The organism is Massilia sp. LjRoot122 (assembly GCF_964252725.1).
Taxonomy (GTDB): Bacteria; Pseudomonadota; Gammaproteobacteria; order Burkholderiales; family Burkholderiaceae_D; genus Telluria.
Genome location: NZ_CAXUPB020000001.1, coordinates 1,359,623 through 1,416,354, shown reverse-complemented (window position 1 = coordinate 1,416,354; position 56,732 = coordinate 1,359,623). Strand labels below are relative to the sequence as shown.

The window sequence follows — 56,732 nt, the reverse complement described above, 5'->3', positions numbered from 1 at the left end:
ATTTCGTTTCGTGCGGCAAGAAAGCCTGGCCTTACAATGGGGGACGCGGCCGGTGTTGGCCGCAGCGAGGGAAAGCAATGGCAGTCATCGATCCGGCGGAAGTCGAATTCAGCGCGATCCGGGCCCAGGGTCCGGGCGGACAGAACGTGAACAAGGTGTCGTGCGCGGTGCATGCGCGCTTCGACGTGGCGGCCTCGTCGCTGCCGGCGGCCGTCAAGGAACGCCTGCTGGCGCTGCGCGACGCCCGCATTACCCAGGAAGGCGTGATCGTCCTGAAGGCCCAGGCTTCGCGCAGCCTCGAGCAGAACAAGCTCGACGCGCTGCAGCGCCTGCAGGCCCTGGTCGACCAGGCTGCCGTCGTGCCCGTGGTGCGCCGCGCTACGCGGCCGACGCGCGGCTCGCAGCTGCGCCGGCTCGACGCCAAGACCCGCAGCGGGCGGGTCAAGTCGCTGCGCGGAAAGGTCAGCGAATAGGGCCGTCCTGGGCGGCTGCCTCCGGCACCGCCTTGCGGATCATGGTGGCGACGTTCTGCAGTTCGCGCACCACGCCGATGACGGTAGGCTCGTAGCGCTCGAACATGTACTGGGTAGCGGCCTCGGCCGTCAAGCCTTCGGGCGTCTCGTGTACCAGGCGCTTCATCGCCAGCTCGCGCACATGGTAGGCAAACAGCAGTTCACTGTAGTCCATCGTTTCCTCATCCTCCCTGTCGATTCCGCGACAATAGCATGCGCCGGCGGCGCTATCATGTCGTCTACCGACAATGGAGAAGATCACGCCCATGCCCATTCACCCTGCCCTGCATGCCGCCCTCGACCGGCCGGTCTGGTCCGCCCTGGAAGGCGGCCACCGCCATCTCGCCCTCGGCGGCCCGCTCGCGAAGCGCTATCCGCGCGAGATCGGGCCGTTCGCGGCCCTCGCCGACGACAGTCCGCAAGCCTGGGAAGCGCTGGCGGCGCTGCTGCTGCCGGGCGAGGCGGCCATGCTGGTGACGGCCACCGCGCCGGTGCGGGCGCCCGGCCTCAGCCTGACGCCGCTCGATCCGGTGCTGCAGATGGTGGCCACGCGTGACCTGGCGCCGGCCACGCTGTCCTTCTCGGTATTGGGCGAGGCGGATGCGCCGGAGATGCGCGAACTGGCCGGGCTGACCAATCCCGGCCCCTTCGCCCAGCGCACCCACGAGCTGGGCGAGTTCCTGGGCGTCCGCGCCGGCGGCCGGCTGGCGGCGATGGCGGGAGAACGGATGCGCCCGGACGGCGCGGTCGAAGTGAGTGCGGTCTGCGTGCATCCCGAGCACCGCGGCCAGGCCTATGCGCGCCACCTGCTCGCCGAGCGCACCCGCCGCATCATGGCGCAGGGCAACCAGCCCTTTCTGCACGTCTATCCCAGCAACCGTGGCGCGATCGCCCTGTACGAATCACTGGGGTATGTGGTACGCCGGCAGCTGCACCTGACGCGCGCCGAGCTGAGCAGCTGAGGGAGGTTTCAGGTACGCAGCAGCCGGAGAAGCTGCTCGATCCGGTAGGGCTTGGCGATGAACAACTGCTTCAGCGGCTGGTCCTTGAACATGGACGGCGCCATGTAGCCGGATGCCAGGATGATCTTGACCTTGGGATAGCGCCCAGCGATGCGCTCGGCCAGTTCGAGACCGGTCATGCCGGGCATCATGACATCGGAGACGACGGCATCGATCTCGGGATCGGCCGCCAGGATGTCGAGGGCTGCGGCGCCCGAGTAGGCCACCACGGTGTCCAGGCCGTGTGCCGACAGGAGCACCTCGCACAGGTCGGCGACGTCGGCCTCGTCGTCCACGACCAGCACCTTGCGCACGCCTTCCACCGGGGTCCCCGCATCCTGCCCGGCTTCCCGGGTAGTGCCGGGAGAGAATCCGGGCGGCCCCTTGTCGCTACACCAGCGGCTGCTCATCAAGCCGAACACGCGGCCTCCATGGAGTGGGATTGTTCATTGCCAACGCAGCCGGAATGCGCTGCGCCTGCCGCCAGTATCGCGCAAATGCGCCAAGGGAAGCGCCCGGTTTGCACCGAAGAGGGAACTCCTAGCCGAACAGCCCGTGCAGATACCAGCGCGGTTCGGCATCCTCGCCGGCGCCGACGATGCGCTCGCGGTAGATCCAGTACAGCGTATGGTCCTGTCCTTCGGCGATGAAGTAGTCGCGGGTCTGGGTCTCGCTCCACCAGCCGGCCTCGATGCGCTCGGGCGTCGAGGCCACCTTCAGCGGCGAACCGTAGAAGGGCCGGTGGTTGCGCATCAGCAGCGCGATCGGCTTGGCCAGCAGCCAGCTCGGACGCGGCAGGCTGGCCACGTCGGGCGGCAGGCGTGCATCGCACAAGGCGGCCTTGCGCGACGCACTGCGGGCGGCGCCCTCCCTTTCCTGCACCGGCACCCATTCGTTGGCGACCTCGGGCCGGTAATCGGCCTGCGGCAGCGCCTGCAGCACGTTGTCGGCTCCCAGCCGCGCCACCAGCAGCTCGAGCATGCGCATGCGGTCTTCCTCGCTGCCGCCCGGCTCGGGGAACAGCGATTCGGTGGGCGGCGCCATCGCCCTCACCTGCCGCGCTTCCAGCCCGAGCCCGATCACCGGGGCCGGCAGCTCCTGCCTGGCCAGCCGCTCCTTCAGCAGGCGCACCAGGTGCTCGTCGCGCCAGGCCGGCTCGGCCAGGACGATCTCGAGCGCCGTCGGCGGCATCGCCACCCGGCCGCGCTCGTGCTCCATCAGCAGCGTGATGCGCTCCACCGCGAGCTGGCGCGCGCACAGCCAGCCGACCAGCTGCAGCACCAGGTGGTGGGCGCCGGCCAGCAGCAGATCGGCCTGCTCGATGCGATCGAACAATTCCAGCCGGGCCCGGAAACTGTCGGGCGGCGCCACCCACTCGAACAGCTCGGGACACAGGCCGTAGGCGGCGTCGAGCATGTCGAGCAGCTCGCGCCCGCAACGCCGCTGCAGGCCGGGACGCGGCAGGCGGCGCAGCTCGCCGAGGCGCTCGCAGCCGATGCCCTCGAACCAGGACATGTAGGGCCGGGCCGGCGGCAGCAGGGCCACCGGCAGGCGTTCGAGGCGGCGTTCGAGCGAAGCCATCCGTAACGAACGTCCGGACGGCCGCCCGCGGTTCCTCCCGTCGCCACCGGCAAAGGCGGCGCCTGCGCGCGCCAGCAGCCAGGCGCCACGCGCCGTCGGCGCGCAGCTGAGCGAGGCGGTGAAGCCGAGCGCACGCAGGCTGGCGCGCACACGCGCACACAGGGCCCGGATGCCGCCGAACAGGCGCAGGCTGGCGCCGATGTCGAGCAGCAGCGTGGCTTCTTCGGCCAGCGCGACCTGGGGCGTGTATTGCAGCATCGCCAGCGCGACCGCATCGAGCGCCTCGGCTTCGCGCGTGCTGCTGCGCTCGACCAGCCGTGCTTCGGGCATGAGCATGAGCACGCCGCCGCGCCGCATGCCGCGCTGGACGCCGGCCGCGCGTGCCGCCGGCGATACCGCCAGCACGCGCTCCTGCTCCAGCACGACGCTGCCCTGGTCACTGCACCAGTTGGGGCTGAACACCTCGAGCGGCAGCTGGGGTAGTGAGAGGCCGATCCACAAGCGCATGTCGTTGCAAGAGAGAAGAAGTAAGAGGCAAACCAAGCGGCAAAAACAGCGGCGCGTCGCGCTGCGGCCCCCGGCGCTTGACGAAGTCGATGTGCATGCCGCCGGCCGCCGGGCGCAGCGCCAGGCGCAAGGGCGCAGGGGATGCGTCTTGCGCCGCGGCCAGCGGGCGGAGCATGAAGAACAGGGTTTCGCCGGCCTGGGCCGCCAGGTGCAGGCGGCGCAGGCTTTCGCCGCGCGCATGGTTGGCCCAGAACAGCAGCGCGCCGCAACTGCCGCTGCGCAGCACCTGCTCCGCCGCCCACAGCGCATCGGCGCTGCGGCTGGTACGCAACCACAGCAGTTGCGAGGGCGGCAGGCCCAGCGCGGCCAGCGCCAGGGCTTGCGGCGGATGGGGCGGCTGGAGCAGGACGATGCGGCGCTCGGCGCAGGCTTGCAGGGCCGGGCGCAGCAGGCGCATTTCACCGATGCCGGGCTGTTGCTGCAGCAGTTCGACCAGGGTGCCGGCGGGCCAGCCGCCGCCGGGCAACTGGCCCGACAGCGCCGCATGCCCGGTGTCGACGCAGCGCGTGCCCGAGCGCGCCAGTTGCGAGGCGCGCCAGAGCGAAGGATGCAAGGCCTCCGGCTCAGCCACAGGTGGCTTGGGCGGGGGCGAAACGCCAGGGGTGGATGACAGGATCATGGTGGGTTGGCAAAAAAGTACTGTATAAACGTACAGTACTCGCTGAGCCGGGATTTGGCAAGATGTATTCATTTTGGACATACCAGTCGGGCGATTGGTATTGACAAAACCTAAAGGTGCACCCTGCCGGAAAACCGGGCGCCGGGGGCGAATCATGGAATAATGCTGGCTCGTCCATTTACATCCAGACAATGACCACGCTCCAGCTCAGCGGTGCCATCCTGTTCGCGATCGCCCTCGTCCACACCTTTTCCACCAAGCTGTTCCACACGCTGGCCAAGCGCCACACGCGCCATGCCGGACTGTTCCACCTGATGGGCGAAGTCGAGGTGGTGTTCGGCTTCTGGGCCTTCGTGCTGATCCTCAGCATGGCCCTGCTGGCCGGTGGAAGCGAAGCCATCGCCTATGCCGAATCGCGCCATTACACCGAACCGCTGTTCGTGTTCGTGGTGATGGTGATCGCGGCCTCGAAGCCGGTGCTGGATGCGGTGCGCGACCTGCTGGCCCTGCTTGCGCGGCTGGCTCCGGTACGCACGGAAGTGGCGCTGTGCTGGCTCGGCCTGGCGCTGGTGCCCCTGAGCGGCTCCCTGATCACCGAGCCGGCCGCGATGACGCTGGCCGCCCTGATGCTGGCGCCGCAGGTGTTCCGGCCCGGGATTCCCGAATGGCTCAAGTACGGCGCCATCGGCGCGCTGTTCGTCAACGTCTCGATCGGCGGCACCCTCACCTCCTATGCCGCGCCGCCGGTGCTGATGGTGGCCGGCACCTGGGGCTGGGACAGCGCCTTCATGGCCTCGACCTTCGGCTGGCGCGCAGCGGTGGCGGTGACCTTCAATGCCAGCGTCATTACCTGGCTGCTGCGCCGCCACCTGGCGCCCGGCAGCATGGTCGAGGACGTGCGCATGCCGGTCGTCGTCTCAGCCGTCCACCTGGCCCTGCTGGCGGGCGTGGTGCTGCTGGCCCACCACCCGGTGCTGTTCATCGGCCTGTTCCTGCTCTTCCTGGGCTATACCCAGGCCTATCCGAAGCACCAGTCGCCGCTGATCCTGAAGGAAGGCCTGCTGGTCGGCTTCTTCCTGGCCGGCCTGGTGGTGCTGGGCGGCATGCAGCAATGGTGGCTGCAGCCCCTGGTCTCCAGCCTGGAGCCGACCGCGCTGTTCTTCGGCGCGCTGGCCCTGACGGCAATCACCGATAATGCGGCACTGACCTACCTCGGCTCGCTGATCGAGGGCCTGTCCGACCACGCCAAGTACATGCTGATGGCCGGCGCGGTCGGCGGCGGCGGCCTGACCGTGATCGCCAACGCGCCCAATCCGGCCGGCGCCGCGCTGCTGCGCGAGGGCTTCAGTGAAGGCTCGATCGGCATGGGCGGGCTGTTCCTGGGCGCGCTGGGACCGACCTGCGTGGCGGCGGTGATGTTCCTGATCTAAGCGGGCTGAAACAAGCGGAGGACCGATGGACGACGACATTCTGATAAGCAAGGCCGGCACCATCGAACGCTGCTGCCGGCGCGCGCGCGAGGAATACGAGAAGGATCCGACCACCTTCGTCAGCGACCTCACGCGCCAGGACGCGGCCACCCTCAACGTGATCCGCGCCTGGGAAGCCGCGGTCGAGATGGGCGACTACGTGATCGGCACCGCCCGCCTCGGCCTGCCGCAGGACGAGCGCGAAGTGATCACCCTGCTGGCCGAACACGGCTGGATCGCGCCGGTACTGGCCGAGGACCTCAAGCGTACCGGCGAATTCTGCCGCGCCGAGTGGGACTACCAGGAAGCGCCGCTGCCGGCCCTGGTGACCATCCTCAAGCGCGGACTGGACGACTTCACGGTCTATGCCCAGGCACTGGTGAGCGGCGCCGCGACCGCCTGAGCCGGGGCGGGCCGCGCTTAGGGTTGGGGTTCGTGCACGTCCGAGACTTCGACGTCTTCGGCGGCAATCTTCTCGTCGGCCAGCTCGTGGTCTTCCTCGTCCGCCTCCAGGCCCTCCTGGTCGGCGCCGCGGGCGCTGTCATAGGTCAGCTCGATCAGCATCGGGAAATGGTCCGAACCGAAGGAAGGCAGGCGCTCGATGTGCGACAGCGTGAAATGCTCGCTGTGGAACAGGTGGTCGAGCGGCCAGCGGGCAAACCAGAAGCTGGCATGGAAGGTATTGAACATGCCGCGCCCGATGCGTGGATCGAGCAGGCCGCTGATCTTGCGGAACAGCCGGGTCGTGGTCGACCACGCGACGTCGTTCAGGTCGCCCGCGACGATCACCGGCGTTTCCAGGCCGGCCTCGTTCACGCTCTTGGCGACCACCAGCAGTTCGGCGTCGCGCTGGGTCGATTCCATGTGCTCCGTCGGGCTGGGCGGCGTCGGATGCAGGAAATGCATGCGCACCTTGTGTCCGGAGGGCAGGACGACCAGGGTATGGATCGAGGGGATGTCGTCCTCGACCAGGAACTGGATGGCGCTGTCTTCCAGCGGGAAGCGCGAGTACACGTGCATGCCGTACAGATTGTCGAGCGGGCACTTGAGCGCATGGGGATACTCGTCCTCGAGCACATCCAGCCTTTCCTGCCACCAGGTATCTGTTTCCAGGGTCACGAAGATATCCGGCTGATGCTTCCTGATCAGGGCGACCAGGCCATCGGTATTCCGGTTCGGCATCAATACATTGGCCGTCAAGATACGGAACTGCCGGCTCGCTCCACCGGCGACCGCGTTTTTCACTTCATGCGGATAGACCTTGGTATACGGAATGATCCACCAGGCCTGGTATGCCAGGCAGGCGGCATTCGCCACCAGCAGCAGGTGGAATCTGGCGTCCCGCCAGTCGAGGAACAGGAATTGTCCGACCAGCACGGCAAGCGACAGGATGGCGAGTTGCAGGCGCGGGAAATCGAGGTCGCGTATCCACCACCCCGTGCATCGCAACAAGGGCAGCAGCGTCGCGAGGACGATCACGGCAACCAGGGTCACGAAAGTGGGCAGCATGGTACTCAAGGGCGGTCTGTTGGCTCATCAAAGGAGATGGTCGCAGTATGCGCCTGTCGGACGCGAGCGTCTGTACGCTAGCGTGCACAAGCGGAAAAATTCCTCGCAGCTCATCCAGGCTTTCATTAAGCTGCCGCAAATTAAGGCAAGAAATTTGTAAGTATTCATGTTAAATGCCGGTCCGGCGCTTGAAACTTCGGGGACGAGGCGTAATGTGCCCTCCATGACGATATAAGCGGTGGCCGTATGAACATCCTCAAGACAGAGCATTTCAGACACTTCTCCAAACGTCGCGCCCGAGGCAAGCCGAGAATCAACCTGTATCCGCTGCTGGGAATCCTCCTCGTGATCCTGGCAGCGGTCATCGGTTATGGCGCGATGTATCTCCTGCTGTCCGCCTGATCAGCGCGCAAGCAAGCACGACGGCCACAGCCGCTGGCCGTGATGCCGGCTGGGCGCAAAGCCAACACACTGGTGGCCAGGATTACAAGAACTTACAGAATTCCTTGCCGGCCGCCTTCTCAACAGTTCGCGGCGCTTGTACCATAGCCGTCATTCCGATTCATTCTTCACAGAAAAGCACCATGACCTTCACCACCCTGTCCCGCGCGCTGTGCCTGGCCGCTTTCGCCGCCGCCTGCGCCGCGCCGACCCACGCCACCAGCTTCACCTCGTCCGCCTCGAGCGCGGGTTCGGCCTCGTCCGGCAGTATTTCCGATTCGATCGGCGCCTCCAGCAACAGCTCGAGCGGCGAGGACCGCGTGGCCGCGGGGGACTACCGCGTGATCGACATCGCCCAGGCTCCGGCCAAGCCGGACACCACCCGCATGACCCTGCGTGCCGTGGCCGCCGGCCCGGCGCGCGAGTTCACCCTCGACGTGCCCAAGCGCGCGCTGGCCGAGCGCGGCGTGAACAAGGGCGAGCTGGTGCAGGTCAGCGAACGCGTGTACGGCTTCGAGTTCGCCCACGCCGACAGCAAGCGCTCCTTCTTCCTGGCCCTGCAGGACGACTGGTACCGCGACCTGGCTTCGCGCAAGGTCACCATCTGATTCCAGTGTTGCGCAAGCTCGCCGCCGCGCTCCTGCTGGGCGCGAGCGCGGGCGCACAGGCCGGGTTGCCGGCCTTCTGCCAGCAGTCGATCGACATCAGTGCCGCCGAGCAGGACCGCGTGCTGCGTTTCGCCGGCGCGGTCAAGACCGAACTCGAACGCTCCGGGGCACGCGTCGCTCTCATCGCACGCGCCGGCCTCGACCTGAGCCGCTTCGGCCAGCTGTATTCGCATGCAGGCATCGCCCTGCGCGACAATCCCGGCGGTCCCTGGGCCGTGCGCCAGCTTTATTACGCCTGCGACGAATCGCGCCCGCGCCTGTTCGACCAGGGCGTCGCCGGCTTCGCCCTGGGAGCGGATGCGCCCACGCGCGGCCATATCTCGCTGGTGTTCCCGCCGGACGAAGACAGCGCCCTGCTCGAAGGGGCGGCGCTGGACAAACGCCTGGCGCTGGCCCTGCTGGGCGGGGAATACAGCGCCAACGCCTATGCCTACGGCACCCGCTACCAGAACTGCAACGGTTGGGTGGCGGAGCTGCTCGCCAGCGCCTGGGGCGGCCTCGACGGCAAAGCCCATGCGCGCGAAGACGCCCAGGGCTGGCTGCGCACGCAAGGCTATACCGCCGGCCCGGTCCGGATTCCTTCGCACTGGATGATGTTTGCCGGGCAGTTCGTGCCGCTGGTGCACATGAACGACCACCCGGTGGACGACCTGCATGCGCTCGCGCTGCACGTGAGCGTACCGGCCTCGATCGAAGCCTTCGTGCAGCGCCGGGCGCCGCAGGCGCGCCGCGTCGAGCTGTGCCATACGCAGGAACGCATCGTCGTGCGCCGCGGCTGGGAGCCGCTGGGCGCCGCCTGCGAACCGGCGGCGGGCGACGAGGTGATCCCCCTCGCCCCCTGAACCTGCAGGCCGCGCTCAGCGGCCGTTGATGTTCAGGATATTCCCGTCAGGGTCCTTCAGCCACACCGCCTTCATGCCCATGTCTTCCATGACATGGATGTCGCCTTCCAGCCGCGCGCCGGGAAACTCGTAGTGCTCGAAGCGCGCCCCTCTGGCCTTGAGGGCGGCGACCACTTCCCCGATTTGCCCGCCGACGTCCCAGGTGATGGCGGTGGCCTGGTTGCTCCCCGCGTACTCCGAACGGTAGACCTGGATCCGCGACCGGCCGCTCTCGAAGAACAGGATCTCGGACTGCTTGCAGTCGCCGGGATCGCCTTCGCGCAATCCCAGCACCTTCCCGTAGAACTCGCGCGCCGCCGCGATGTCGCGTACACCCACCGTTGCAACTGCGTCTGCATTTGCCAGCATGATGTCCTCCCTGGGTTTGTCCACGAAGCCTACTCCGGTTGGATCGACTCCGGCGCGCCAATATCCGGCGCACCAAACAAAAAACCCTGCACGAGGCAGGGTTTGATGACGGCGCTGAAAGCGGCTTACTTGGCTGCGGCGTCGGCCAGCTTGCGCAGGACGGCGGGCGACACCGAGTCGCGGCCGCGGCTCAGCAGGTACAGCGTGCGCAGATCGACGGCGTTGCCGCTATGGGCAAGGGCGGGAGTACGGAACAGGCTGCGGATGAAATCGAAGGTGGCGGACATGATGTTGTTCCTTGAAAGCGCGATTGGATGACTACAGTATGCGCTCCCTGAGATAGAAATCAAATTGCGATCCATGATGATCGCCATTCACAATTCAACTATCTCTACGCACATGTTCATTTGCTAAAACATTTGTGCAAATGCATTATGTGCTACACTGCAGCCCGCCAACTACCGGCTGGCATCCCTACCCTCTCGCCAGCAGGACCATGGACCCGGTGCGCCAGTGCCGTGGCGACCGGTCCATACTGAACGCCATTGTTCCGCCCGACTCTGCCTGCGGTTTCGCCCCGGCTCCTGCCGGCGAGCGCCCGCACGCATCAACAGGAGAACTCATGCAAATGCTCTGCTCTGCGGGCTTTATCTTTCTTATCGTATTGTGGGGCATCCTTGCCCCGGACCACATGGCCGGCGTCTTCGAGACCATGCTCGCCGCACTCACCCGCAACTTCGGCTGGTTCTACCTGTGGGTGGTGCTGGCCCTGGTATTGTTCGCCGCCTTCGTCGCCTTCAGCCGCTATGGCAATCTCAAGCTCGGCGGCGAGGACGATGAGCCGGAATTCACGATCGGCAGCTGGTTTGCCATGCTGTTCGCGGCCGGCATGGGCATCGGCCTGGTGTTCTGGGGCGTGGCCGAACCGGTTTCCCATTACGTCACCGCACCGCCCGGCATCACGGCCGGCACGCCTGAAGCGGCCAACGCCGCCATGCGCTATGTGTTCTTCCACTGGGGCCTGCATCCCTGGGCCGTGTACAGCGTGGTGGCACTGGCGATCGCCTTCTTCCAGTACCGGCGCGCCGGCAATCCCCTGATCAGCACCGTCACCAGCTCCCTTCCCTGGCGTCCGGTACGCGCCATGTCGGGGCTGTTCAACGGTCTGGCGGTCGTGGCCACGGCCTTCGGCGTCGCCGCCTCGCTCGGCGTCGGCGCACTGCAGATCAACAGCGGCCTGAACGCCGTGTTCGGACTCGAGATCAGCCCGGCGTCGCAGGTCGCGATCATCGTCGTGACGGCCGCCATGTTCCTCACCTCGGCCGTGACCGGCGTCGAAAAAGGCATCAAGTTCCTGTCCAACGCCAACATGGTGGTGGCGGCCGTACTCGCGATCGCCGTGTTCCTGCTCGGCCCCACGGTCGCGATCATCGACACCTTCACCAATACCCTGGGCAGCTATGCCAGCGAACTGGTCCGCATGAGCCTGCGCTCCACGCCCTTCCGCGACAGTAGCTGGGTCGGCAACTGGACCATCTTCTACTGGGCCTGGTGGATCTCGTGGTCGCCCTTCGTCGGCCTGTTCATTGCCCGCGTGTCGCGCGGGCGCACGATCCGCGAATTCATCCTGGGCACCGTGCTGGCGCCCTCGCTGGCGGCCTTCGTCTGGTTCTCGATCTTCGGCGGCACCGCGCTCTACCTGGAGATCTGGCAGCAGGTCCCGCTGGCCGAGGCGGTCAAGGCCGACCTGGCGACGGCGCTGTTCGCGCTGTTCGACGCCATGCCCTTCGGCCAGATCATGTCGGTGGTGGCCACGCTGCTGGTGGTGGTCTTCTTCGTGACCTCGGGCGACTCGGCCGTGCTGGTGCTCGGCATGATGAGCCAGGGCGGCAACCCGAATCCGTCCACCCGGGTCAAGCTGGTCTGGGGCGCCCTGATCGCCGGCATCGCCATCAGCCTGCTGCTGGCCGGCGGGATCGATGCCGTGCAGACCGCCACCATCCTGTTCGCCCTGCCCTTCGCGCTGGTGATCGTGCTGATGGTGATCGCCCTGTGGCGGGCGCTGCGCGAGGACTGGCAGGAGGAGGCGCGGCGCGAGCGCGAGCTGCGCCGCCGCATGCGCGCCATGGCGGGAACGTAGGCCCCGGGGGACGGACCGACGGCACGCGTGCCTCGGCTGTAGCCAAACTGGTATCATGCGCGTTTTCCGGACCTCGGCCCCGAGCGCGCCCGTCCTCACCCTACAGAACATCAACAATGAACACACCGACCCCATTGCCTGGCTTCTGGAGCCGGCTTTCGATCGCCTTTGGCGCCTTCTTCAAATCGCTCGGCGATGCCGAATTCGCCGCGCGCGTGCGCGATGACCGGCTAGGCCCGCTGGCGGCGCCGACGCCGGCCCCGACCATGGCGCCGACCGCGGCTCCTACTCCGGCACCTACCCCGGCCCCGACCGCCGCGCCGCTGCGCGCCCCGACCGCCGAGTCGGCCCTGCAGCTGCTGAGCCTGTTCCAGCGCGAAGCGCGCCTGATCGACTTCGCCCAGGAAAACCTGAGCGCCTATTCCGACGCCGACATCGGCGCCGCCGCGCGCGTCGTGCACGAAGGCTGCGCGCGCGTGCTGCGCGAGCACTTCACCATCGAACCGGTACGCCTTGAGGCCGAAGGCGCACGCCTCACGCTGGAAGAAGGTTTCGATGCCGCCAGCGTGCGCCTGACCGGCAACGTGGTCGGCCAGGCCCCGTTCAAGGGCACCCTGTCGCACCGCGGCTGGCGCGCCACCAAGGTCCAGCTGCCGCAGCTGGCCGAGAAGCACGACGCGCGCGTGCTGGCACCGGCGGAGGTGGAACTGTGAGCGACGCACAGAACGCCCGTTACGCCATCGGCATCGACCTGGGCACCACCCACAGCGCCCTCTCGTATGTCGACCTGCAGGCCAGCGACGGCGAGAAGACCGTCGACGGCGTGCTGCCGGTCCCGCAACTGACCGGGCCGGGCACGGTCGAGGCTCTGCCCCTGCTGCCCTCTTTCCTCTACCTGCCGCACCCGGACGAACTGGCAGCGGGCGAAACGGCCCTGCCCTGGAGCGCCGGCGGCGAAGGCTTCATCGCCGGCGAGATGGCGCGCAGCCGCGGCGCCACCACCCCGATCCGCCTGGTGTCCTCGGCCAAGAGCTGGCTGAGCCACCCGAGCGTGGACCGCCGCGCCGCCATCCTGCCGCACGACGCGCCGGAAGAAGTCACGCGCGTCTCGCCATTGGAGGCCTCGACCCGCTACCTGGCGCACCTGCGCCAGGCCTGGAACGCCGCCCATCCGGATGCGCCTTTCGAGGAGCAGCAGGTCACCGTCACCATCCCGGCTTCCTTCGACCCGGGCGCGCGCGAACTCACCGCGGAAGCGGCGCGCAACGCCGGCTTCGCCCCCAAGCTGCTGGAAGAGCCGCAGGCGGCCCTGTACAGCTGGATCCAGGGAAGCAAGGGCGCCTGGCGCAAGCAGGTCAAGGCCGGCGACATCGTGCTGGTGGTGGACGTGGGCGGCGGCACCAGCGACTTCTCGCTGATCGCCATCCTCGAGCGCGACGGCAGCTTGGAACCGCATCGCGTGGCCGTGGGCGACCACATCCTGCTGGGCGGTGACAACATGGACCTGGCGCTGGCCCACTTCGTGGCGCGCAAGCTGCAGGCCAACGGCACCCAGCTGGATTCCTGGCAGATGCGCGCCCTCACCTACGGCTGCCGCGGCGCCAAGGAACACCTGCTGGCCGATCCGAACGCCAGCGTATGGCCGATCGTCGTGCCGAGCCGCGGCTCGAAGCTCATCGGCGGCTCGATCCGCACCGAACTGACGCGTGAAGAAGTCACCGCCTTCATCACCGACGGCTTCTTCCCGCGCGTGGATGCATCAAGCCGTCCGGCCACCCGCCAGCGTGCCGGCCTGACCCAGGTCGGCCTGCCGTATGCGCAGGACGCCGCGATCACCAAGCACCTGGCCGCCTTCCTGGCGCGCCAGGCCGGCGCCACGGCGGAGCTGGAAGGCTTCGAAGGCCGCGTGAATGCGGAACACAGCTTCCTGCATCCGAGCGCGGTGCTGTTCAACGGCGGCGTGTTCAAGTCCAGCATCCTGGCCCAGCGCGTGATGGACACCATCAACGACTGGCTCTACATGGAAGGCGCGGAGCCGGCACGCATGCTGGAAGGCGCCGACCTCGACCTGGCGGTGGCGCGCGGCGCCGCCTACTTCAGCTACGCGCGGCGCGGCGGCGGCGTGCGCATCCGCGGCGGTACGGCCCGTTCCTACTACGTCGGCGTGGAATCCTCGATGCCGGCGATCCCGGGCATGGAACCGCCGATCGAGGCCCTGTGCGTGGCGCCCTTCGGCATGGAAGAAGGCAGCGAGCTCGAACTGCCGGGCCAGGAATTCGGCCTGGTGGTGGGCGAGCCGGTCACCTTCCGCTTCTTCGGCTCCACCACGCGCCGCCAGGACCGCATCGGCGAAGTGCTCGAGTTCTGGGGGCCGGACGAGCTGCAGGAAATGAACGAGATCCAGGCTACCTTGCCGGCGGAAGGCCGCGTGGCGGGTGACGTGGTGCAGGTCAAGCTGCACGCGCTCGCAACGGATGCCGGCACCCTGGAACTGGCCGCCGTGTCGCGCGAAGGCCAGCGCTGGAAGATCGAGTTCGACGTCCGCCAGCAGTGACCCAGTATCTCGTCAGCATCGACCTCGGCACCACCAATACGGTGCTCGCTTACGCCCTGCCCGGTGCGGCAGAGGTCGAACTGCTGGCAATCGACCAGTTGGTGGCGCCCGGCGAAGTCGCCGCGGCACCCCTGCTGCCGTCGATGCGCTACCACCCCGCCGAGGGCGAACTCGCTCCCGGCGAACTCCAGCTACCCTGGGCCTCGCTCGACCCCGCCGGAGTCGAACGCGTCGCAGTCGGCCGCCTCGCGCGCCAGCTCGGCGCGCAGGCGCCGGGCCGCCTGGTAGCCAGCGCCAAGAGCTGGCTGTCGCATGCGGGCGTGGACCGCATGGCCCCCATCCTGCCCTGGGGCGCCGGGGATGCGGACATCGCCAAGGTCTCGCCGGTCGCGGCCAGCGCCAGCTATCTCGCACACCTGCGTGCGGCCTGGAACCGGCGCTTCCCCAAGGCGCCGCTGGAACAACAACAAATCGTCCTCACCGTGCCCGCCTCCTTCGACGAAGGCGCGCGTGCGCTCACGCTCGAGGCGGCGCGCATGGCCGGCCTGCCGGACCTGCGCCTGCTGGAAGAACCGCAGGCCGCCCTCTACGACTGGCTGTACCGCCACCGCGCCACGCTGGCCCTGGACCTGGCCCAGACACGCCTGGTGCTGGTGGCCGACGTCGGCGGTGGTACCACCGACTTCAGCCTGGTCAAGGTCGAGCTGGAGGAAGACGGCCAGCCGAAGCTGACCCGCATCGGCGTGGGCAACCACCTGATCCTCGGCGGCGACAACATGGACCTGGCGCTGGCGCACCTGGCCGAATCGCGCCTTGGCAACACTGAACGCCTGTCGGCCGGCCGCCTGGCCCAGCTCACCGAGCGCTGCCGCGCCGCCAAGGAACAGCTGCTCGCGCCCGACGCACCGGAACAGGTGAACGTCACCCTGCTCGGTTCGGGCTCGCGCCTGATCGGCGCCAGCCGCTCGGCCACCATCACGCGCGAGGACGCGCAGCGCATCGTCCTCGACGGCTTCTTCCCGCCGAACGAAGCGCAGGAAGGGGCAAAACGCGCGCGCGCCGGCATCGTCGAATTCGGCCTGCCGTATGCGAGCGACCCGGCCGTCACGCGTCACCTCGCCGGTTTCCTGCGCCAGCATGCGCAGGCGGCGCGCGAAGCCCTTGGTATTCTCGACGATGGCAGCCTGCCCGTGCCTGACGCCCTGCTGCTGAATGGCGGCGTGTTCCGCGGCGCGGCGCTGGCCCGGCGCCTGGCCGATGTGCTGTCGGACTGGCGCGGCGCGCCCGTGCAGGTGCTGCACAACGAAGATCCCGATGTGGCCGTGGCGCGCGGCGGCGTCGCCTATTCTCTGGCGCGCACCGGTCAGGCGCCGGCCATCGAGAGCGGCTCGGCACGCAACTACTACCTGCTGCTGGACGCGGAACAGACAGGAGACACCCTGCGCGCGGTCTGCCTGCTGCCGCGCGGCGCGCCCGCCGGCGAAGAAGTCCGCCTGGAAGGCCGCAGTTTCGCCCTGCGGCTAGGCAGGCCGGTGCGCTTCCACCTGGTGTCGTCCACCGCCGACCCGGGCGGCGTCCTGCCGCAGGCGGGCGACCTGGCAGACCTGCCGGCCGCCGACATCGTGCGCCTTCCCGCCATCTCCACGGTATTGCGCAGCACGCGCACTACCGATATCCCAGTGCAGCTGGCCACCGTGCTGTCCGAAGTCGGCACGCTGGAGGTCTCCTGCGTGGCCGAAGAGGATGCATCCCAGCGCTGGCGTCTCGAGTTCCAGCTGCGCGGGCAAGAGGACGAGCCGCTTGAAGACGCAGCGCTGCCGCCGGCGCTGGACGATGCCATCGCCCGCATCGACCGCATCTTCGGCAACCGTTCGCAGCAGGTCGACCCGCGCGAGGTGCGCCAGCTGCGCGCCTCGCTCGAACACCTGCTGGGCGGGCGCGAACGCTGGACCACGCCGCTGCTGCGCCGCCTGTTCGACGCCCTGCTGGCGCGCGCCAAGGGCCGCCGGCGCTCGGCCGAGCATGAGCGCGTGTGGCTCAACCTCGCCGGCTACTGCCTGCGCCCTGGCTTCGGCCATCCGCTCGACGAATGGCGCATCGAGCAGCTGTGGGCGATGTTCGAGACCGGCGTCCAGTACCACAAGGACAGCCAGGCGCGCGCCGAATGGTGGACGCTGTGGCGCCGCGTGGCCGGCGGCTTGTCGCTTGAGGCCCAGCTGCGCCTGCTCGACGACTTCGCCTTCAACCTGCAGGCCGATGAAGCGGAACGCGGGCGCCGCCCCGTCACGCTGGTCGACGGCAGCGAGGACGACATGCTGCGCGTCGGCGCCTCGCTCGAACGCATCCCTTCCGCCTACAAGGCCGAGATCGGCGAATGGCTGATCGGGCAGATCATGGAGATGCCGGCGGGCGCCAAGATCGACGCCCGCGCCGCGGCAAGGTATGCGCGCTACCTGTGGGCCCTGGGCCGTGTCGGCGCGCGCCAGTCCTTCCACGGCGCCGCGCACGAAGTGGCGCCGGCGGCATCGGCCGAGCGCTGGCTGGGCCAGCTCTTGCAGCTCGACTGGAAGAAGATCGAGCCGGCCGGCTTTGCCGCCGCCCACATCGCACGCATGACCGGCGACCGCTCGCGCGACATCGGCCAGGCCGTGCGCGACGAGGTGCTGCGCCGCCTGTCCGCCAGCGGCGCGCCGCCAGCCTGGGCGGCCATGGTGCGCGAGGTGGTCGAACTCGACCAGGCCGTCGAGACCCGCATGCTGGGCGATGCGCTGCCGCCGGGACTAAAGCTGCTGCGCTAACGTAGGGTGGGCGGCTTTGCCGCCCGCGCGTTCAACTCACGGACGCACTGAGACGACTCATCCCCTAGTTGAACGCGCGGGCGGGAGACCCGCCCACCCTACGACACCACGCACCCCTCAGCAAAACACGAAATCCTCATTCGATTTCGGCAGCGCGCACATGACGCCGCGCAGGCTGACCCACACAAACCCGGCGACGGGAACCAGCAGCAACCAGAATGCAGACATGATCGACTCCTTCAGCACAGCTCGGTTTTCGCACAGGTGTGCGAAATGAGTGTAAAAAAAGGGACAGGCGTGCCCGTCCCGGTGTGGTGATCCCTGCTACTCGAGATCGTTGAAACTCTTGTACGTCGATATCAGGCGGTTGAAGGCCCGTTGCGCCCTGCGCGGCACGGCGTCGGTACGCAGGAAGCGCGCATCGTGCATCACCCCGATCGCCAGGCTGTAGACCTCGAACACCAGCTGCTCGGGTTCGGTGTCCGGCCGCAGCTGCCCCGCTTCCATCGCCTGCAGCACCGTCTTGCGCAGCGAGGCGCGCCAGCGCGTCACGCCGGCCTCGATGCGGTCGCGCAGCGGTCCGGGCACGTCGTCGAACTCGAAGGCGCCGGCCGTGTACAGGCAGCCGCCGCGCGCCGTCTCGTTGCCGATCTTCTTCAGCCACAATTCCACCTGCAGGATCAGGCGCGGCAAGCCCCTTGGCGCCTGCAGAGACGGCGTGAAGACTTCCTCCGCAAAGCGGCGGTCGTATTCGTCCAGCACGGCGTCCTGCAGGGCCTCGAGCGAACCGACGCGGGAAAACACCCCGCTCTTGCTGATGCCCGTGCGCTTGGACAGCTCACCCAGCGACACCTTGCCGATCCCCTCCTGCGCCGCCATCGCGTAGGCGGCGTCGAGGATGGTCGCAAAGGTCGCTTCGCTTTTGGCCGTGGTGTTCATGCCTTCACTTTAGCACAGGTGTGCGAAACAGCAAGCGCTATTTCACACACCCCCACTCTTACCAGAACTTGTAGCTGGCCGAGAACGCGAACTGGCGGCCGAACAGGTTCTGGTTGTGGTTGTAGCCTTCCCAGCCGTTCGGATCGTAGTAAGGCTTCTTGTCGAGCACGTTCTTGATGTTGAGGCCGAGGTTCAGCTGCTTCGTCGGTTTCCAGTTGAAGCCCAGGTTGACCGTGGTGAACGAGGGCGCGCCGCCGCACAGGTTCTCCGGCAGCGAGACCCCGGCGGCCAGGCAGTTCTCCGGCGTGTTGTCGGTGTCGTACTCGCCGTAGGCCCACTTGGTCTTGCCCGTGTAGTTCACGAACAGGCTGGTCGTGAAGTTAGCGTAGTTCCAGTCGGCGTTGAAGGTGCCGCGCAGGCGCGGCGAGTTGTAATAGCCGACGTAGTTGCCCGAGAAGCCGCTGCCGTCCTCGTAGTTGTAGATCTCGCGGCGGCGGATGGTGAAGGCCACGCCGGTGTTCAGGCGCCCGTAGTTGCCCAGCCCGATGCGGGTGCGCGCATCGATGTCGAAGCCGTCGACCAGCGTCCTGCCGCGGTTCAGGTAGGAGTTGATCAGGCCGCCCAGGTTACCGACCGAGTAAGTCGGCAGCGTGCCGGTGCAGACTGCCGCATTGGCCGGATTGGCGCACATGGTGCCGACGGCCGCCATGTTGGCGCGGTCGGCATCGGTCAGGGCATTGCGGATCGCCTTGTCGGTGCCGGCCAGGCCCGGGCCATACTCGTCGACCAGCTCGGTGAACAGCTGGTTGAAGTCCTGGCGCACGATCTCATTGCGGCGGTTGACGATCCAGTAGTCGAGCGAGACGCTCACGTCGCGCACCGGCTGCAGCACCAGGCCGAGGGTGGCGATCTTGGCTTTTTCCGGCTCCAGTTCCGGATTCGGCGGGGTCAGGCCGCCCACCGTGGTCGAGCAGTTCGAGTTCAGCAGGCTGCGTCCCAGGTCGACCTCGGTCGCGGCCACGGAGCGCATCAAGAGGCGCGCGATGGCATTGGTCTCGTCGCAGCGCACGGTGTCGCGGATGCCGCCCACCTGGGCGAACACGCCGCCGGTGCCGGATTCGGCCAGGTTCGGGGCGCGGAAGCCTTCCGAGTAGGTGCCGCGCACCATGACCTCCGGACGGGCGCGCCACACCACGCCGATCTTCGGCGCCAGGTTGGCGCTGAAGTTCGGGTACTTGTCGAGGCGGGCGGCGGCGTTCAGCTCGAGCTTCTCGGTCAGCGGCACCACCACTTCGCCGAACACGGCGGCGATGGTGCGCTTGCCGTCGAACCAGGAACCACCCTGCTGGGTGATCAGGCCGTTGGCCGCGTCCGCGTTCCCCGGCGTGTCGAAGCTCTCACGCATCAGGTTGGTGCCGAAGGCGGCGCGCACTTCGCGGTCGCCGATCTTCGCCAGCGTACCTTCGACCTTGGCGTCCCAGGTGATCAGCTTGGTCCAGGACTGGATGTCGAAGGTCGGGTAGGCTGCGCGCAGCAGCGCGGCATTGGCCTCGCTGATTTCGCCGAACTTGTAGGCCGGGTTGTCGGCGATGTAGCTGCGGCCCGTGACCGGGTCGGTGGTGAACGGTCCGAATGCCTTCTCGAAGCCGGCGGTATTGATGTTGACGGTCTGGTACAGGGTCGAATGGCTGCCCGCCACGCTCAGCGCGGTCTCGAATTCCCAGTCGCCGAACACGGTGCCGCGCAAGCCGGCCAGGGCGCGGTAGTTGTCGTCGACATTGCGCTGGCCGAAGTGATTGGTGGCGTCCTGCATCAGGTAGTTCAGGCCGGCGGCGCCGCCCATCAGGGCGGCCATGTCCGGCGCCAGCCTGCCCTTCAGGTAGGTGTTGTTCGGTCCCAGGTAGGGAACCGCGAAGGTGTTCAGCCTGGTGCCGGTATTGCGCGAGAACCAGTTGCTGGTGCTGCCGCTGTTGAAGCTGCGCGGACCGTTCGCGCCCACCATCTTGATATGGGTGTAGGCAGCTTCGGCGAAGCCTTCGAAGCCGTTGGCGAAGCGCTTGCGCCCGGCCAGGTAGCCGGTGGCGCGTTCCGACGAAGGGCCGGTGTCGAGCGCATACGGCAGGTTGTTCCAGATGCAGCGCGTGCCCGAGGCTTCGTTGATCGAGGTCGGGCAGCCGGTGACGGCGCGCTGGGTGCGGGCGTTGTTGCGGGCCGGGTCGAACACGAAGAAGGTGCCCGGGTTCAGTACGCCCGGCTCGCTGCCGGTGCCGATGCGGAAGTTGGGGATGAAGTTCGGGTTGTTGACGTAGAAGTGGTCCGGGCGCTTGTCATAGGTATCGGACAGGGCGATGCGGTCGCGCTTGTACAGGTTGAGCGAGCCGATCACGTTGTAGCCGTCGGCGCCCAGGTCGCCGGTGCCGAACACGATGCCGCCCTGGCGCTCGCCATACGAATCGACATCAGCCGAGGAATCGTGGCTGACGCGTGCTTCCAGGCCCTGGTAGTTCTTCTTGGTGATCACGTTGATCACGCCCGCCACCGCATCCGAGCCGTACACCGCCGAGGCGCCGTCGGTCAGGATCTCCATGCGTTCGATCGCCGCCGCGGGAATCGCATCGATGTTCACGAACATGGTCTGGAAGCCGGCCGGCGCGCCGTAGAAGGACAGGCGGCGGCCGTTGAGCAGCACCAGGGTGCCCTGGGCGCCGAGGCCGCGCAGGTTGGCCTGCGAGCCGCCGTCGGAGCCGGTGAACATCGAGCGGAAATCTTGCTGGGCCGGACGCGCGGCCGGCAGGTTGTCCAGCACCTGCATCAGGGTGCGCGCACCCATGTTCTCGATCTGCTTGGCGTCCACCACCTGCACCGGCGACGCGGTCTCGGCGTTGATGCGCTTCAGGCTCGAACCGGTTACCTCGACCCGCGCCATTTTGCTCTCTTTGGTGTCCTGGGGCTTGGTGGCGGCGTCCTGCGCCAGGGCGCCCGTTGCCAGGCCGGCGGCCGCCAGTGCGGCGATCATCTTCTTGAGTCTCATTGCTTCTCCTGTTTTTATGGTGTGGATGCTTGCCCCATGGGGCGATGCTTATTGCAGCGGCAGGGTGTCGACGTTCACCGCGGGCGCGCTGCCGGTTGCGGGACGGGTAAAGCTCTGGTTGAGCGGCACGTAGTCGCTGAAGAAGCCGCCGTTACGCAGGTAGAAGCGGCCGTTACGCAAACCTCCGGCGTAGTCCAGGCGTTGGCCGTTGACGGCGGTGGCGTCGCCGGTGAAGCGCGCAGTCAGGATCTCGCTCCAGCTGCCGTCCGTCGTGCGTGCCCACTGGTTGCCGTGCTCGGCCAAGCGGCCCAGGTAGCCCTTGGTATCGAGGAAGTTCTCGAGGAAGGAATACGTGCCGGCGTGGTAAGTCGTGGTGGCCGGCCGCTTCCAGGTGGCGATGTAGCGCCAGGTCCCCAGTTCCGGGGCGAAGAACCAGGCCGAGAAGTCGGTGGCGCCGGCGCCGTCCGGGCGCACGCGGGTGAGGAAGCGGTAGGTGTTCCCCGCGGCCCAGTTGTAGACCAGGTAGGTCTGGCCGCCGGTGCCTTCGCCGCCGAAGGCGTTGTCGACCACCCCCGCACCCTTGCCCACCAGCGTGGTCTTGGCGCCGTTGTCGGCGTCCCACACCGAGAACAGCACCCAGCGCTCGGACGGCGACTTCACCTGGATGCCGAAGTAGCCGCCATTGAAGCCGTTGGCCATGTAGTAGGAACCGATCGCGTCCTGCCCGGCCGGCACCGTGACCTCGCTGTAGAAGTACTCGCTGTTGGCGGGCACGGCGTAGCCCAGGTGGACCGAAGGCCCGCGCCGCGACCAGTAGTAATTGGCCGGGTCGTTGGCGTAGTTGAGCCTCGAGGCCGTCGCCACCGTGATGCCGGCGACCTCGCCGAAGGCGGGGCCGCTCTTCCTGACACCCTGCAGGTCGACGCGGATGTAGCCGGCCGGCAGGTCGAGCGTGCCGACGGCATAGGTCTTCCTTGGTCCCTTGCTCAGCTTGACCTCGAAGGGGGTGCCGTTGACCGTCACCCGCACCGTGCTGCCGTTCCCTGCGGCCAGGCCGGCATCCAGCCCGATGGTGGCGCTGCCGGCCTGCTCCATGCGGAACCAGGCGCTGCTCACGGTCTCTGCGCTGGTCCAGTTGGCCAGGCCGTTGGCGGTGATGGTCTCGGTCGCACGGGCGCCGGCCGTGGTGACGAAGGCATTGCCCGGCAGGGCCACGCTGGCCGGCGCCTGGGCGGCGGCAATGGCGGCACTGGCACCGAGCAGGATGAGGGTGGCAGCGCGCAAGATCGGCAACATCGGTTTCATCTGGGTCTCCTGGTTGGGTGGAACTGCGGTGTCAGTAACGGTCGTCGAATCCGAAGATCGGCTTGCGGGTGCGCCAGGCGCCGTTGGTGAAGTCCGGGAAGTCGAGCGTCTGGAAGCCGAGCGCGATCGACTGTTCGGACAGCGGCGTGATCGCGCTCCAGGTGATGGCGTCGTAGATATCGATCGGCATCGGCGCGTTCGCCTTCAGCGCTTCGACGAAGGCGTGGATCACGAAGAAGTCCATGCCTCCGTGGCCGGCACCGGCGGCCTGCTGGCCGTGCTTGCGCCACAGCGGGTGGTCGTATTTCTCGAACCAGGTCTTGGCCTCGTCCCATTCGTGGGGCTTGCTGATGCCCTCGATGTGCACCGAGCGGTTCAGGTCCATCCACAGCCCGCGCGTGCCCTGCACCCGGAAGCCCAGCGAATACGGGCGCGGCAGCGAGGTGTCGTGCTGCAGGATGATGGTCTCGCCGTTGTCGCAGGCCAGCGTGGTGGTGACGATGTCGCCCAGGCTGAAGCGGGTCTTGGCGTTCGGATGGTCCTTGCCGCCCTGGCGCACCACGTAGTCGTGCAGGCCGGCGGCCTTGCTGGCGAAGGCATTGATGCGGGTGAAGCGGTTGCCGCGGTTGATGTTGGTGTACATCGCGCAGGGACCGATGCCGTGGCTCGGATACAGCTCGCCATTGCGGCGCACCGAGTGCTCGGTGCGCCAGCGCGCCTCGGACCAGCCCTTGGCCCCGAACTCGACGCCGCCGCCGTAGGGCTTGGCCGGATCGCCGCTGTTGAACTTCACGGCGCGCAGGTCGTGCTGGTAGCCGCCCTGCAGGTGCACCAGGTCGCCGAACAGGCCGGAGCGCACCATGCGCAGCACCGCCAGCACGTCGCGCCGGTAGCACACGTTCTCGAGCAGCATGTAGGGCGTGTTGGTGCGCAGCTGGGCGGCCAGCACGTCCCAATGGTCCTGCAGGCTCACCCCGGCCACCACCTCGCAGCCGACCGGCACCTTGGCCTCCATCGCGTCGATCGCCATTCGCGCATGCCACTCCCAGGGCGTGGCGATGATCACGCCATCGAGCTTGCCGGCGTCCAGCATGCGGCGGTAGGCCTGCTGGTCGCCGTCCGCGCCGAAGGTGGCCGGGCGCGCCCGGCCGGCCTTGGTGACCATCTCGACCGCGCGGCCGAGCATGATCGGCTCGATGTCGCACAGCGCGGCCACCTCGACGTCGTCGCGCCGCACCAGTTCGCGCAGCAGCACCTGGCCGCGCATGCCGGTGCCGATCATGCCGAGGCGCAGGCGCTGGCGGCCCGCCGCGGCGGCGCCGGGAATGGCGCCGGCGGCCAGGGCGCTACCTGCCAGTGCAGGACCGAAGGAGAGAAAATTGCGTCGTTTCATGGCTGTTTCCGTTCTTTTTTCAGGTCGAAGGATGCAAGAAGCCCTCCCCGTCCGGAGAGGGGCTCTGTCACTGCAAGGAAATGGGAAGGTCTAGCGCAGCTTGAGCGTGGCGCCTTCCGTGCCGATCAGGGCGGCGTTGGCCCAGTTGCCGCACGTTCGGGACGATCGCTCGCCCAGGGTGCGCAGGCTGAGTTCTTTCAGGCCGCGCACGTCGATCTCGGGCTTGACCACGGCCGGCGCCGCTACCTGCCCGCTGTCGTAGAGCAGGCGTTCGCCGCTCCAGACCTGGAAGCGCATGCTGCCGCCTTTGCCCACACTGCGGCAGCTGTCGTCCACGCCCAGGTCGGCGCGCAGCAGGCGCCAGTTGCCGCCGAGTTGAAGGTCGAGCCGGCTGGAAGGTCCGGCGCCGATGCCCTTGTTGAAGCGCAGGCCGTTCATGCGCATCTCGCTGGCCTTGCCGGCAGGCTTGTCACGGCCGAAGTGCTTCGGCAGCGGCAGTTCGCTCAGGTAGCGCCGCAGCTCCGGCGCTTCCGGCGCCCGGTGCTCGAGCACGCGGAATTCGGACAGCGTGATCGGTGCGACTTCGAGCGGCGCGGAGGCATCGAAGGCGCGCGCCGGGGCGGCGCCGTTCACTGCCGTCACCATTGGGTCGGTGGCCGCCGCGCCGCTGCCGTCCGGGTTCTGGGTGCTGAGCACGCGGAAGCGCAGCAGGCGCCCGGCGGTGGCCGGGAAGGCGATCGCCTGCATGTCCTGCGACAGCGCCAGGCGGCCGCGCTGCACCGGAGCGCCCCACTCGCCATTGCTGTCGGCGACATAGATTTCGTAGTCGCGCACCTGGCCGTGCTTCCAGTTCTTGTCGCTGCGCGGGGCGATCTCGATGCCATCCACCAGGCGGCGCTCGGTAAAGCCGATTACCCACTCGTGGGCGCCGCTCTTGACCACCTGGCTGCGCACGCTGCGGAACCAGGTCTCGGGCTTGCCGTCGAAGGCGTTTTCGAGCGGATGGCCCGGCTCTTCGGCCGGACGGTTCACGACCACCATGGCGTCCGCCGGCAGGGCGCGGCCCGGCACCGGGGCAGCCGGGAAGGCGTCGCCGGCGGCCGGGCGGGTGATTCCCTGCAGCGTAAAGGACAAGGGCTGGCGGATGTCCTGGGCCGGCGCTTTCACGTGCACGCTGCCGAGACGCTCGGCCGGGTCGAAGAACCAGCCGGCGTCCGCGGCGTCGAAGGCGGCGCGGCTGGCCACTTCCTTCAGCGGCGCGGCACCCAGCAGCACCCCGGCCGGACGCTGGCGGCTCGGCAGGCGCAGGCTATAGCCGCGCCGCGCTTCCTGGCCGTCGTAGCTGCCTTCGACCGGGTGGATCGTGACGTCCACCTTGCCGCCGTTTTCACGCATGGCGATGCGCTGCCGGCTCGACGCGCCCTGCTGGTAGCGGCGGGTGTTGCCGTCGTCCTCATACAAAACGTACTCGGAGTCGCCCTCGGGGTAGAGGTCGAGCGTGAGCCGGTCCTTCGGCTTATGGCCGTCGTACAGCATCTCGGGATACATCGGGATGATGGCGCCGGCGCGCACGAACACCGGCAGCTTCTCCAAGCTGACCTGCAGGTCGATGTCGCGGCCCTGGCCGCCGGCGCTGAGCTGGCGGCCGTCCCAGTAATCGAACCAGCGCCCTTGCGGCAGGTGGATGCCGGTGCGCCAGCCCTGGCTGACGGCCTGGCTGCGGTAGACCGGGGCGACCAGCAGGTCGCGCCCGAGCAGGAACTGGTACTTGTGCGCTTCGGTGAGCGCTGCCGGGTCGCCCGGATAGTCCCACATCAGGCCGCGCACCAGCGGCGCGCCGGTCTGCTCGGCCTCGTGCGCCAGCGTGTACATGTAGGGGGTCAGGCGCATCTTGAGCTTCAGGTAGCGCCGGTTGATGCTGCGGTAGGGTTCGTCGAACCACCACGGATGCTTGCGCGCGCTGGCGGACCAGCCGGACATTCCCATCAGCACCGGCGTGAAGCTCTTCCACTGCAGGTCGCGGGTAAAGGTTTCCGGGCTGCCGCCGAAGATCGCGTCGACGTCGCCGGTGGCATAGGCCTGGCCGGACAGGCCGGAGCCGATCAGGGTCGGCACGTGCCAGCGGATGTAGTCCCAGCTGGCGCTCTGGTCGCCGGTCCAGGCCACCGCATAGCGCTGGGTGCCGGCCCAGCCCATCACGGTCCAGATGAAGGGACGGCTGTCGGAATTGTTCAGGATGCCGTCGTAGGCAGCCTTGTTGGCGTCCAGCGAGAACTGGTAGCCCTTGCCGGTCCAGGCCACGTCGAGCTTCTGGGCCCGGCTACCGGCCTTGCCGACTTCCCAGGCGATCTTGTCGACCCCGTTCTCGGTCCACAGGCCGGTACGGAAGCCGTGTTTCGCCAGGCCCTGCACGGTCTCGGGCAGCGCCGTGTAGCCGCAGCCGTAGCCGTCGTTGGGCAGGATCCAGCCGCCCGGCATGTCGTGCTCGCGGTACTTGCGCGCCACGCTGTCGACCACGTCGAGCGTCTTGCCGGTGGGGCCGTCGCTCCAGCCGCGCGGCACCGTGCCCGGCTTCTTGACGTTGTCGCCGTCGTTGTAGCAGTCGGCGTCGCCATATTCCAGGGCCCAGCGCGGCAGCAGGCGCGCGCGGCCGGTCCATTCGGTATAGCGCGCCAGCACCTCGCGCATCGACTTGCCGACGAAGTAGTAGGCATCGAAGCGGTCTTCCGCATGCTGCAGCGTGACCTGCCCGTCTTCGCGCAGGTCGTAATTGCCGTCGGCCCAGCTGTTGCGCAGCATGCCCCAGCCGCGGGAGCTCATCAGGAAAGGCGCTGGATTCGGACGGTCGCCCTCTTCCCAGCCGCCCGAGTACGAGACCGGCAGCTCGCGTCCCTTGAATTCGAAGCGGCCGTTCTGCTGGCCGCCGCCGTAGAAGCGCTCGGCCTTGTCGCTGGAGAGTACCTGCACGCTCTGCTTCTCGCCCAGGTCGAGCGGCTGCAGTTCGCGCCACAGCGGCTGGGTCTCGCCGCTGCGGTAGAGGGTGAAGCGCAGGGGGGCGCGGTCGACCCGCAGCGTGAGCGCGGCGGTGCGCAGCACCAGCTGGCCGTTCTCTTCATTGAACTGGTGCTCCACCTTGGCCGAAGCTGTGGCCACCACGATGGGCGCGGCCTTGTCGCCCGGGCCGCTCAGCTCCTTGCGTCCGGCCTGGATGCGCAGCACGTCGGCGCGCGGCAGGCTGATACGCACACGGGCACCGGAATCGGCCACGATGTCCCACGAAGGACCGTCGGCCTGGCCCGCGCTGACCGTGCGCAGCTTGCCCAGCGGGGCGGCAGCGGCCGGAAAGGCGGCCAGCAGCAGCATGGGCAGGACGAGCAGGCGATGCAGGGAAGATGGATGCTTCATGACGGCTCTTTCGGATCGTTTGGCGTTTCGATGAGGATAATGTATGAACAAAAGCAAAGCAGGTCAACAAAAAGGAAAGAAAAATTTCAAAAAAATTGGAAATAAGCCAAATATTCCGGCATTTATCTTTCGTTTGGCGGTTTTATCGGTATTTGAACTTTCATTTACCGCGAAATTGATGAGCGATCAGTGGTGAAATTGCTACGTTCGATCATCGCAATCCGATCTTCCAATCAATCTAACTTTCGTTTTACTTTCGTATTTGACTTTCGCAAACTTTCTATTTATGATGGATCGCACTGAAAACTTTTTACCTTTCTTTCGATGACTACTCTTCTGCAGCGAAGCCCACAAGCATGGCGCGACATCGGCGGCCTGTACACCGCCGAGGAAATCGCCCAGCAGCCCGCGCTGTGGGGCGAACTGGCCGCCAGCCTGCGCGGCAGCCGCGCACAGGTCGAGGCCTTCCTGGGCGGATGCCTGGCCGATCCGCTGCAGCGGGTGATCCTGACCGGCGCCGGCAGCTCGGCCTATGTCGGCGAGATCGTCGCCGACGAACTGAATGCCGCCTGGCCGGCCCAGGTGCGGGCGATCGCCACCACCACCCTGCTCACCCACCCCGAGCTCTATATTGAACGCGGCGCCCCCACTCTGCTGGTGTCCTTCGCCCGCAGCGGCGACAGCCCGGAAAGCCTGGCCGCCGTCCAGCTGGTGCGCGACCTGGTGCCGGATGCGCGCCTGCTGAACATCACCTGCAACCCCGAAGGCAGGCTGGCTCGCGACAGCGCCGGCGACAGCCGCGCCTTCAACCTGCTGATGCCGGCCGCCAGCTGCGACCGCGGTTTCGCCATGACCAGCAGCTTCACCTGCATGCTGCTGGCTGCGCTGGCCGTACTCGGCAAGGGCGACGGGGTCGAACACATTGCAAGCCTGGCAGGTCTGGCCAAGGAAGCCATGGCGGCCTGGGAGGCCCCGGTGGCGGCACTGGCCGCGACCGAAGCCGGCCGCGTGGTCTATCTCGGCAGCGGTCCGCTCGAAGGCCTGGCCAAGGAAAGCGCGCTCAAGCTGCTGGAACTGACGGCCGGGCGCGTGCCGGCGATGGCGAATACGCCGCTGGGCTTCCGCCATGGCCCGAAATCGGTGCTCAATGCCGGCGCGCTGGTGCTCGTCTTCGGCAGCAGCAAGCCGCTGTCGCAACGCTACGAGGCCGACCTGGTCGACGAACTGCGACGCGACGGCGTGGCCGGCCGCATCGTGACCGTGGGACCGGGCGGCGACATCGGCATCCCCGTACCAGAGTTACCGGATGCATGGCTTGCGCCGCTGTGGCTGCTGGTCGCGCAGCAGCTTGCCCTGCACCAGTCGGCTGCCCTGCAGCTGCGTCCCGACAATCCCTTCGCCAGCGGCACGGTCAACCGTGTCGTCAAGGGCGTCACCATCTACCGCCATGACGAACACTGATCCACAAGGCTTCCACGGCATCGACATCGGCGGCAGCAAGATCGAACTGGTCGCCTTCGCCGATGACACCGGCCTGCGCGAGGTGTTCCGCGAGCGGATCGCCACCCCCGGCCACGATTTCGCCGCCTTCGTGCAGGGCGTCGCTGGCCTGGTGGGGCGCGCCGACGCGGCGCTCGGCCGCCAGGCCGCGGTCGGCATCGGCCTGCCCGGCGTCGCCGACCCGGCCAGCGGCCGCCAGCTCAGCTCCAACGTGCCGGCGCTGAACGGCCGCCTGGTCGCCCCGGCGCTGGAACAGGCGCTGGGACGCCCTGTCGTCATCGGCAACGACTGCCAGTGCTTCGCCCTGTCCGAAGCGCAGGGCGGCGCCGCCGACGGCCTGCCGACCATGTTCGGCGCCATCCTCGGCACCGGTGCCGGCGGCGGCTACTGCGCCGGCGGGCGCCTGCAGCGCGGCTTCAATGGCGTGGCCGGCGAATGGGGCCACTGGTCGGTGCCGGCCCACCTGCTCGCCCAGTACGGCCTGCCGTCCATCCCCTGCCCCTGCGGACGCCAGGGCTGCTTCGAACGCTACGTATCCGGTCCGGGCATGCGCATGCTGCACCGCCACCTGGGCGGGGATGATGCCGAGCCGATGGTGATCGCGGCGCGCGCCAATGCCGGCGATGCGGTGGCCGCGGCGACGCTGGCCGCCCACCTCGACCTGCTGGCCCATGCCTTTTCCAGCCTGGTGCTGGGGCTCGATCCGCACGCGATCGTGCTGGGCGGCGGCCTGTCGCAGCTGCCGCATTTGTACCAGCAGCTGCCGGCCGCCGTGCGGCGCTACCTGTTCCCGGGCGCGCAGGTACCGCCGATCCTGCCGCCGCGCTTCGGCGACGCCGGCGGGGCACGCGGCGCCGCCCTGCTGGCCCGCCAACAACAAACGAACCGGAGCGCACCATGAACCAGACCCTCTCGCCCGTCCAGCAGCTCGTCAAGGCGCACCGCCGCGGCGAAGCCGTCGGCCTGTACAGCGTCTGCTGCAGCCATCCCATGGTCCTGAGCGCCGCGATAGGCGTGGCGCAGCGCTACGACACCCTGCTGCTGATCGAGGCGACCTCGAACCAGGTCGACCAGTTCGGCGGCTACACCGGCATGAATCCGGAACAGTTCCGCGACTACGTGCACGACATGGCGCGGGAGCGCGGATTCCCGCGCGAGCGCCTGGTGCTGGGCGGCGACCACCTGGGTCCGAATGCCTGGCAGTCGCGCCCCGCGCACGAAGCCATGGCCCATGCCGAGGTTCTGGTCGCGGCCTATGCCGCCGCCGGCTTCCACAAGATCCACCTCGACTGCAGCATGCGCTGCGCCGACGATCCGGCCACCCTGGATGACGAGACGGTGGCGGCGCGCTCGGCGCGCCTGGCCGCCATCGCCGACGCCGCCGCCGGACAGGCCGGCCACCAGCCGCCGGTCTACGTGATCGGCACCGAGGTGCCGGTGCCGGGCGGCGAATCGGCCCTCGCCGATGCCGGCGCCCCGACCTCGCCGCAGGCGGCCGAACGCACGCTGGAAGTACACTGCCGCGCCTTCCTCGACGCCGGCCTGCACGCCGCCTGGCGCCGCGTGATCGCCATGGTGGTGCAGCCCGGCGTGGACTTCGACCACAGCCACATCCAGCACTACGACGCCGCCCAGGCCGAACAGCTGTCGGCCTTCGTGGCCGGCCAGCCGGGCCTGGTGTTCGAAGCCCACTCCACCGACTACCAGCGAGAGTCGAGCCTGCACCAGATGGTCCGCGACCACTTCGCCATCCTGAAGGTCGGCCCGGCCGCCACCTTCGCCCTGCGCGAAGGCCTGCTGGCCCTGTGCCACATCGAGGATGAACTGGTGCCGCCGGCGCAAGCCTCGCGCCTGATGGCGGTGCTGGACGAGGTCATGCTGGCCAAGCCCGAGCACTGGCGCAAGCACTACCCGGGCAGCAGCGAAGAACAGCGCCTGATGCGCCGCTACGGCCTGTCGGACCGCTGCCGCTATTACTGGAACGAGGCGCCGGTGGCGGCCGCGGTGGACCAGCTGTGCGCCAACCTGGATGCGGTGGAGATTCCGCTGCCGCTCCTGAGCCAGCACCTGCACGAACAATACCTCGAGGTGCTGCAAGGCCAGCTTGCTACCGGCGCGCGCGCGCTGCTGGAGCACAAGATCGGCCAGGTGCTGGCGCAATACGCAAGGGCCTGTAACCGCAACGCGGCGGTGGCAGTCGATCACGCCGCATCGATCTGTTAAGCTCGCCGTTTTCGACCGCCGACCCGAGCCGCCACCATGCGAAACACCACCCAACGCCGCGAAGCCATCCTCCAGCAACTGACCCGCCAGGGTTCGGTCCAGGTGACCGACCTGGTGCAGGAATTCGGCGTCTCGGCGGTGACCATCCGCAGCGACCTGAGCGCGCTCGAGGCGCAGGGACTGGCCACGCGCAGCCACGGCGGCGCCACCCTCACCCGCACCCCGCCGCCCGAGCAGTCGATCCGCCAGAAGGATGCGATCAACCAGGAGCAGAAGGACCGCATCGGCACCCTGGCCGCCACCCTGGTGCAGGAAGGCGACAACATCATCATCGACTCGGGCACCACCACGATCTCGCTGGCGCGCCACCTGCGCGAGGCCAGCAACGTGACGGTGATGACCAATGGCCTGAACATCGCCTGGGAGCTGGCCGACACTGCCGGCGTGGAGCTGATCCTGACCGGTGGCCAGCTGCGCAAGCAGTCGCTGTCGATCCAGGGCAGCCAGGCCGAGGCGACCCTGCAGGCCTACAGTTTCGACAAGCTGTTCCTCGGCGTGGACGGCTTCGATTTGCAGTTCGGCGTCACCACCCATCATGAGGCGGAAGCGAGCCTGAACCACAAGATGGTGGAACGGGCCAAGAAGATCATCGTGCTCACCGATGCCTCCAAGTTCGGCCGGGTCAGCCTGCACCGCATCGTGCAGCTGGACCGGGTCGATACCGTCATCACCGATGCCAGCATCAGCCCCGAATACCGCGAGGGCTTGCAGAAGCTGGGCATCGAATTACTCATAGCGGACTAAATGCTCAGCGGCAGAATCCTCACTCCCCAAGGCTGGATCACAGGCAGTATCGATTTCAGCGATCGCATCCACCGGATCATCGAGGGCCCTGCCGCCAGCGGGCACACCATCCTCCCCGGCTTCATCGACCTGCACGTCCACGGTGCGGCCGGCACCGACATCATGGAAGGCGGTGATGCAGGCGCCGTCGTGGCCCGCAGCCATGCGCGCCACGGCACCACCTCCCTGCTCGGCACCACCCTCACCGCGCAGGAAGCCGGGATCCGCCATGCCCTGCACGGCCTGGCCGGCGTCATCGCCGCGCGCCCCAAGGATGGCGCGCGCATGCTCGGCGTCCACCTCGAGGGCCCCTTCCTGAACCTGGCGCGCCTCGGCGCCCAGCCGCCCGACGTGATTCCCGCCCGCCTCGAACTGGTGCGCAGCCTGCACGCGATCGCGCCCATCCGCGTGCTGACGATGGCGCCGGAAGTCGACGGCAACCTGGCGCTGATTCCGCAGCTGGCGGCGATGGGCATCCGGGTGCAGATCGGCCACAGCGCCGGCAGCTATGAAGACGGCGTGGCCGCCCTGCGCGCCGGCGCCGCCGGCTTCACCCACCTGTTCAACGGCATGAGCGGCCTGCATCACCGCGAGCCCGGCATGGTCGGCGCGGCGCTGGCGCATGCCGAATACGCCGAGATCATCCCCGACCTCCAGCACGTGTCCCCGGGCGCCCTGCGCGCCGCGCTGCGCGCCATCCCGCGCCTGTACGGCGTGACCGACGCCACCTCGGCCACCGGCATGCCGGACGGCGAATACGCACTCGGCACCCAGCGCGTGTTCAAGTGCGGGAACTGCGTGCGCCTGGCGAGCGGCTCGCTGGCCGGCAGCGTGCTGACCATGGACGCGGCGCTGCGCAACTTCGTCGACCTCGGGCTCGACCTGGCGGAGGCCTCGCAGCGCCTGTCGCGCTTTCCGGCCGACTACCTTGGCGAAACCGAACGCGGACGATTGGCGCCGGGCGCCTGGGCCGACATCGTCGTGCTGGACGCGGACCTGCGCCCGGCCGCGGTCTACGTCGAAGGCGAAGCGATCGCCCTCGGCAACCAGAAAACATAAAACACTCCGGAGACATGATGAACGCCCTTGACCCCACGCCCGACCGCGCCATGCGCTACCTGCTGTTCATCGCCGGCATGGGCGGCTTGTTATACGGGATCGACGTCGGCATCATCGCCGGCGCCCTGCCCTACCTGGAATCGACGGCCTCGGTGGCCTGGAAGCTGAGCACCCAGCAGTTGTCCTTCATCGTGGCGGCCGTGCTGCTCGGCTCCGTGCTGTCCTCGCTGTTCGCCGGTGCGCTGGCCGACGCCATCGGACGCCGCCGCGCCATGGTGCTGGCCGGCGCGCTGTTCACCCTCAGCATTCCCATGATCGCGCTGGCCGAGGGCTACACCCCGCTGCTGCTGGGCCGCCTGCTGCAGGGCATCAGCGGGGGCCTGATCGGCGTCGTGGTGCCGCTCTACCTGGCCGAGTCGCTGCCGGCCGCGCGCCGCGGCCGCGGCGCCGCCCTGTTCCAGCTGATGCTGACCGTGGGCCTGGTGGGTGCGGCGGTGATCGGTTTGAGCCAGGCGCATACCGTCGACGAGGCGACCCGCGCCGCCGCCGCGCTGCCGCAGGCGGCCCGGGCGGAACTGGTGTTCGCGGCCCAGGACAAGGCCTGGCGCAGCATCTTCTGGCTCTGCCTCGCTCCCGGCCTGGTGTTCACCCTCGGCAGCCTGGCGCTGAAGGAATCGCCGCGCTGGCTCGCCATGCGCGGCGCCGGCGGCCCGGCCATGCCGGATGCGCCATCGGTCCCGCTGCGCGATTCGCTGGCCAGCCGCCGCTACGTGCTGCCCTTCCTGCTGGCCTGCCTGGTGCTGGCCCTGACCCAGGCCACCGGCATCAATTCGATCCTGGCCTATGTCGTCACGATCCTGAACCAGGCCGGCCTGCCCGGCTCCACCGCCAACACCGCGGACGTCGGCCTGAAGGTGCTGAACGCCGTCATGACCGTGGTCGCCGTGGTGCTGGTCGATCGCAAGGGCCGCAAGTTCCTGCTGATGCTGGGCAGCGGCACCATCGTGGTCGCGCTGGTGGCGGCCGGCCTGCTGTTCCGCGGCGCCGAAGACGGCCAGCGCGACGTGCGCGCGCTGGTCGAGGCCCAGGTACGCAACGACAGCCTGGCCCTGCGCCTGGACGGCCGGCAGCTGGCCGCGCTCGGCGCCGGCGGCGGCGCAGCGCAGCAGCTGACCGTGGCCTACGCCTATGGCCCCTTCACCGACGTCAAATCGCTGCGCAGCGACGATCCGCTGCTGCCCACGGTGCAGCTGCGGCGTGAGGACGCCATCGACGAGGACAGCGTGATCGGCGCCACCCTGCGCCGCTGGCACCTGAATCCCTTCGCCGACCCCGCCGCGGGCCGCGATGCGCCCCTGGTGATCGAGCGCGCGTGGCTGGGCACGGTGCCGTCCGAGAGCCACGGCTGGCAGGTGGCGCTGGCGATCTGCCTGTTCGTCGCCGGTTTCGCGGTGGGGCCGGGGGTGTGCGTGTGGCTGGCGCTGTCCGAACTGATGCCGACCCGGATCCGCTCGAACGGCATGAGCATCGCACTGCTGGTCAACCAGTTCGTCTCGACCGTGATCGCCGCCATGTTCCTGCCCACGGTGGGCTATTACGGCTACTCGGCCGTCTTCTTCGTCGGCGCCGGCTTCGCGGTGCTGTACTTCCTGACCGCCGCCTTCCTGCTGCCGGAGACCAAGGGCAAGACCCTGGAAGAGATCGAACTGCATTTCACCGGCGCCGCTGCAGGCGGCGGGCCGAAAGTGCAGGAATCGATGGAGAAGCTGGGACAGGCACCTCGATGAGGCGCCGGATCAGGTAGCGGGCGCTACCCTGAGACTGGCGCGCGGGCCGGGGCCGGCCCGCGCGCTGCGCCCCGGTTCAGCGGCGGCCGAACCAGCCCAGGCGGGCGAAAACGGAAGTGAATACGGTAGCGACCGAACGCGTCGGGATGCGTTTGCTGAACAGGCCGGTGTAGTTGCAGCGCGAATTGACTGTCATCTCTTTTTTCTCCGAAACATTACTTAGTACATTAACCACGCTGCAAATACTGCTCTGTGCGCCAGCTCGCTTAGCGCGCACGCAGGCCTCTTCCGCGCGCGCCTTGTGGCGTTTGCGTCATATGATGGGAGCAGCAGCTTACCCATGACGGGTAAGTCCTGCTTTGCGGGCAACTCAACGACTGAGGAGGTGCGAGATGAGCTACGCAGATCGAGACAAATATGGGATGTACAGGAATACGCGCAGCACCGGCCCCGGACCGGCGCTGATGGGCGCCGATACCCTGATCGGTGACAGCGTCGTCAATGCGCAGGAAGAAGACCTCGGCGACATCAAGGAAATCATGCTGGACATGCAGACCGGCCAGGTGGCCTACGCCGTGCTGGCGTTCGGCGGCGTCCTCGGCCTGGGCGAAAAGCTGTTCGCCGTGCCCTGGCAGGCGCTGCACCTGGACACCGTGAACAAGCGCATGGTGCTCGACGTGGACAAGGAACGCCTGAGGAACGCGCCGGGCTTCGACAAGGATGCCTGGCCCGACATGAGCGACGTGAGCTGGGCCGGCGGGGTCCACAGCTTCTACGGCACCGATCCGCAGCGTTCGGGGGCGCCGACCATGGGGCCGAGCACGACGATGGGCGGCATGGTCGGCGGCACCAGCGCCAGCTCGGCGATGGGCAGCGGCATGGGATCGAGCATGGGAGCGGGCTCGGCCGGCAGCGCGACGGGCGCAGGCAGCAGCCTGGGCGTCAGCGTCGGCTCGGGCAGCCTGCACGGGGACTCCTACGGCGTCGGTGGCAGTGCCGATCCGCGGCCGGGGCATGAGGGGGACGACAAGGACCTGAGCCGGATTCGGGGCAGCAATATCGGCTGAGAGACCTTAGCTGCATAGCCACTGCCGCATCCATTCACTACTAACCTTAGCACGTCATCCCGGCGCAGGTGAACTGCCACAAGAAAGTTGGACAGCAATTGTCCACTTTCGAGGGGTAGATGGTTAAGTACACAAAAGAGATCAAGCTCAGGGTCGTCAAACAGTATCTGGACGGGCAGATTGGCTATCACCGGCTTTCTGCCCAACAGGGCATCCCAGCGCCAGTGATCCGGCGCTGGGTGGGTGCGTACCGCCTGCATGGCGATGAGGCCTTTCACAGGCGTCTGGAACACTACAGCCCTGAGCTCAAGCTGTCGGTACTGCAGCACATGTGGGACAATGCGCTCTCCATCAATCAGACGGCTGCTGTTTTCAATATCCCCAATCCGGACAGTATTCGCACATGGGCGAAGCGCTACGATGAGGGAGGTAGCGAAGCATTAGGCCGTATCAAGCCAGCCGTACCAGATATGCCAGCACGAGTAACGCCACCCGACGACAAACCAGTGGAAGAGCTGACACGCGAAGAATTGCTCAAGCGCGTCCAGTATTTGCAGATGGAGGTGGCCGTCCTAAAAAAGCTGGAAGCCTTAGCTCAAGCAAAGAAGAAGGCAGCTGCGCTGAAAAAGCGCAAGTAGTGCATGAGTTAAGGCAGCTGTTTCCTCTTGTGGCTTTGTTGAAATTGGTAGGTCTGCCGCGCAGCAGTTTCTATGCATGGGACGCCGTTCGGAGGATGCCGGACAAGTACGCCCGGACCAAAGAGCTCATCAAGCAGATCTACGATGAGCACAAGGGCCGGTACGGTTATCGGCGGATTGCATGCGCACTAAGCCAGCATGGCATTGATCTGCACGCCAATACGGTACGTCGCCTGATGGGTCTGCTCGGCCTGAAATCGGTACAGCGGATCAAACGGTTCAAGTCATACAAAGGAAATGTTGGCGTTGTTGCCCCCAACCTTCTAGGGCGCGACTTCAGCGCCAGTGAACCAAGCCAGAAGTGGGCAACCGACGTTACTGAAATGAAGGTGGGCGACGAGAAAGTCTATCTCTCGACCGTCAAGGACTTGTGCACTCGAGAGATCGTAGCCCATGAAATGAGCTCGCGCCCGACGATGGAGCTGGTCAATTCGATGCTGAAAAAAGCGCTTGCCACGCTCAGGACGGGCCAGACCCCGACCATGCATTCCGACCAGGGATGGCACTACCAGATGCCAGAATATCGTAAGCTCCTGAGCGAGCATAACGTACTGCAGAGCATGTCCCGTAAGGGGAATTGCCTGGACAACGCATCGATGGAAAGCTTCTTCGCTGTCCTCAAGACCGAGTGCTTCCATCGACAGAAATTCGCCGACGTCGATGCGCTAAAGGCGGCAATCCGTGACTACATCGAGTATTACAACACCAAGCGCATCAGTTCCGTCCTGGGCGGCATGACCCCGATTCAATACAGGATCAAGCACGCTCAGGCCGTATAAACAAATTGTCCAGCTTTTGTGTGGCAGTTCAAGGCCGGGATCCAATTTTGTATGCGCAGTCGTTGCATATGCTTTACCGGTACTGCGAAGGAACTTGGATCCCGGCCTTCGCCGGGATGACGGCTTTGAGGCCGGTGGCATTAACGGATCATCGACTCCCACACCTTCTGCAAACGCTTGGCCGACACCGGCATCGGCGTCCGCAGCTCCTGCGCGAACAGCGACACGCGCAACTCTTCCAGCATCCACCTGAACTCCGTCATGCGCGGGTCGTTGTTCTTGCCCGCCTGGTTCTTGAGCGTGCGCTGGAACTGGCTGGCTGCGCCCTGCCACTCCGCCATCAGCTGCGCATCGCGCGAAGGATTGCCGCGCAGCTTCTCGAGACGCACGTTGATCGCCTTCAGGTAGCGCGGGAAGTGCGCCAGCTGGCTGTACTCGTTGTCCGCGATGAAGCGCTTGTGGACCAGGCCCTGCAGCTGCCCCTGGATGTCCTGCTGCACCGCCTGCGGCAAGCTCTGGATGCGCTTCGGCATGCCGTGGAACTCCGCCAGCACCGAACCCACCAGGCGCGCGATCTCGTTGATCAGGAGCCCGATGCGTCCCTTGCCCTCGTCCTTGCGCTTGTTGAAGGATGCCGCATCCAGCGGCAGCGGATCCTGCAGGCAGGCGATGTCGATCGCCTTGGCGATGATCTGGTCGCGCAGGTCTTCCTGCGTGCCGACGCTCATGAACTGCATGCCCATCTGCTGCAGGCCGGGGATGTTCTTCTCGGCGAACTTGAGCTGGTCCTTCAGCTGCAGCGCGAACAGGCGGCGCAGGCCGACGCGGTGGGTGCGCGCGGCGACGTTCGGGTCGTCGAAGACTTCCAGGTCGCAGTGCGTGCCCTTGTCCACCAGCGCCGGGAAGCCGATCAGGGTCAGCTTGCCCTGGGTGATCTCCAGCAGTTCCGGCAGCTCGCCGAAGCTCCAGGTGGTGAGCCCGGTGTGCTGAACCGCGCCCGCCGCCGGGGCGGCAGGTGCGGCGGCGGGTGCTTTGGTCTGGGGCGCATTGCCCTTCCCTTTCGACGGCGCGGGCGCGGCCGGCGCAACGGCGGCCTGCAGCTTCGCCGGCGCAGCCGCTGGCGTGGCTTCCGCCATCTTCTGGAAGCTCTGGCGCGCCTGCCCGCCCAGCTCCGCCTGCAGCGTCGCCAGGTTGCGGCCCATGTCGAGCTGGCGCCCGTGCTCGTCGATCACCTTGAAATTCATGGACAGGTGGGCCGGCAGGGTCTCCTGCTTGAAGTCAGTGGTGAGCACGCGGGCGCTGGTATGCCGGTGGATGTCGTCGATCAGGGCGTCGATCAGGTCACCGCGACCGAAACGCAGCGGATCCTGGTGGCGCTCGTAGAAGTTCGCCGCATACTCCGGCAGCGGCACGCAATGGCGGCGCAGTTTCTGCGGCAGGGATTTCAGCAGCAGGTGCACCTTCTCCTTCAGCATGCCCGGCACCAGCCAGCCGGCCCGCTCCTGCGGAATCTGGTTCAGCGCGAACAGCGGCACCGCCAGGGTCACCCCGTCGCGCGGGCTGCCCGGCTCGAAGTGGTAAGTCAGGCCCATCTCGATGCCGGTGACGTTCATCGTCTTCGGGAACAGCTCGGTGGTGACGCCGGCCGCTTCGTGCCGCATCAGTTCTTCGCGCACCAGGTACAGCAGCTTCGGGTTGTCGCGCGAGGCGTCCTTGTACCACTTCTCGAAACCGGCGCCATTGACGACCGTGTCCGGGATTTCCTTGTCGTAAAAGGCGGCGATCAGCTGCTCGTCCACCAGCACGTCCAGGCGGCGCGACTTGTGTTCGAGGTTCTCGATCTCGCGCACCAGCTTGTGGTTGTGCGCGAAGAACGGCGCGCGGGTCTCGTAGTCGCCGGCCACCAGGGCGTCGCGGATGAAGATCTCGCGCGCTTCACGCGGGTTGTACTGGCTGTAGTTGATGCGGCGATTGCTGTACACGACGATGCCATACAGGGTCGCGCGCTCCAGCGCCGTCACTTGCGCCTGGCGCTTCTCCCAGCGCGGCTCGCCCCAGGATTTCTTGAGCAGGTGGGCGCCGATCTTTTCCACCCACTCGGGCTGGATCTGGGCGATCGTGCGCGCATACAGGCGGGTGGTCTCGACCAGCTCGGCCGCCATCACCCAGCGTCCCGGCTTCTTGGCCAGGTAGGAACCCGGCCAGATGTGGAACTTGATGCCGCGCGCGCCCAGGAACACCGGCTCGTCCTCGGCCTTGAAGCCGATGTTGCCGAGCAGGCCAGTGAGAAGGGCCAGGTGCAGCTGGTCGTAGGTGGCCGGGGCCGCGTTCAGACGCCAGCCCTGCTCGCGCGCCACGGTCAGCAGCTGCGAATGCACGTCGCGCCACTCCCGCAGGCGCAGCTGCGACAGGAAGTTGGCGCGGCAGTTTTCCTGCAGCTGGCGGTTCGACTTCTTGTGCTCGATGGCGTCCTCGAACCAGGCCCAGATCTTGAGGTAGCTGAGGAACTCGGACTTCTCGTCGGCGAACTTCTTGTGCTTCTCGTCGGCCTGCTGCTGGTATTCGATCGGACGGTCGCGCGGGTCTTGCGTCGACAGCGCGGAGGCCACGATCAGCATCTCGGTGAGGCAGTCGTTGTCGACCGCCGCCAGGATCATGCGGCCCACGCGCGGGTCGAGCGGCAGCTTGGCCAGCTTTTTGCCGAGCGGCGTCAGTTCGTTGGTGTCGTCGACCGCGCCGACTTCCTGCAGCAGCTGGTAGCCGTCCGCGATCGCGCGGCCCTGCGGCGGCTCGATGAAGGGGAAGGTCTCGACGTCGGTCAGGTGCAGCGACTTCATGCGCAGGATGACCGAGGCCAGCGAGGAACGCAGGATCTCCGGGTCCGCGAACTTCGGACGCTTGTTGAAATCGTCTTCTTCGTAGAGGCGGATGCAGACGCCGTCGGCCACGCGGCCGCAGCGGCCGGCACGCTGGTTGGCGGAGGATTGCGCCACCGGCTCGATCTGCAGCTGCTCGACCTTGTTGCGGAAGCTGTAGCGTTTTACACGCGCCAGGCCGGTGTCGACCACGTAACGGATGCCCGGGACCGTCAGCGAGGTCTCGGCCACGTTGGTCGCCAGCACGATGCGGCGTGCGTTGGTGGTCTTGAACACGCGGTCCTGCTCTTCCACCGACAGGCGGGCGAATAGCGGCAGGATCTCGACGTGCGGCGGATGGTGCTTGCGCAGCGCCTCCGCGCAATCGCGGATCTCGCGCTCGCCCGGCAGGAAGACCAGCACGTCGCCCGAGCCGATGCGGCACAGCTCATCGACGGCATCGACCACCGCCTCCATCAGGTCGCGCTTGTCACGCGCCACCTGGGCCTTCGGCGCCGGTTCGCCCGGCTTGGCATTCGTCGCCGTGACCGGGTCGCGGTCCACCGGACGATAGCGCACCTCGACCTTGTACAGGCGGCCCGAGACTTCGATAACAGGCGCCGGTTTTTCCGGCGTGCCGAAATGGCGCGAGAAGCGCTCGGCGTCGATGGTCGCCGAGGTGATGATCACCTTCAGGTCGGGACGGCGCGGCAGCAGCTGCTTCAGGTAGCCGAGCAGGAAGTCGATGTTCAGGCTGCGCTCGTGCGCCTCGTCGATGATGATCGTGTCGTAGGCGCGCAGCAGCGGGTCGGTCTGGGTTTCGGCCAGCAGGATACCGTCGGTCATCAGCTTGACCGAGGCGCCCTTCGACAGCGTGTCGTTGAAGCGCACCTTGAAGCCCACGTGCTCGCCCAGCGGCGAGCCGAGTTCCTGCGCGATGCGCTTTGCGGTGCTCGACGCGGCGATACGGCGCGGCTGGGTGTGGCCGATCAGGCCCTTCTGGCCGCGGCCCAGCTCCAGGCAGATCTTCGGCAGCTGGGTGGTCTTGCCGGAACCGGTTTCGCCGGAGACGATGACCACCTGGTTTGCTGCGATCGCCTGCGCGATCTCGGCGCGGCGGCCGGAGACCGGCAGGTCTTCGGGGAAGGTGATCGGCGGGAGCGGGTTGCGCACGGGCGGCGTCCGGACTTCCGGAGCACGCGCCGCGTCGCGCGGCGGACGCGGACGGCGCGCCTCTCCCTCCGGCCGCGGCTTGCGCTGGTCGGTTGCGGGGGTGTTGCGGGGAGCGGCGTGCGCCTGCTGCTGCGAAGGCTTGTTACTCTGATCAGACATTGATTTTTACGAGGTATTTGGTGCGCACAACGCGCAGCGAATTATAATGCGGCAAATGGAAAACCCTACCCAATTCGTCCAGTGGCTGCGCTCTGTCGCGCCATATATCCACACCTTCGGCGGCAAGACCTTCGTCGTCGCCTTCCCGGGCGAACTGGTCGCTTCCGGCGCCCTGCCGGTGCTGGCCCAGGACCTGTCCCTGCTGCTCGGTCTCGGCATCCGCCTGGTGCTGGTGCACGGCTCGCGTCCGCAGGTGGCGGAGCAACTCGCCCTGCGGAACGTCGAAGGCCGCTTCCACAACGGCGTCCGGATCACCGACCCCGCCGCGCTCGAATGCGCCAAGGAAGCCGCCGGCGAATTGCGTCTCGACATCGAAGCCGCCTTCAGCCAGGGCTTGCCGAACACCCCGATGTCGCACGCCCAGATCAGCATCGTCTCGGGCAACTTCGTCGTCGCGCGTCCGCTCGGCGTGATCGACGGCACCGACTTCGAGCTCACCGGCGTGACCCGCAAGATCGCCGCCGACAAGATCCAGCCGATCCTGCAGACCGAGGACAGCCTGGTGCTGCTGTCGCCGCTGGGCTTCTCGCCGACCGGCGAGATCTTCAACCTGACCATGGAAGACGTGGCCGCCGCGGCCGCGATCGCCCTGCACGCCGACAAGCTGATCTTCATCACCGAAACAGGGATGATGTCGGATGCGGCGGGCACGGAAATCCGCGAACTGTCCTCGCACCAGGCCGAGGCCGTGCTGCAGGCCGGTTTCCTGCCGCCCGACGCGGCCTTCTACCTGCGTCACGCCATCAAGGCCTGCAACAGCGGCGTGGACCGTGCCCACATCGTGCCCTTCGAGATGGACGGCTCCGCCCTGCTCGAGCTGTTCACCCACGACGGTGTCGGCACCATGATCAGCCACGAAAACCTGGAGAGCCTGCGCCAGGCCACAATTGAGGACGTCGGCGGAATTATCAAGCTCATCGAACCGCTGGAAGCCGACGGAACCCTGGTTTACCGCGGCCGCGAGCTGATCGAGCGCGAAATCGACCAGTTCTCGGTGATCGACCACGACGGCGTGATCTTCGGCTGCGCCGCCCTGTATCCCTTCCCGGAAGCGAAGATGGGCGAAATGGCCTGCCTGACGGTGAGCCCGGACGCCCAGACCCAGGGCGACGGCGAGCGCATCCTCAAGCACATCGAGAACCGCGCCCGCGCCGCCGGCCTGACCAAGCTGTTCGTGCTGACCACCCGCACCGCGCACTGGTTCAAGAAGCGCGGCTTCGTGCCCGCCACGGTCGACGACCTGCCCAAGGACCGCCAGCACATGTATAACTGGCAGCGCCGGTCACAGGTTTTCATCAAGACCCTATAATGACGGTCTGACCCGCTTAGCTTAATTAACAGGATTACAGGAGTACACCATGGCCCGCACCGTCCAATGCATCAAACTGAACAAGGAAGCCGAAGGACTGGACTTCCCGCCGGTACCAGGCGAAATGGGCAAGAAGCTGTACCTGTCGGTCTCGAAAGAGGCCTGGCAGGCATGGCTGAAGCACCAGACCATGCTGATCAACGAAAACCGCCTGAACCTGGCGGACGACCGCGCGCGCAAGTACCTGGCGCAGCAAATGGAACGTCATTTCTTCGGTGACGGCGCTGCCGACCAGGCACAGGGTTACGTGCCGCCGGCGGCGTAATTCTCAGCCATCAGCCCCAAGACCGTCGCTCCGGCGAAGGCCGGAGCCTAAGTTCCGACGCGGACCACTTACCTATGCGTTAGTGGTACGCAAAAAAATTGGACGGAATAATGCCAGTGGCATTATTCCGGCCTTCGCCGGAATGACGGTCTTAAGGTAGCGTGAACGAAAACACGTCGTTGATGCGCAGATCTACCCTTACATCTTCACGCACTGGCGCAATTCACAGCGCGCCATGAATACCTTCCCGCGCATCGGTCCATCCTCGCAACGCATCCGGTAAACCTCCACCGGTCCCGCTTCCGTCACCAGTCCGGCGCCCTGCCCGCTCGTGCAGCCCTGCTGCTTCGCCATCTTCTCGACCGTCGCCGAGGACACGCCCATCCGGAACGGCACGCGCTCGATCGGCGTGCCATTCGGGTCGAGCAGCGCCGCCGGCGCCGGCCTGGCAACGGCCGCCACGGGCGCACGCGCCGGTTCCATCTTGCTCTTGAACAGCGTGCAGCCGCCCAGCAGGACGGCAATCAGGACCAGTGCGTGCTTCATGCTGCGTTCTCCGCTTAGAAAGTCAGGGTCTTGACGCCTTCGGACGTGCCCAGCAGGCAGACATTGGCGCCGGCCTTGGCGAACAGGCCCACGGCGATCACGCCGACCATCTGGTTGATCTGCTCTTCCATACCGACCGGATCGGTGATCGACAGGCCGACCACGTCGATGATCTCGCCGCCGTTGTCGGTGATGAAGGCTTCATCGCTGCCCGCCTTGGTACGCAGGCGCGGCTGGCCGCCGAGGGCCGCCAGCTGGCGCATCACGGAGGCGCGTGCCATCGGGATCACTTCGACCGGCAGCGGGAACTTGCCGAGCGTCTCGACCAGCTTCGAGCCGTCCGCGATGCAGACGAATTTCTTCGACACCGAGGCCACGATCTTCTCGCGCGTCAGGGCCGCTCCGCCGCCCTTGATCATCGCGCCGCTGGCGGTGATCTCGTCGGCGCCGTCGATGTAGACCGCCATCGACGTCACGTCGTTGAGGTCGAATACCGGGATGCCATGACCGCGCAGGCGGGCGGCGGTGGCTTCGGACGAGGCGACGGTGCCCTTGATGCGGTCCTTGATCTTCGCCAGTTCGTCGATGAAGAAGTTGGCGGTGGAGCCGGTGCCGACGCCGATGATTTCGCCGTCCACCACGTAATCGATGGCGGCGCGCGCCACGGCTTGCTTGAGTTCGTCCTGGGTCATGATGCTGTCAGTGAGATAAAAGGAAGCCGCCATTTTAACGGATCGCCCCGTTCACCCCTCAAAATCGACGCTTCATCGCACCGTTTCGACAGTCGATGCATCGTGCATTGCAAAGCTGATATCTGTACAGCACACTAAGTCTTTCCGTAGGCATAACGAGAGCACAATGAAACTCTTTACCAAGAAGCGGGTGGCGATTGCCGCCGCGGTGGTCGTGGTGGGCGGCGCCGCTGCCTTCTGGCTGGTCCCGAAGGGCGAACCCAAGATTCCGCCGTCGAAGTACCGTAGCGCGGCGGTCGACACGGGCGCCATCAACCAGACCGTCACCGCCACCGGCACCATCAACCCGGTGGCGCTGGTGAACGTCGGCTCGCAGGTGTCGGGCACCGTGGTCGAACTGAATGCCGACTTCAACGACCGCGTGACCAAGGGCCAGGTGCTGCTCAAGCTCGACCCGACCATCTTCAATGCCCAGATCCGCCAGTTCGAGGCCAGCAAGGCCTCGGCCCTGGCCAACCTCAGGCTGGCCGAGGCCAACTACCAGCGCAACCAGCAGCTGGTGGCGCAAAGTTTCGTGTCCAGCACCGCGCTCGACGGGTCGCGCCGCGAGATGGACGTCGCCCGCGCGAACGTGCAGCTGTCCCAGGCCCAGCTCGACCGCGCAAGGGCGGACCTGAACAACAGCGTGATCCGCTCGCCGATCGACGGCGTGATCATCAAGCGCACCATCGACCTGGGCCAGACCGTGGCGGCTTCGTTCAACACGCCTAACCTGTTCCAGATCGCGCGCGACCTGACCAAGATGCAGATCGACACCAGCGTCTCGGAAGCCGACGTCGGCGCCCTGCGCGACGGCTTGCCGGCACGCTTCGTGGTCGATGCCTATCCGGACCGCGAATTCCACGCCACCATGCGCCAGTTCCGCCTGGCCGCCAACGTGGTGCAGAACGTCGTCACCTACAACGTGGTGCTCGACGTCGACAACAAGGACGAGATGCTGAAGCCCGGCATGACGGCCCAGGTGCGCCTGGTGGTAGCCAACCGCCCGAACGTGCTGCGCATCCCGACCACCGCCCTGCGCTTCCAGCTGCCCGAAGAAGAACAGGAAAAGCTGCGCAAGAAGGAGAAAGCCAAGCCCGAGCTCAAGCAGGCGGCCCTCAAGCCGGCCCTCGACGATGACGTGGCCTTCCGCAGCGCCAACGAGACGGCGCGCATGTTCAAGGTCTACCGCCTGGATGCGAAGAACGAGCCGCAGCCGGTCGATATCCGGGTCGGCCTGTCGAACTTCCGCTATACCGAAGTGCTGGGCGGCGGCCTGAAGGCGGGTGACCAGGTCGTCACGCGTGCCCTGGCGAAACCTGAAGAAGGCCTATGAGCATGCTGATCGATATCCGCGGCGTCACCAAGACCTATGTGAGCGGCAGCGTCGAGACCCGGGTACTCCACGGGATCGACCTGCAGGTGGCGCGCGGCGACTTCCTCTCCATCATGGGCCAGTCCGGCTCGGGCAAGTCGACCCTGATGAACATCCTCGGCTGTCTCGACCAGGCCACCGGCGGCACTTACCTGCTCGACGGCGCCGACACCCTGTCGCTGTCGCGCGCCCAGCTGGCCGATATCCGCAACCGCGCCATCGGTTTCGTGTTCCAGAGCTTCAACCTGATCAAGCGCATGAGCGTGGCCGAGAACGTGGCCCTGCCGCTGATCTATGCGGGCGTCAGCCGCGGCAAGGCGCACACGCGCGCGCTGCAGGAACTCGAACGCGTCGGCCTGGGCGGCCTGGCCAAACGCACGCCGAACCAGCTGTCGGGCGGCCAGCAGCAGCGCGTGGCGATCGCCCGCGCCCTGGCCACCGATCCGCCGCTGCTGCTGGCCGACGAACCGACCGGCAACCTCGACACGCACACCAGCGACGACATCATGAACAGTTTCCGTGAACTCAACAAGGAGCGCGGCATCACCATCGTGCTCGTCACCCACGAGGCCGACGTCGCGGCCTACAGCCGCCGCCTGGTGCGCCTGAAGGACGGGGAGGTAATGTACGACGGACCGTCCGCCGAGGGCTTGCGCCAGCTGAACACCAATCCGCACGCAAACCCGGCGGAGGCGCTGGCATGAACTTCGTCCAGGTATTGATCGAAGCCTTCCGCTCGATGGCGGCCAACCGCCTGCGCACCGCGCTGACCATGCTCGGCATCGTCATCGGCATCGCCTCGGTGGTCCTGCTGCTCGCGATCGGCGACAGCATGCAGCGCTTCATCGGCAAGGAACTGCAGCAGCTGGGCACCAACATGATCTACGTGTTCCCGGGCGGCGACCGTACCTCCGAGCGCCGCGCGCGCGCCGGCGCGATACAGTCGATCACCCTTGCCGATGCAGAGGCCCTGAACCGGCTGCCAAGCCTGGTCGGCGCGGCGCCCGCCCTGCAGGGCGGCTTCAAGCTGAGCGCTGGCAACGAGACCGCGAACAGCACCGTGCATGGCGTCACCCCGGCCATGTTCAAGATCCGCAACTGGAAACTCGAAGCGGGCACCACCTTCAGCGAAGCCGACATGCGTTCGTCGGCACGCATGGTGGTCATCGGGCAGAAGGTGGCAGACCAGTTCTTCTACAAGACCGATCCGCTCGGCCGCTACATCCGTATCGAGAACGTCGCCTTCCAGGTGATCGGCGTGCTGGCCGGCGAAGGCAAGCAGATCGACGGCGGAAACATCGCGGACATGGTACTGGTGCCCGGCACGGCGGCCAGCGCGAACCTGATCCGCACGCCTTTCCCCCAGAACGCCCACTATATCGCCGCGCAGGGCCGGCCGGACATGTCGCTCGATGAAGCGGTGGAGGACATCAAGGAAACCCTGCGCGTCCGTCACCGCATCCGTCCCGGCGATCCGGACGACTTCCGGGTAGAGAACATCGCCTCGTTCGCGGAGACCGCCGAAAAGATCAGCGCGGGCGTGGCCCTGCTGCTCGGCCTGATCGGTGCGATCTCGCTGCTGGTGGGCGGGATCGGCATCATGAACATCATGCTGGTGTCGGTCACCGAACGCACCCGCGAGATCGGCATCCGCATGGCCATCGGCGCCCGGCCGCGCGCGGTGCTGCTGCAGTTCCTGGCCGAGTCGGTGGTGATCTGCGTGGCCGGCGGCCTGGTGGGAGTGGCGATCGCCGCCGGCGGTGCGGCGGCGATCACGTCGACCGGCGAGTTCGACGTCTTCCTCACTTTCCAGGGCGTGCTGGTGGCCTGCGGCTTCGCGACGGCGGTCGGCGTCTTCTTCGGCTTCTATCCGGCGCGCCGGGCGTCACGCCTGCTGCCGGTGGATTGCCTGCGCTATGAGTGAGCCGCGCTTGCGCCGGGCCTGCAGCGCCGACATCCCGGCGATGTCGGCGATCCGCCTGTCGGTCCGCGAGAACGTGCTGTCCGACCCGTCCCGCGTGACCCTGCAGATGTACGAGGATTATCTCGAGAAGGATGGGCGGGGCTGGGTGGCGGAAGTCGACGGCGCGGTTGCCGCCTTCTGCTATGCGGACCGGCACGCTGCGTCGATCTGGGCGCTGTTCGTCAGCCCGGGATTCGAAGGACGGGGACTCGGCAAGGCCCTGCTCGCGCTGGCGGTCGACTGGCTGTTCGAACTCGGGCACGCGCGCGTCAGGCTTGGCACGACACCGGCCACCCGGGCCGACCGGTTTTATCAGGCCCAGGGCTGGACCAGGATGCCGGGCCAGGGCGCCGAGGTCGAATTCCTTTTAGCCAGGCGAGACGACATACGATGAACATGCGCTCCCGTGCCGTATTTGCTGCCTTCCTGGCCTTTCCGGCTGCGTGCGCCTCCGCCCAGGATGCCCGCACGCCGGTGCTGAAAGAGCTGCCGCCGGTGAAGGTCCACCGCAAGACCAATCCCGGCGACCTGCCCTACAAGGACTTCCTCTACATCCAGAACTATGTGCAGTCGCTCCTGCCTGAACGGCGGCGAGCCATCGACGTGCGGCTCCGGGTGAATTTTGCCAGCGACAAGGGGCCGGACTACGATCGCTTCGATCCCAAGTCCTGGGCGGTCGCCATCGTCGGCGACACGACCGACCACGTCGTTCCGGTCACCCGCGGCGGTTATTTCCTGCTGCCCGAGCTGCGCGAGGCCGTGCACGAAAATGCGACCCTCATGTTCAACACCCCGACCAGGGAGGGACGCGTCGCCCTGGAATGGAAACTGCGGGTCGGCGAGCGGCAGGCCATCTCCTATGCCACGTTTGCACAGGCGATGAGCGAGGTCAGGTCGGTACAGCGCAAGATCCCGTTCAACCGGAATGGCCTGCGTGAAGTCCGCATGGTCGAATACGACGGACTCAGGGCATGTTTCCGGACGAACGAGGGGCACATCGAGATCGGCGGGCACGCGGCCAAGACCGAGACCGATGGCGCCTGCCGGGTGCTGAAGTTCGATCCCGCCACGGCGAATGCCGGGCCAGCCGAGATCAGCTTTGTCGGCCCGCTCGAGATCGTCACCCTGAGCAGAGGCGGTATCTGAGAAGCTTCCTCAGGCCAGCATCGGCCTGAGCGGCGGACTTGCGGCAAGCCGCGCCGCAACGCCAGCCGGCGCACCCTCCTGCCCTGCCTCGGTGCGGAACGCGGCAACCGCCGTATTCAGCATGGCCGCCTGCTCCTTCATCGCTTCGGCCGCGGCGGCCGCTTCTTCCACCAGCGCGGCGTTCTGCTGCGTCGCATGGTCCATCTCCACCACGGCCTGGTTGATCTGCTCGATGCCGGCCGTCTGTTCCTGGCTGGCCGAGGTGATCTCGCCCATGATGTCGGTCACGCGGCGCACGCTGTCGACGATCTCCTGCATCGTGGCGCCGGCTTCGGCCACCAGCTTGCCGCCGCTCGCGACCTTCTCGGACGAGTCGTGGATCAGGCCCTTGATTTCCTTGGCCGCCGCCGCCGAACGCTGGGCCAGGTTGCGCACTTCGCTCGCCACCACGGCGAAGCCGCGTCCCTGCTCGCCCGCACGTGCCGCTTCCACGGCGGCGTTCAGCGCCAGGATATTGGTCTGGAAGGCGATGCCGTCGATGACGCCGATGATGTCGCTGATCTTGCCGGACGACGCATCGATGTCGGACATGGTGCCGACCACCTGGCCGATCACGGCGCCGCCGCGTTGCGCCACCTGCGAGGCCGCTTCGGCCAGCACCTTGGCCTGGCGGGCGTTGTCGGCGTTCTGCTTGACGGTCGAGGTCAGCTCTTCCATCGAGGAGGCGGTCTCTTCCAGCGAGCCGGCCTGCTGTTCGGTACGTGCCGACAGGTCCTGGTTGCCAGCTGCGATCTCGTCGCTGCTGCGCGAAATCGCATCGCCGCGCGAACGTACTTCATGGACGATCTTTGCCAGTCCTGCGCGCATATTGCCCAGGGCGAGCAACAGTGTGCCGATCTCGTCGGACGAGGTGGAGCGGATGCGCGCGCTCAGGTCGCCGACCGCCACGGCTTCGGCGAATTCGGTGGCACGCGCGAGAGGACGGGTAATGCTGCGGGTGACCAGCACCGCCAACACGCCACCGATCAGCAAGGCGGCCAGCGTGATCGCGAGCACCACCGTTTTGGAGGCCTTGAGCACCGCATCGACTTCGTCGCTAGCCCGGTCCAGTTCGGAGTCGATACTCTTGATGACGACGTCCAGGTCGGCGACGATCTGCCGGCGCAGCGGGCTGCAATCGTTCACCAGGAAGGTTCCGAACTCCGCCATCTGGTTCGCCTGGCGGAATTGCCGGGGCCGTTCAAGTGCCTGCGCCATCGCCTTGAGGCCGGCACTCGCCTTGTCGAAATCGGCACGTCCCTTCAGGAGCGGCTCGAGCTGCTGCAGGCGTTCCAGATAGAGCGCCTTTTGCTGGTCGAGCAGCTCGAGTTCGCGGAGCGCGTCTTCATTGCGCTCATAGATGAAGGCATTGCGCGCCGCCAGGCCGGTCTGGCCCAGGGCCTCCCGCAGCTCGTACAGGCGGGCGACTTCGGTGGTGCGGATACGCTTTTCTTCGGCGATCACGTGGGCGGTGTCATTCATGCGCAGCACGGCAATGACGGCAAGCAGGATGGTCAAGGCGCCGAGCGCTGCGAATGACAGCGCCAGACGCACGCCGATTTTCAGATTTTTTAACATGGAGATGCCGCGCAGCTTGGTTTGTGAGATGAGAAGCAGGTCGACCACGGGCTTGGCGTTGCCACATGGAAATACGCTCATCAATGCTACAGCAGCGCTTGCGATGCAAATCTAGCCGATTATCACAGTGTTGCGCGGAAACAATAGCTAGGATCGACGCATGGCGCGGCGAGCCAGCCAGCGCGCCACGCCACGGTGCAGGTTGTCGGGATTGCGGGGCTCGGAAAGGAAGCTGCCCAGCACCTGCTCGAACATCGGCAGGCTGTCGCGGTATTGCGCTTGCCGCATCGCGTGCGGCTTCTTCAGGTACTTCAGCACGAAATAATCGGCCAACAGATCGCCTTGCGCTTCCATGTTGTAGTCTGCCAGCGTCGTTCCCGCGCGCAGGGCATAAGCATAAGGCAGGCCGAGCCGGATGGCCCCGCGCAAGCGCACCGGATAGCCCAGCTGGTGCTGCCAGACATGCACCATCTCATGGATGAACCAGTGGATCGCAGTCGGATCCCCACGCGTGTAATCGGGAAGAAAACAGGACCGATGAAAGTACATGCTGCCGTTCGGCGTCATGCAGCAGTTCTTCGGCTGGAAAGGCATGTAGCGCCGGCCGTGAATACGGACGCGGCTGTAGTCGATGGCGTCGCGGAACAGCAGCGACGCCATCGCGATCTCGTTCCCGGTCAGGGGCCGGGAACGAGGGCGTTTCATGGAAGACTCAGGCAGCACGCAGCGCGGCCGCCGCCTTTGCCAGCTCGGTGATCCCGGCCCAGTCGCCGGCGGCGATCAGGTCCTTCGGCGTCAGCCAGGAACCGCCCACGCAGGCCACGTTCTTACAGGCCAGGAACTTCGGCGCGGTCTCGATCGAGATGCCGCCGGTCGGGCAGAAGGTCACGTCCGGCAGCGGACCGGCGATCGCGTTCAGCATGCCGACGCCGCCCGCCGGCACCGCCGGGAACAGTTTCAGCTGCTTGAAGCCGTGCTCGCGCGCGGACATCACTTCGGACGGGGTCATCACGCCCGGCAGCAGCGGCAGGCCGCTCTTCTTCGCCGCTTCGATCATGGTGGCGGTCAAGCCAGGCGAGACGCCGAACACGGCGCCCGCATCGCGCGAAGCTGCGAACTCGTGCGGCTGGGTCAGGGTGCCGACGCCGACGATCGCGCCTTCGACGCCGCTCATGTCGCGGATCGCCTGCAGGCCATGCTCGGTCCGCAGCGTCACTTCCAGCACGCGGATGCCGCCCGCCACCAGGGCCTTCGCCAGCGGGACGGCGTGGGCCGGGTCGTCGATGGCGATGACGGGGATCACGCTCGCCGAGCGCATGATTTCAAGTAAAGTCATTTCTGCGTCCTAAAGAGAAAGTCTTCGTCGGAACCGGGTTGCACTTCATCGGTCTGGATGCCGTCGTGCAGCGGTACGGTGGTGTCAATCGGCGAGGGCAAGGGGAAGGTTGCCGCCCCCTGCTCCGCCGGGCTGGAATGGGAGCGGAACATCGCGAACAGTTCGCGTCCCATGCCGATGTGGCTCTTCGACAGGTCGGCGGTCGCCATGCTGCGCGACGCCCACACCTCGTCCGGCACCAGGGCTTCGAGCGAGCCGGTGGTGGCGTCGACGCGGATGATGTCGCCCTCGCGCACCAGGCCGAGCGGGCCGCCGGCCAGGATCTCGGGCGACACGTGGATCGCCGCCGGCACCTTGCCCGAGGCGCCCGACATGCGGCCGTCGGTGACCATCGCCACCTTGAAGCCCGCATCCTGCAGGTTCGACAGCGCCGGAGTCAGCGCATGCAGTTCCGGCATGCCGTTGGCGCGCGGACCCTGGAAGCGGATCACGGCCACGAAGTCGCGGTTCAGCAGGCCGTCCTTGTAGCGCTGCATGAAGTCTTCCTGGGAGTCGAAGGTCAGTGCCGGCGCCTCGATCACGTGGTACTCGGACTTGACCGCCGAGATCTTCATCACGGCGCGGCCCAGGTTGCCCTGCACCAGCACCATGCCGCCATTGTTGGAGAACGGGTTGCTGGCCGGGCGCAGTACGGCTTCGTCGCCGCTTTGCGCAGGCGCGTCGCGGAACACGACCTTGCCGTCCTCGCCCAGGAAAGGCTCCTTGCAGTGCGCGCGCAGGCCGTGGCCGAGGATGGTATTGACGTCCTCGTGCGCCAGGCCGGCATCCAGCAGTTCGCGGATCACGAAGCCCGGGCCGCCGGCGGCCTGGAAGTGGTTCACGTCGGCTTCGCCGTTCGGGTAGATGCGGGTCAGCGAGGGCACCACTTTCGACAGCTCGTCGAAATCGTTCCAGTCGACCACGATGCCCGCCGCGCGCGCGATCGCGATGATGTGCAGGGTGTGGTTGGTCGAGCCGCCGGTCGCGTGCAGCGCGACGATGGCGTTGACGATGCTCTTCTCGTCGACGATGCGGCCGATCGGCATGTAGTTGCTGCCCTGCTGGGAGATCGCGACCGCCTGGTGGCTTGCTGCGCGGGTCAGTGCGTCGCGCAGCGGCGTGCCCGGGGTGATGAAGGCGGAACCCGGCATGTGCAGGCCCATCATCTCCATCAGCATCTGGTTGCTGTTGGCGGTGCCGTAGAAGGTGCAGGTGCCGGCGCCGTGGTAGGAGGCGGATTCGCCTTCCAGCAGTTCCTCGCGGGTGGCTTCGCCCTTGGCGTAGCGCTGGCGGATCGCCGCCTTCTGCTTGTTCGAGATACCGGTGGTCATCGGGCCGCCCGGCACGAAGATGCCCGGGATGTGGCCGAAGTGCAGCGCGCCGATCAGCAGGCCCGGCACGATCTTGTCGCAGATGCCCAGGTACAGGGCCGAGTCGAACATATTGTGCGACATCGCGACCGCGGTCGCCATGGCGATGGTGTCGCGCGAGAACAGCGACAGCTCCATGCCCGGCTGGCCTTGGGTCACGCCGTCGCACATGGCCGGCACGCCGCCCGCGAACTGGGCCACGGCGTCGACTTCACGCACGGCTTCCTTGATCAGCTGCGGGAAGGTTTCGAAGGGCTGGTGGGCCGACAGCATGTCGTTGTAGGAAGAAACGATCGCCACCGACGGCTTCTTGTATTCCTTCAGCTTGAGCTTGTCGTTGGCCGGGAAGGCGGCGAAGCCGTGCGCGAGGTTGGTGCACGACAGCGAGCCGCGCTGCACGCCCTGCACGCGGGCGGCTTCGAGGTGAGCGAGGTAGGCCGCACGCGAGGGACGGCTTCGCTTGATGATCCGGTTCGTTACCTGTTCGACTACGGGGTGCAGCGCCATGATCGTTCCTTCGTAAATTAGCTATCTGAAATTTTACTACAGAATTGTGCAGAGTGCAGGGAGGTGGCGTTGGCGCCCAAGCCTGACATTGTACAACCAGCGGAAGGGGCAGCTTTTCGTAGGGTGGGCGGGTCTCCCGCCCGCGCGTTCAAACCCTCGGTGCGGATCGGCACAGCATATCGAATACGCAAGAGCCGGTTGAACGCGCGGACGGGAAACCCGTCCACCCTACAAAAGCGACATCATTTTATGTAGTGAATTTACGACCGCATCCTGTATTATTCGATAATCTGCTATTGACAACATTGTGCCATTTACACCGACCCCATGCGTACGCCATCCTTGACCAGCACCGCCAGCTTCCAGGCCCTCGAAAACCATGCCCTCCAGGCCGAAGACTGGGAGATGCGCAGCCTCTTCGCCGCCGATCCACAGCGCTTCGAGCGCATGTCGCTCGAAGCCGCGGGGCTGTTCCTAGACTATTCAAAAAATCGCCTCGACGGGCGCACGCTTGAACTGCTGGCGGCGCTGGCGCGCGAGCGCGGCGTCGAGACGCAGCGCGACGCCATGTTTGCCGGCGAACGCATCAACAATACCGAGAACCGCGCCGTCCTGCACACCGCCCTGCGCGCCCCGCGCGGCATGGTGCTCAGCGTCGACGGCCAGGACGTGAATGCCGACGTCCACGCCGTGCTCGACCGCGTCAAGAGCTTCACCGATGCGGTGCGCAGCGGCGAGTGGCTGGGCCACACCGGCAAGCCGATCACGGACATCGTCAACATCGGCATCGGCGGTTCCGACCTCGGCCCGAAGATGGTCGTGCTGGCCCTGCGCCACTACGCCCATCCGCGTCTGCGCACGCACTTCGTGTCGAACGTCGACGGCCACGACATGGACGCAGCCCTGTCCCAGGTCGATCCGGAAACCACGCTCTTCATCGTCGCCTCCAAGACCTTCACCACCGCCGAGACCATGATGAACGCGCAGACCGCGCGCAGCTGGTTCCTGAACCATGCACCGGAAGCGGCCTTGGCGAAGCACTTCGTCGCCGTCTCGACGAATACCGAGGCAATTAAAGCGTTCGGCATCGACCCGGCCAACATGTTCCCGTTCTGGGACTGGGTCGGCGGCCGTTACTCGGTGTGGTCGGCGATCGGCCTGTCGGTGGCGCTGGCGGTCGGCTTCGGCTACTTCAGCGATTTCCTGGCCGGCGCCCACGAGATGGACGAGCACTTCCGCACGTCTCCGGTCGAGCAGAACATGCCGATGCTGCTGGCCCTGGTCGGCTTTTGGAACCGCGAGTTCCTGGATGCCCACTCGGTCACGATCGCGCCCTACCACCAGGACCTGAACCGCTTCCCGGCCTACCTGCAGCAGCTCGACATGGAAAGCAACGGCAAGTGCGTCACCCGCGACGGCGACCCGGTCGACACCCCGACCTGCCCGGCGATCTGGGGCGAGCCGGGCACCAACGGCCAGCACGCCTATTTCCAGCTGCTGCACCAGGGCACCGACCTGACCCCGATCGACTTCATCGCCGCCCTGCGTCCTGCGCACGAAATGGAGCACCACCACACCGCCCTGCTGGCCAACTGCTTCGCGCAGTCGGAAGCCTTCATGAAGGGCAAGACCATCGACGAGGTCCGTGCCGACCTGCAGGCGCAGGGACTGTCGCCCGAAGAAGTCGAGCGCCTGGCGCCGCACAAGACCTTCCCGGGCAACCGCCCGAGCAACACCATCCTGATGGAGCGCCTGACGCCGTCCACCCTGGGCGCCCTGATCGCGCTGTACGAACACAAGACCTTCGTGCAGGGCGTGATCTGGAACGTCAACAGTTTCGACCAGTGGGGCGTTGAGCTGGGCAAGGTGCTGGCGAAGAAGATCGAAGCCGAGCTGGCGGGCGAGCCGCAGCCGGCCAATCACGACAGCTCCACCAACGGCCTGATCGCCCGCGCCAAGGCCGCCGTCTGAACCTGAACCACACGCAATCACATGGCAATGGATAAATTCGAAGTGGTGCACGACGCGCCGATGCTCGTCGGCGAAGCAGCAACCTGGCACGAAGTCGAGTCGGCGCTGTACTGGGTCGACATCAACGGGCACACGGTCAACCGCGTGCACCCGGCCAGCGGCAAGTATTCGTACTGGAAGATGGGCTCCGAGCCCTCGGCGCTGGCCATCGACGGCGACAACAACCTGGTGGTATCAACGCGCACGGGCCTGATCTGCCTGAATACCACCAGCGGCAAGGAAACCCCGATCGCCGACGCGCCTTACGACACGTCCATCGTCCGCTTCAACGACGGTCGCGTGGACCCGGCGGGCCGCTTCTGGATCGGCACCATGTACGAGCCGCGCGACAAGCCGGCCGCCGAGATGTACGTGCTCGAGCAGGGCCAGCTGCGACGCGCCTGGTCGGGCGGCATGACCAACTCGAACGGCCTGGCCTGGAGCCTGGACGGCCGCACGATGTTCCATGCCGACACCACCACGCACCGGATCGACTGCTACGACTACGATCCCGCGACCGGCGTCCATTCCAATGGGCGCACGATCAAGACCTTCTCGACCGACAAGTCGGCCCCGGACTACGGCGGCCGCCCGGACGGCGCCACCGTCGACAGCGAAGGCGCCTACTGGGTCGCGATGTTCGAAGGCGGGCGCGTGCTGCGGATGTCCCCAAGCGGCGAAATCCTGCGCGAGATCCTGCTGCCGGTGCGCTGCCCGACCTCGGTCGCCTTCGGCGGCTCGGACCTGCGCACGCTCTACATCACCAGCGCCAGCCACGGCCGCTCGGCCGAAGAGCTGGCGCAGTATCCGCTCAGCGGCAAGCTGCTGGCTATCCGCGTCGACGTCGCCGGGCGCGAAGAGCCGGAGTACCTGCATCACCGTTGACGCTTGCACGGGGCCGGCACTGCCGGCCCCGTGCAAGCGGGCAATTCCGTAGTAGATTTTCTTGCTAAGCGAATAATCGTGTAGTAAATTTACACAAACGCTTACCCTCCTCTTTCAGATATCCCATGGCCCTTTCCGATTTCGACCTCGTTTTCTTTGGCGGCAGCGGCGACCTTGCGATGCGCAAG

General features: G+C 66.9%; 49 protein-coding genes (1 of these 49 cut by a window edge). 30 read left to right on the top strand and 19 right to left on the bottom strand.

Going from position 1 to position 56,732, the window contains the following annotated elements; translation table 11 throughout:
• The first annotated feature begins 77 nt into the window (after positions 1–77).
• On the top strand, positions 78–473 hold the full coding sequence (gene arfB, locus ACSQ25_RS06190) for an alternative ribosome rescue aminoacyl-tRNA hydrolase ArfB (RefSeq protein WP_436104836.1): 396 nt from the start codon (positions 78–80) through the stop codon (positions 471–473).
• Here the strand turns inward: arfB and ACSQ25_RS06185 are convergent.
• On the bottom strand, positions 463–687 hold the full coding sequence (locus ACSQ25_RS06185) for a hypothetical protein (protein ID WP_436104835.1): 225 nt from the start codon (positions 685–687) through the stop codon (positions 463–465). The genes arfB and ACSQ25_RS06185 overlap by 11 nt on opposite strands.
• A 91-nt stretch (positions 688–778) precedes the next feature.
• Between ACSQ25_RS06185 and ACSQ25_RS06180 the strand changes: the two genes are divergently transcribed.
• Positions 779–1,474 carry a GNAT family N-acetyltransferase gene (locus ACSQ25_RS06180; RefSeq protein ID WP_436104834.1) on the top strand — a complete coding sequence of 232 codons (696 nt, stop codon included), beginning with the start codon at positions 779–781 and terminating at the stop codon, positions 1,472–1,474.
• Between the two features lie 8 nt (positions 1,475–1,482).
• Here the strand turns inward: ACSQ25_RS06180 and ACSQ25_RS06175 are convergent, their stop codons facing one another.
• From ACSQ25_RS06175 to imuA, 3 genes are all read right to left on the bottom strand, one after another.
• Positions 1,483–1,935, bottom strand: a complete 453-nt coding sequence (locus ACSQ25_RS06175; protein ID WP_436104833.1) for a response regulator — start codon at positions 1,933–1,935, stop codon at positions 1,483–1,485.
• Positions 1,936–2,053: 118 nt separating this feature from the next.
• A complete protein-coding gene (locus tag ACSQ25_RS06170; RefSeq protein ID WP_436104832.1) occupies positions 2,054–3,601 on the bottom strand; it encodes a Y-family DNA polymerase in 1,548 nt (515 codons plus the stop codon).
• On the bottom strand, positions 3,531–4,280 hold the full coding sequence (imuA, locus tag ACSQ25_RS06165; RefSeq protein WP_436104831.1) for a translesion DNA synthesis-associated protein ImuA: 750 nt from the start codon (positions 4,278–4,280) through the stop codon (positions 3,531–3,533). The genes ACSQ25_RS06170 and imuA overlap by 71 nt, the downstream gene beginning before the upstream one ends.
• Before the next feature lie 191 nt (positions 4,281–4,471).
• Here imuA and ACSQ25_RS06160 point away from each other — a divergent pair, with 191 nt between their 5' ends.
• Together ACSQ25_RS06160 and hepT are read left to right on the top strand one after the other, a co-directional pair.
• Positions 4,472–5,710 carry a putative Na+/H+ antiporter gene (locus tag ACSQ25_RS06160; RefSeq protein ID WP_436104830.1) on the top strand — a complete coding sequence of 413 codons (1,239 nt, stop codon included), beginning with the start codon at positions 4,472–4,474 and terminating at the stop codon, positions 5,708–5,710.
• Positions 5,711–5,735: 25 nt separating this feature from the next.
• Positions 5,736–6,152: a type VII toxin-antitoxin system HepT family RNase toxin gene (hepT, locus tag ACSQ25_RS06155; protein ID WP_436104829.1), complete on the top strand. Its 417-nt coding sequence runs from the start codon at positions 5,736–5,738 to the stop codon at positions 6,150–6,152.
• Positions 6,153–6,169: 17 nt separating this feature from the next.
• Here the strand turns inward: hepT and ACSQ25_RS06150 are convergent, their stop codons facing one another.
• Positions 6,170–7,258 carry an endonuclease/exonuclease/phosphatase family protein gene (locus ACSQ25_RS06150; protein ID WP_436104828.1) on the bottom strand — a complete coding sequence of 363 codons (1,089 nt, stop codon included), beginning with the start codon at positions 7,256–7,258 and terminating at the stop codon, positions 6,170–6,172.
• A gap of 246 nt (positions 7,259–7,504) precedes the next feature.
• Between ACSQ25_RS06150 and ACSQ25_RS06145 the strand changes: the two genes are divergently transcribed.
• From ACSQ25_RS06145 to ACSQ25_RS06135, 3 genes are all read left to right on the top strand, one after another.
• Entirely contained in the window at positions 7,505–7,660 is a 156-nt protein-coding gene (locus tag ACSQ25_RS06145; RefSeq protein WP_436104827.1) for a hypothetical protein, read from the top strand.
• Positions 7,661–7,842: 182 nt separating this feature from the next.
• Positions 7,843–8,307 carry a hypothetical protein gene (locus tag ACSQ25_RS06140; protein ID WP_436104826.1) on the top strand — a complete coding sequence of 155 codons (465 nt, stop codon included), beginning with the start codon at positions 7,843–7,845 and terminating at the stop codon, positions 8,305–8,307.
• An 8-nt stretch (positions 8,308–8,315) separates the two neighbouring features.
• Positions 8,316–9,209 (top strand): DUF2145 domain-containing protein, encoded by an 894-nt coding sequence (locus tag ACSQ25_RS06135; RefSeq protein WP_436104825.1) that lies wholly within the window; start codon positions 8,316–8,318, stop codon positions 9,207–9,209.
• Between the two features lie 15 nt (positions 9,210–9,224).
• Here the strand turns inward: ACSQ25_RS06135 and ACSQ25_RS06130 are convergent, their stop codons facing one another.
• Both ACSQ25_RS06130 and ACSQ25_RS06125 read right to left on the bottom strand, forming a co-directional pair.
• A complete protein-coding gene (locus tag ACSQ25_RS06130) occupies positions 9,225–9,617 on the bottom strand; it encodes a VOC family protein (protein ID WP_436104824.1) in 393 nt (130 codons plus the stop codon).
• 125 nt (positions 9,618–9,742) lie between these two features.
• Positions 9,743–9,904 carry a hypothetical protein gene (locus ACSQ25_RS06125; RefSeq protein ID WP_436104823.1) on the bottom strand — a complete coding sequence of 54 codons (162 nt, stop codon included), beginning with the start codon at positions 9,902–9,904 and terminating at the stop codon, positions 9,743–9,745.
• A gap of 335 nt (positions 9,905–10,239) precedes the next feature.
• Here ACSQ25_RS06125 and ACSQ25_RS06120 point away from each other — a divergent pair, with 335 nt between their 5' ends.
• From ACSQ25_RS06120 to ACSQ25_RS06105, 4 genes are all read left to right on the top strand, one after another.
• Complete coding sequence (locus ACSQ25_RS06120) at positions 10,240–11,757, top strand: BCCT family transporter (protein WP_436104822.1); 1,518 nt, start codon at positions 10,240–10,242, stop codon at positions 11,755–11,757.
• Positions 11,758–11,873: 116 nt separating this feature from the next.
• Complete coding sequence (locus tag ACSQ25_RS06115; protein ID WP_436104821.1) at positions 11,874–12,470, top strand: DUF2760 domain-containing protein; 597 nt, start codon at positions 11,874–11,876, stop codon at positions 12,468–12,470.
• Entirely contained in the window at positions 12,467–14,311 is a 1,845-nt protein-coding gene (locus tag ACSQ25_RS06110) for an Hsp70 family protein (RefSeq protein ID WP_436104820.1), read from the top strand. The genes ACSQ25_RS06115 and ACSQ25_RS06110 overlap by 4 nt, the downstream gene beginning before the upstream one ends.
• Complete coding sequence (locus ACSQ25_RS06105) at positions 14,308–17,109, top strand: Hsp70 family protein (RefSeq protein ID WP_436104819.1); 2,802 nt, start codon at positions 14,308–14,310, stop codon at positions 17,107–17,109. Before ACSQ25_RS06110 ends, ACSQ25_RS06105 begins: the two co-directional genes overlap by 4 nt.
• A gap of 324 nt (positions 17,110–17,433) precedes the next feature.
• On the opposite strand, the gene ACSQ25_RS06100 is transcribed toward ACSQ25_RS06105, so the two are convergent.
• From ACSQ25_RS06100 to ACSQ25_RS06080, 5 genes are all read right to left on the bottom strand, one after another.
• Positions 17,434–18,048, bottom strand: coding sequence for a TetR/AcrR family transcriptional regulator (locus ACSQ25_RS06100; protein WP_436104818.1), 615 nt, complete (start codon positions 18,046–18,048; stop codon positions 17,434–17,436).
• A 58-nt stretch (positions 18,049–18,106) separates the two neighbouring features.
• Positions 18,107–21,079 (bottom strand): TonB-dependent receptor plug domain-containing protein, encoded by a 2,973-nt coding sequence (locus ACSQ25_RS06095; RefSeq protein WP_436104817.1) that lies wholly within the window; start codon positions 21,077–21,079, stop codon positions 18,107–18,109.
• A 48-nt stretch (positions 21,080–21,127) separates the two neighbouring features.
• Positions 21,128–22,384 (bottom strand): DUF3472 domain-containing protein, encoded by a 1,257-nt coding sequence (locus ACSQ25_RS06090; RefSeq protein ID WP_436104816.1) that lies wholly within the window; start codon positions 22,382–22,384, stop codon positions 21,128–21,130.
• A 31-nt stretch (positions 22,385–22,415) separates the two neighbouring features.
• Positions 22,416–23,777 carry a Gfo/Idh/MocA family protein gene (locus ACSQ25_RS06085; protein ID WP_436104815.1) on the bottom strand — a complete coding sequence of 454 codons (1,362 nt, stop codon included), beginning with the start codon at positions 23,775–23,777 and terminating at the stop codon, positions 22,416–22,418.
• 90 nt (positions 23,778–23,867) lie between these two features.
• Positions 23,868–27,182, bottom strand: a complete 3,315-nt coding sequence (locus tag ACSQ25_RS06080) for a TIM-barrel domain-containing protein (RefSeq protein ID WP_436104814.1) — start codon at positions 27,180–27,182, stop codon at positions 23,868–23,870.
• 43 nt (positions 27,183–27,225) lie between these two features.
• Between ACSQ25_RS06080 and ACSQ25_RS06075 the strand changes: the two genes are divergently transcribed.
• The 9 genes from ACSQ25_RS06075 to ACSQ25_RS06035 all read left to right on the top strand — a co-directional run bounded on the left by ACSQ25_RS06075 (position 27,226) and on the right by ACSQ25_RS06035 (position 37,138).
• Positions 27,226–27,378: a hypothetical protein gene (locus ACSQ25_RS06075; RefSeq protein ID WP_436104813.1), complete on the top strand. Its 153-nt coding sequence runs from the start codon at positions 27,226–27,228 to the stop codon at positions 27,376–27,378.
• 128 nt (positions 27,379–27,506) lie between these two features.
• Positions 27,507–28,643, top strand: a complete 1,137-nt coding sequence (locus ACSQ25_RS06070) for an SIS domain-containing protein (protein WP_436104812.1) — start codon at positions 27,507–27,509, stop codon at positions 28,641–28,643.
• Entirely contained in the window at positions 28,630–29,583 is a 954-nt protein-coding gene (locus ACSQ25_RS06065) for an ROK family protein (protein WP_436104811.1), read from the top strand. The genes ACSQ25_RS06070 and ACSQ25_RS06065 overlap by 14 nt, the downstream gene beginning before the upstream one ends.
• On the top strand, positions 29,580–30,905 hold the full coding sequence (locus ACSQ25_RS06060; protein ID WP_436104810.1) for a D-tagatose-bisphosphate aldolase, class II, non-catalytic subunit: 1,326 nt from the start codon (positions 29,580–29,582) through the stop codon (positions 30,903–30,905). The genes ACSQ25_RS06065 and ACSQ25_RS06060 overlap by 4 nt, the downstream gene beginning before the upstream one ends.
• Positions 30,906–30,941: 36 nt before the next feature.
• Positions 30,942–31,709: a DeoR family transcriptional regulator gene (locus ACSQ25_RS06055; RefSeq protein ID WP_436104809.1), complete on the top strand. Its 768-nt coding sequence runs from the start codon at positions 30,942–30,944 to the stop codon at positions 31,707–31,709.
• Entirely contained in the window at positions 31,710–32,807 is a 1,098-nt protein-coding gene (locus ACSQ25_RS06050; RefSeq protein ID WP_436104808.1) for an N-acetylglucosamine-6-phosphate deacetylase, read from the top strand.
• 14 nt (positions 32,808–32,821) lie between these two features.
• Entirely contained in the window at positions 32,822–34,594 is a 1,773-nt protein-coding gene (locus ACSQ25_RS06045) for an MFS transporter (RefSeq protein WP_436104807.1), read from the top strand.
• 422 nt (positions 34,595–35,016) lie between these two features.
• Positions 35,017–35,661, top strand: a complete 645-nt coding sequence (locus ACSQ25_RS06040) for a PRC-barrel domain-containing protein (protein ID WP_436104806.1) — start codon at positions 35,017–35,019, stop codon at positions 35,659–35,661.
• 119 nt (positions 35,662–35,780) lie between these two features.
• Positions 35,781–37,138 (top strand): IS3 family transposase gene (locus ACSQ25_RS06035; protein ID WP_436104805.1). Its coding sequence is split into 2 segments (ribosomal slippage): positions 35,781–36,261 and positions 36,261–37,138, totalling 1,359 coding nucleotides; the frame shifts between segments, so codons are not numbered across the junction.
• Between the two features lie 140 nt (positions 37,139–37,278).
• Here the strand turns inward: ACSQ25_RS06035 and hrpA are convergent.
• Positions 37,279–41,325 carry an ATP-dependent RNA helicase HrpA gene (gene hrpA / locus ACSQ25_RS06030; RefSeq protein ID WP_436104804.1) on the bottom strand — a complete coding sequence of 1,349 codons (4,047 nt, stop codon included), beginning with the start codon at positions 41,323–41,325 and terminating at the stop codon, positions 37,279–37,281.
• Positions 41,326–41,380: 55 nt separating this feature from the next.
• Here hrpA and argA point away from each other — a divergent pair, with 55 nt between their 5' ends.
• A complete protein-coding gene (argA, locus tag ACSQ25_RS06025; protein ID WP_436104803.1) occupies positions 41,381–42,694 on the top strand; it encodes an amino-acid N-acetyltransferase in 1,314 nt (437 codons plus the stop codon).
• Positions 42,695–42,743: 49 nt separating this feature from the next.
• Positions 42,744–43,019 (top strand): oxidative damage protection protein, encoded by a 276-nt coding sequence (locus tag ACSQ25_RS06020; protein WP_436104802.1) that lies wholly within the window; start codon positions 42,744–42,746, stop codon positions 43,017–43,019.
• Positions 43,020–43,217: 198 nt separating this feature from the next.
• Here the strand turns inward: ACSQ25_RS06020 and ACSQ25_RS06015 are convergent, their stop codons facing one another.
• Both ACSQ25_RS06015 and rpiA read right to left on the bottom strand, forming a co-directional pair.
• Complete coding sequence (locus ACSQ25_RS06015) at positions 43,218–43,565, bottom strand: hypothetical protein (protein WP_436104801.1); 348 nt, start codon at positions 43,563–43,565, stop codon at positions 43,218–43,220.
• Between the two features lie 14 nt (positions 43,566–43,579).
• Entirely contained in the window at positions 43,580–44,257 is a 678-nt protein-coding gene (gene rpiA, locus ACSQ25_RS06010) for a ribose-5-phosphate isomerase RpiA (RefSeq protein ID WP_436104800.1), read from the bottom strand.
• 166 nt (positions 44,258–44,423) lie between these two features.
• Here rpiA and ACSQ25_RS06005 point away from each other — a divergent pair, with 166 nt between their 5' ends.
• The 5 genes from ACSQ25_RS06005 to ACSQ25_RS05985 are packed head-to-tail and all read left to right on the top strand — an operon-like array spanning position 44,424 to position 48,780.
• Positions 44,424–45,632: an efflux RND transporter periplasmic adaptor subunit gene (locus ACSQ25_RS06005; RefSeq protein WP_436104799.1), complete on the top strand. Its 1,209-nt coding sequence runs from the start codon at positions 44,424–44,426 to the stop codon at positions 45,630–45,632.
• On the top strand, positions 45,629–46,375 hold the full coding sequence (locus ACSQ25_RS06000) for an ABC transporter ATP-binding protein (protein ID WP_436104798.1): 747 nt from the start codon (positions 45,629–45,631) through the stop codon (positions 46,373–46,375). Before ACSQ25_RS06005 ends, ACSQ25_RS06000 begins: the two co-directional genes overlap by 4 nt.
• Positions 46,372–47,595, top strand: a complete 1,224-nt coding sequence (locus ACSQ25_RS05995; RefSeq protein ID WP_436104797.1) for an ABC transporter permease — start codon at positions 46,372–46,374, stop codon at positions 47,593–47,595. Before ACSQ25_RS06000 ends, ACSQ25_RS05995 begins: the two co-directional genes overlap by 4 nt.
• Positions 47,588–48,028 carry a GNAT family N-acetyltransferase gene (locus ACSQ25_RS05990; RefSeq protein WP_436104796.1) on the top strand — a complete coding sequence of 147 codons (441 nt, stop codon included), beginning with the start codon at positions 47,588–47,590 and terminating at the stop codon, positions 48,026–48,028. Before ACSQ25_RS05995 ends, ACSQ25_RS05990 begins: the two co-directional genes overlap by 8 nt.
• A complete protein-coding gene (locus tag ACSQ25_RS05985) occupies positions 48,025–48,780 on the top strand; it encodes a hypothetical protein (protein ID WP_436104795.1) in 756 nt (251 codons plus the stop codon). The genes ACSQ25_RS05990 and ACSQ25_RS05985 overlap by 4 nt, the downstream gene beginning before the upstream one ends.
• 9 nt (positions 48,781–48,789) lie before the next feature.
• On the opposite strand, the gene ACSQ25_RS05980 is transcribed toward ACSQ25_RS05985, so the two are convergent.
• The 4 genes from ACSQ25_RS05980 to edd all read right to left on the bottom strand — a co-directional run bounded on the left by ACSQ25_RS05980 (position 48,790) and on the right by edd (position 53,649).
• Positions 48,790–50,478 carry a methyl-accepting chemotaxis protein gene (locus ACSQ25_RS05980; RefSeq protein WP_436104794.1) on the bottom strand — a complete coding sequence of 563 codons (1,689 nt, stop codon included), beginning with the start codon at positions 50,476–50,478 and terminating at the stop codon, positions 48,790–48,792.
• Positions 50,479–50,544: 66 nt separating this feature from the next.
• Complete coding sequence (locus ACSQ25_RS05975) at positions 50,545–51,057, bottom strand: Rhs element Vgr protein (RefSeq protein ID WP_436104793.1); 513 nt, start codon at positions 51,055–51,057, stop codon at positions 50,545–50,547.
• A 52-nt stretch (positions 51,058–51,109) separates the two neighbouring features.
• Positions 51,110–51,733 (bottom strand): bifunctional 4-hydroxy-2-oxoglutarate aldolase/2-dehydro-3-deoxy-phosphogluconate aldolase, encoded by a 624-nt coding sequence (gene eda / locus ACSQ25_RS05970; protein ID WP_436104792.1) that lies wholly within the window; start codon positions 51,731–51,733, stop codon positions 51,110–51,112.
• Positions 51,730–53,649 carry a phosphogluconate dehydratase gene (gene edd, locus ACSQ25_RS05965; protein WP_436104791.1) on the bottom strand — a complete coding sequence of 640 codons (1,920 nt, stop codon included), beginning with the start codon at positions 53,647–53,649 and terminating at the stop codon, positions 51,730–51,732. The genes eda and edd overlap by 4 nt, the downstream gene beginning before the upstream one ends.
• Positions 53,650–53,976: 327 nt before the next feature.
• Here edd and pgi point away from each other — a divergent pair, with 327 nt between their 5' ends.
• The 3 genes from pgi to zwf all read left to right on the top strand — a co-directional run.
• Positions 53,977–55,620, top strand: coding sequence for a glucose-6-phosphate isomerase (gene pgi, locus ACSQ25_RS05960; RefSeq protein WP_436104790.1), 1,644 nt, complete (start codon positions 53,977–53,979; stop codon positions 55,618–55,620).
• A gap of 21 nt (positions 55,621–55,641) precedes the next feature.
• Entirely contained in the window at positions 55,642–56,544 is a 903-nt protein-coding gene (locus ACSQ25_RS05955) for an SMP-30/gluconolactonase/LRE family protein (RefSeq protein WP_436104789.1), read from the top strand.
• 125 nt (positions 56,545–56,669) lie between these two features.
• Positions 56,670–56,732: the 5' end (the start) of a glucose-6-phosphate dehydrogenase gene (gene zwf / locus ACSQ25_RS05950; RefSeq protein WP_436104788.1), read on the top strand. The gene runs 1,407 nt beyond the window's last position; 63 of the gene's 1,470 nt are visible here — the first part of the coding sequence; its start codon is at positions 56,670–56,672; its stop codon lies off the right edge, out of view.

Bases quoted from the DNA above. Each gene is read 5' to 3' on its own strand.
- arfB (WP_436104836.1), top strand. From the start codon at position 78: ATGGCAGTCATCGATCCGGCGGAAGTCGAATTCAGCGCGATCCGGGCC.
- ACSQ25_RS06185 (WP_436104835.1), bottom strand. From the start codon at position 687: ATGGACTACAGTGAACTGCTGTTTGCCTACCATGTGCGCGAGCTGGCG.
- ACSQ25_RS06180 (WP_436104834.1), top strand. From the start codon at position 779: ATGCCCATTCACCCTGCCCTGCATGCCGCCCTCGACCGGCCGGTCTGG.
- ACSQ25_RS06170 (WP_436104832.1), bottom strand. From the start codon at position 3,601: ATGCGCTTGTGGATCGGCCTCTCACTACCCCAGCTGCCGCTCGAGGTG.
- imuA (WP_436104831.1), bottom strand. From the start codon at position 4,280: ATGATCCTGTCATCCACCCCTGGCGTTTCGCCCCCGCCCAAGCCACCT.
- ACSQ25_RS06160 (WP_436104830.1), top strand. From the start codon at position 4,472: ATGACCACGCTCCAGCTCAGCGGTGCCATCCTGTTCGCGATCGCCCTC.
- hepT (WP_436104829.1), top strand. From the start codon at position 5,736: ATGGACGACGACATTCTGATAAGCAAGGCCGGCACCATCGAACGCTGC.
- ACSQ25_RS06150 (WP_436104828.1), bottom strand. From the start codon at position 7,258: ATGCTGCCCACTTTCGTGACCCTGGTTGCCGTGATCGTCCTCGCGACG.
- ACSQ25_RS06145 (WP_436104827.1), top strand. From the start codon at position 7,505: ATGAACATCCTCAAGACAGAGCATTTCAGACACTTCTCCAAACGTCGC.
- ACSQ25_RS06140 (WP_436104826.1), top strand. From the start codon at position 7,843: ATGACCTTCACCACCCTGTCCCGCGCGCTGTGCCTGGCCGCTTTCGCC.
- ACSQ25_RS06130 (WP_436104824.1), bottom strand. From the start codon at position 9,617: ATGCTGGCAAATGCAGACGCAGTTGCAACGGTGGGTGTACGCGACATC.
- ACSQ25_RS06125 (WP_436104823.1), bottom strand. From the start codon at position 9,904: ATGTCCGCCACCTTCGATTTCATCCGCAGCCTGTTCCGTACTCCCGCC.
- ACSQ25_RS06120 (WP_436104822.1), top strand. From the start codon at position 10,240: ATGCAAATGCTCTGCTCTGCGGGCTTTATCTTTCTTATCGTATTGTGG.
- ACSQ25_RS06115 (WP_436104821.1), top strand. From the start codon at position 11,874: ATGAACACACCGACCCCATTGCCTGGCTTCTGGAGCCGGCTTTCGATC.
- ACSQ25_RS06100 (WP_436104818.1), bottom strand. From the start codon at position 18,048: ATGAACACCACGGCCAAAAGCGAAGCGACCTTTGCGACCATCCTCGAC.
- ACSQ25_RS06095 (WP_436104817.1), bottom strand. From the start codon at position 21,079: ATGAGACTCAAGAAGATGATCGCCGCACTGGCGGCCGCCGGCCTGGCA.
- ACSQ25_RS06090 (WP_436104816.1), bottom strand. From the start codon at position 22,384: ATGAAACCGATGTTGCCGATCTTGCGCGCTGCCACCCTCATCCTGCTC.
- ACSQ25_RS06085 (WP_436104815.1), bottom strand. From the start codon at position 23,777: ATGAAACGACGCAATTTTCTCTCCTTCGGTCCTGCACTGGCAGGTAGC.
- ACSQ25_RS06080 (WP_436104814.1), bottom strand. From the start codon at position 27,182: ATGAAGCATCCATCTTCCCTGCATCGCCTGCTCGTCCTGCCCATGCTG.
- ACSQ25_RS06075 (WP_436104813.1), top strand. From the start codon at position 27,226: ATGAACAAAAGCAAAGCAGGTCAACAAAAAGGAAAGAAAAATTTCAAA.
- ACSQ25_RS06070 (WP_436104812.1), top strand. From the start codon at position 27,507: ATGACTACTCTTCTGCAGCGAAGCCCACAAGCATGGCGCGACATCGGC.
- ACSQ25_RS06065 (WP_436104811.1), top strand. From the start codon at position 28,630: ATGACGAACACTGATCCACAAGGCTTCCACGGCATCGACATCGGCGGC.
- ACSQ25_RS06060 (WP_436104810.1), top strand. From the start codon at position 29,580: ATGAACCAGACCCTCTCGCCCGTCCAGCAGCTCGTCAAGGCGCACCGC.
- ACSQ25_RS06055 (WP_436104809.1), top strand. From the start codon at position 30,942: ATGCGAAACACCACCCAACGCCGCGAAGCCATCCTCCAGCAACTGACC.
- ACSQ25_RS06050 (WP_436104808.1), top strand. From the start codon at position 31,710: ATGCTCAGCGGCAGAATCCTCACTCCCCAAGGCTGGATCACAGGCAGT.
- ACSQ25_RS06045 (WP_436104807.1), top strand. From the start codon at position 32,822: ATGATGAACGCCCTTGACCCCACGCCCGACCGCGCCATGCGCTACCTG.
- ACSQ25_RS06040 (WP_436104806.1), top strand. From the start codon at position 35,017: ATGTACAGGAATACGCGCAGCACCGGCCCCGGACCGGCGCTGATGGGC.
- hrpA (WP_436104804.1), bottom strand. From the start codon at position 41,325: ATGTCTGATCAGAGTAACAAGCCTTCGCAGCAGCAGGCGCACGCCGCT.
- argA (WP_436104803.1), top strand. From the start codon at position 41,381: ATGGAAAACCCTACCCAATTCGTCCAGTGGCTGCGCTCTGTCGCGCCA.
- ACSQ25_RS06020 (WP_436104802.1), top strand. From the start codon at position 42,744: ATGGCCCGCACCGTCCAATGCATCAAACTGAACAAGGAAGCCGAAGGA.
- ACSQ25_RS06015 (WP_436104801.1), bottom strand. From the start codon at position 43,565: ATGAAGCACGCACTGGTCCTGATTGCCGTCCTGCTGGGCGGCTGCACG.
- rpiA (WP_436104800.1), bottom strand. From the start codon at position 44,257: ATGACCCAGGACGAACTCAAGCAAGCCGTGGCGCGCGCCGCCATCGAT.
- ACSQ25_RS06005 (WP_436104799.1), top strand. From the start codon at position 44,424: ATGAAACTCTTTACCAAGAAGCGGGTGGCGATTGCCGCCGCGGTGGTC.
- ACSQ25_RS06000 (WP_436104798.1), top strand. From the start codon at position 45,629: ATGAGCATGCTGATCGATATCCGCGGCGTCACCAAGACCTATGTGAGC.
- ACSQ25_RS05995 (WP_436104797.1), top strand. From the start codon at position 46,372: ATGAACTTCGTCCAGGTATTGATCGAAGCCTTCCGCTCGATGGCGGCC.
- ACSQ25_RS05990 (WP_436104796.1), top strand. From the start codon at position 47,588: ATGAGTGAGCCGCGCTTGCGCCGGGCCTGCAGCGCCGACATCCCGGCG.
- ACSQ25_RS05985 (WP_436104795.1), top strand. From the start codon at position 48,025: ATGAACATGCGCTCCCGTGCCGTATTTGCTGCCTTCCTGGCCTTTCCG.
- ACSQ25_RS05980 (WP_436104794.1), bottom strand. From the start codon at position 50,478: ATGAGCGTATTTCCATGTGGCAACGCCAAGCCCGTGGTCGACCTGCTT.
- ACSQ25_RS05975 (WP_436104793.1), bottom strand. From the start codon at position 51,057: ATGGCGTCGCTGCTGTTCCGCGACGCCATCGACTACAGCCGCGTCCGT.
- eda (WP_436104792.1), bottom strand. From the start codon at position 51,733: ATGACTTTACTTGAAATCATGCGCTCGGCGAGCGTGATCCCCGTCATC.
- edd (WP_436104791.1), bottom strand. From the start codon at position 53,649: ATGGCGCTGCACCCCGTAGTCGAACAGGTAACGAACCGGATCATCAAG.
- pgi (WP_436104790.1), top strand. From the start codon at position 53,977: ATGCGTACGCCATCCTTGACCAGCACCGCCAGCTTCCAGGCCCTCGAA.
- ACSQ25_RS05955 (WP_436104789.1), top strand. From the start codon at position 55,642: ATGGCAATGGATAAATTCGAAGTGGTGCACGACGCGCCGATGCTCGTC.